Source organism: Streptomyces sp. NPDC050504, from assembly GCF_044458065.1.
GTDB lineage: Bacteria > Actinomycetota > Actinomycetes > Streptomycetales > Streptomycetaceae > Streptomyces.
The window spans coordinates 171,872-229,542 of sequence record NZ_JBITHO010000012.1 but is presented as its reverse complement, the minus strand read 5'-3'; the positions used below and the strand labels follow the sequence as shown (position 1 = coordinate 229,542).

The following is a 57,671-nucleotide window of genomic DNA, read 5'->3' as shown; positions in this document are numbered from 1 at the left end:
GCGCCCGTCTGGACCAGCTCCAGGACCTCCTGGGCGAGCCTGCGGCGCACGGTGCGGGCCGCGTCGCGCCGGTCCCGCTCGACCGCGATCAGCTGGGTCACGCCCTGGAGCAGGTCGAGCCGGGCCGCGGGCCAGTCGGAGGCGTCGGCCTCCACCGCGAGCAGCCAGTCGGAGAGGACCGTCTCGCGGATGTCGCGGGACGCGTGCGTCGCGCCCCTGCCGTTGTTGCGGATCGGGAAGAGGGAGTACGTGGTGCCGCCCGCCGTCGCCCGGTGCGGCCCCCTGCGCCCGGTGCGGCTCGCCGCCAGGTGCTCGCCCGCCAGGGCGGCGGCCACGGGCCCCGGCAGGGCCGTCTGGCCCGCGCCCGCGATCTGCCGTCCGGTCGGCGAGAGCACCCAGGCGCGCAGGTCCAGGTCGCTGCCGAGGAGGTCCAGGACCACGTCGGGGCCGCCGCCCGCCGGGCCCGACGTCATCAGCCTGCGGTGCCGGTCGACGACGGCGGCCAGGTCGCCCGCCCGCTCGCCCGAGACCTGGCGCACCACGTGCTCGGTGATCGTCGCGAACGCGACGTCCTCGTTGACCGCGAACAGCGGCAGCCGGTGCCGCAGGCACGCCCTGACGAGGTCGTCAGGGATGTCGCCCAGCTCGGCCTCGCCCGCCGCGAGCCCCGCGACCTGCGCCTGGGCCAGGATGCGGACGAACGGCTCGGAGTCCTCGCCCGTGCGCCGCCAGGCCAGACCCGTCAGGACCAGCTCGCCGCCGGAGAGGTAGCGGCTGGGGTCCCGCAGGTCGGTGGTCATCACACCGCGTACGGTGCGGTCGAGCTCGTCCTCGCCGCCGAGCAGCCGAAGGCCCAGCGCATCGGACTCCAGCAGGGCGCGCAGCCGCATCTTCGTCGCCGATCTGTCTCGTTGTTGCCGGTGGAATGCCGGCGGGGGGCCGGTGGAAGCGGAGAGGTTCCTGATCCTCTTCTTTCATATGAATCTACAAGACCGGGTGGGCGACCAGCCAACTCCTTCATGGTTTCGGTGACTGCACCAGGTGGAGCACGCCTTGTGTACTTGGGCCACATCCCGAGAACAGCACTGAAGAGCACAGCACGGGAAAGATCCAGTCGAGGGCCGGCCGTCCCGGGCCCCAGCGACGAACGTCCCACGATTGAGAAGAAGAGAGCCTCTTATGGACTTCCTTCGCCCCGCCAGCTGGGAGGAGGCGCTCGCCGCCAAGGCCGAGCACCCCACCGCCGTGCCCATCGCGGGCGGCACCGACGTGATGGTCGAGATCAACTTCGACCACCGCAGGCCCGAGCACCTCCTGGACCTCAACCGCATCGGCGAGCTGGAGGAGTGGGAGGTGGGCGAGGAGAGCGTACGGCTCGGCGCCTCCGTCCCGTACACCAGGATCATGGAGAACCTGCGGGCCGAGCTGCCCGGCCTGGCGCTCGCCTCGCACACCGTCGCCTCCCCGCAGATCCGCAACCGCGGCGGCGTCGGCGGCAACCTCGGCACCGCGTCCCCCGCGGGCGACGCCCACCCGGCGCTGCTCGCCGCGGGCGCCGAGGTCGAGGCCGAGTCGGTGCGCGGCTCGCGCCGCATCCCGATCGACGCCTTCTACACCGGCGTGAAGCGCAACGCGCTCGCCCCCGACGAGCTGATCCGCGCCGTGCACGTCAAGAAGGCGGACGGACCGCAGCAGTACTCCAAGGTCGGCACCCGCAACGCCATGGTCATCGCCGTCTGCGCGTTCGGCCTCGCGCTGCACCCCGGGACCCGCACGGTCCGCACCGGCATCGGCTCGGCCGCCCCGACCCCCATCCGGGCGAAGGCCGCCGAGGAGTTCCTGAACGCCGCGCTCGACGAGGGCGGCTTCTGGGAGAGCCGGAAGATCATCACCCCGTCGATCGCCAAGCAGTTCGCGGCGCTGGCGTCCGGCGCGGCCAACCCCATCGACGACGTGCGCGGTACCGCGAGCTACCGCCGCCACGCCGTCGGGGTCATGGCCCGCCGCACGCTCGGCTGGACGTGGGAGTCGTACCGCGGCAACGGCCGCAGCATCGAGGGAGTCGCATAATGCGCGTGAACTTCACGGTCAACGGCCGTCAGCAGGAAGCCGACGACGTCTGGGAGGGCGAGTCCCTGCTGTACGTGCTCCGCGAGCGCATGGGCCTGCCCGGCTCGAAGAACGCCTGTGAACAGGGCGAATGCGGTTCCTGTACGGTCCGCCTCGACGGCGTCCCGGTCTGCTCCTGCCTGGTGGCCGCCGGACAGGTCGAGGGCCGCGAGGTCGTCACCGTCGAGGGCCTGGCGGACTACGCCGCCCATCGCGAGGACGCCCACCCCGGCGGCGGCTGCGCATCGGGCGCCTGCGGCGTCTCGCTGGACGCCGCCCAGCGCTGGCGGTCCAAGCCCGGCGACGGCCTGACGGGCGAGCAGACGGCCCTGTCCCCCGTCCAGCAGGCGTTCATCGACGCGGGCGCCGTCCAGTGCGGCTTCTGCACCCCCGGCCTGCTCGTCGCCGCCGACGAGCTGCTGGAGCGCAACGCCGAGCCGTCCGACGCGGACATCCGCGAGGCGCTGTCGGGCAACCTCTGCCGCTGCACCGGCTACGAGAAGATCCTGGACGCCGTGCGCCTCGCGGCGGCCCGCCAGGACCGGCACGGACTCCAGGAAGGCGCGGTCTGATGGGCACCACCGGCATCCCCACCGGCATCAAGCAGGGCTCGGGGACCAAGGGCGGCATCGGCGAGTCGACGCTCCGCCCCGACGGCACCCTCAAGGTCACCGGCGAGTTCGCGTACTCCTCCGACATGTGGCACGAGGACATGCTCTGGGGCCAGCTGCTGCGCTCCACCGTCGCGCACGCCGAGATCGTCTCCATCGACACCAGCGAGGCGCTGGCGATGGACGGCGTCTACGCGGTCCTCACCTACGACGACCTGCCCACGGAGGTGAAGACGTACGGCCTGGAGTTCAAGGACACCCCCGTCTTCGCCCACGGCCGCGTCCGCCACCACGGCGAGCCGGTCGCCGCGATCGCCGCCGACCACCCGGAGACCGCGCGCCGCGCCGCCGCCAAGATCAAGGTGGAGTACCGCGAGCTGCCCGTCGTCACCGACGAGGCCTCGGCGCTCGCCCCCGACGCGCCGGTCATCCACCCCGGCCGCGACGACCACCACGCCGGCCACGTCAGCCACCCCAACATCGTGCACCGCCAGCCGATCGTGCGGGGCGACGCCGACGGGGCCGCCGCGAGGGCCGACTTCGTGGTCTCGGGGGAGTACACCTTCGGCATGCAGGACCAGGCCTTCCTCGGCCCCGAGTCCGGCCTCGCCGTCCCGGCCGAGGACGGCGGCGTCGACCTCTACGTCGCCACCCAGTGGCTGCACTCCGACCTCTGGCAGATCGCCCCGGTCCTCGGCCTGCCGGTCGACAAGGTCCGGATGACGCTCTCCGGCGTCGGCGGCGCCTTCGGCGGCCGCGAGGACCTCTCCATGCAGATCCCCGCCTGCCTGCTCGCGCTGCGCACCGGCAAGCCGGTCAAGATGGTCTACAACCGCTTCGAGTCCTTCTTCGGCCACGTCCACCGGCACCCCGCCAAGCTCTGGTACGAGCACGGCGCCACCAAGGACGGCAAGCTCACCCACATGCGGTGCCGGATCGTCCTGGACGGCGGCGCCTACGCGTCGGCCACCCCGGCCGTCGTCGGCAACGCCGCCTCGCTCGCCGCGGGCCCCTACGTCATCGACGACGTCGAGATCGAGGCCGTCGGCCTCTACACCAACAACCCGCCCTGCGGCGCGATGCGCGGCTTCGGCGCGGTCCAGGCGTGCTTCGCCTACGAGGCGCAGATGGACAAGCTGGCCAAGGCGGTCGGCCTGGACCCGGTGGAGTTCCGGCGGCTCAACGCCATGGAACAGGGCACGATCATGCCGACGGGCCAGCCCGTCGACTCGCCCGCCCCCGTCGCCGAACTGCTGCGCCGCGTCAAGGCGATGCCGCTGCCGCCCGAGCGGCAGTGGGTCACCACCGAGGGCGCGGACGTCCGGGCCCTGCCCGGCGGCCTGTCCAACACCACGCACGGCGAGGGCGTCGTGCGGGGCGTCGGCTACGCGGTCGGCATCAAGAACGTCGGCTTCTCCGAGGGCTTCGACGACTACTCCACCGCGCGGGTGCGCATGGAGGTCGTCGGCGGCGAGCCCGTCGCCACCGTGCACACCGCGATGGCGGAGGTCGGGCAGGGCGGCGTCACCGTCCACGCCCAGATCGCCCGCACCGAGCTGGGCGTCGCGCAGGTGACGATCCACCCGGCCGACACCCGGGTGGGCAGCGCGGGCTCGACCTCCGCCTCCCGCCAGACCTACGTCACGGGCGGCGCGGTCAAGAACTCCTGCGAGGCCGTCCGCGAGAAGGTGCTCGAACTCGGCCGCGCCAAGTTCGGCAGCCACCACCCCGCGTGGGCCACCGCCGAACTGCTCCTGGAGGGCGGCAAGGTGGTGACCGACGGCGGCGAGGTGCTGGCCGACCTGGCGGACGTGCTGGAGGACGAGGCCGTCGACGTCGAGCTGGAGTGGCGCCACCGGCCCACCGAGGCGTTCGACCTGCGTACGGGACAGGGCAACGGCCACGTCCAGTACTCCTTCGCCGCGCACCGCGCGGTCGTCGAGGTCGACACCGAGCTGGGGCTGGTCAAGGTCATCGAACTGGCCTGCGCCCAGGACGTCGGCAAGGCGCTCAACCCGCTCTCCGTCGTCGGCCAGATCCAGGGCGGCACGACCCAGGGCCTCGGCGTCGCGGTGATGGAGGAGATCATCGTCGACCCGAAGACCGCGAAGGTGCGCAACCCCTCCTTCACGGACTACCTCATCCCCACCATCCTCGACACGCCGACCATCCCCGTCGACGTGCTGGAACTCGCCGACGAGCACGCGCCGTACGGGCTGCGCGGCATCGGCGAGGCCCCGACCCTCTCCTCCACCCCGGCCGTCCTCGCGGCGGTCCGGGCGGCGACGGGTCTGGAGCTGAACCGGACGCCGGTCCGCCCCGAGCACCTGACGGGCACCTGACCGGCCCCTCGATCCCTCCGGGCGGTGCGGCCGTGCCTCCAAGGAACGTCACACTTCCGCCGTGACGCACCGCCCGGAGTTCCCCCCACCCATGCGTTACCCCCGTTCGTCTCGGGCCGTCCCCCGGGTCGTGCAGCCACGCACCATCCCAAATTCCGCACGCGTCAGTGCGGATGCCCCTGTGAACCTTGGGAGACAGGCACCATGACCCAGCAGTCAGTGGAGCCGAAGACCACTGCCGAAGACGCGGGAGACGGCTCCCGCATCCCCGCCGGCAGGTCTTGGCTCGATCGGTACTTCCACATATCCGAGCGCGGATCGACGGTCGCGCGCGAGGTCCGCGGCGGCGTCACGACCTTCATGGCCATGGCGTACATCCTGCTGCTCAATCCGCTCATCCTGGGCGGCAAGGACGTCGAAGGGAACGTCCTCAGCCAGCCGGGGCTGATCACCGCGACGGCGCTCGCCGCGGCCGCCACGACGCTCCTCATGGGCTTCGTCGGCAAGGTCCCGCTCGCGCTCGCGGCCGGACTCAGCGTCTCGGGCGTGCTCGCCTCGCAGGTCGCCCCCGAGATGACCTGGGGCCAGGCCATGGCGATGTGCGTCATGTACGGCGTGGTGATCTGCCTCCTGGTGGTGACCGGCCTCCGCGAGATGATCATGAACGCGATCCCGCTCGCGCTCAAGCACGGCATCACGATGGGCATCGGCCTCTTCATCGCCCTGATCGGCCTGGTGAAGTCCGGCTTCGTGCACGAGAACCCGGCGCCGGGCGGCGGTCCCGTCACCCTGGGCCCCGCGGGCGAACTCGCGGGCTGGCCCGTGCTGATCTTCTCGGTCACCCTCCTGGTGATCTTCATGCTCCAGGCACGGAACGTCCCCGGCGCGATCCTGATCGGCATCGTCGCGGGCACCGCCGTCGCCTTCGTGATCAACAAGGTCGGCGACATCGACCCCAAGTCCTGGAGCAGCGGCCCGCCGGAGCTGACCGGCAGCGCGGTCTCGTCCCCGGACTTCTCGCTCTTCGGCGACGTCGAGTTCGGCGGCTGGGGCGAGGTCGGCGCGATGACCGTCGGCATGATCGTCTTCACCCTGGTGCTGGCCGGCTTCTTCGACGCGATGGCCACCATCATCGGCGTCGGCACGGAGGCGAAGCTCGCCGATGACAAGGGCCGCATGCCGGGCCTGTCCAAGGCGCTGTTCATCGACGGCGCGGGCGGTGCGATCGGCGGCGTCGCGGGCGGCTCGGGCCAGACGGTGTTCGTCGAGTCCGCGACCGGCGTCGGCGAGGGCGCCCGTACGGGCCTCGCCTCGGTCGTCACCGGCCTCTTCTTCGCCGCCTGCCTCTTCTTCACCCCCGTCACGGCGATCGTCCCCGCCGAGGTGGCGTCCGCCGCGCTCGTGGTGATCGGCGCCATGATGATGCAGAACGCCCGGCACGTGGACTGGGCCGACCGGTCCGTGGCCGTCCCGGTCTTCCTGACCGTGGTGCTGATGCCCTTCACGTACACCATCACCACCGGTGTCGCCGCGGGCGTCATCTCCTACGTGGCGATCAAGACCGCCCAGGGCAGGGCCCGCGAGATCGGGGCGTTCATGTGGGGCCTCGCGGTGATCTTCATCGTGTACTTCGCGCTCAGCCCCATCGAGAGCTGGCTGGGCGTCCGCTAGGGGGTTCACTGGAGGTGCGTACGCCTCTCCCGCCTCCGCACACCGAAGGAGACCGACATGCTGGACATCGCCGACGAGCTGAGCCGGTGGGTCGAGCAGGGCCGTGCGTTCGCCGTCGCCACGGTCGTGGCGGTCGGCGGCAGCGCGCCCCGGCAGCCGGGCGCGGCGCTCGCCGTCGACAGCGAAGGCACGGCGATCGGCTCGGTCTCCGGAGGGTGTGTGGAGGGCGCGGTGTACGAGCTGTGCCGGGCGGCGATCGAGAGCGGCGAGTCCGTGGTCGAGCGCTTCGGGTACAGCGACGACGACGCGTTCGCGGTGGGGCTGACCTGCGGCGGGGTGATCGACATCCTGATCACTCCGGTACGGCAGGACTCGCCGCACCGCGAGGTGGTCGCGGCGGCCGTCGCCGCCGTCGCCGCCGGGGACGGGGCCGCCGCCCTCGCCCTCGCCCGGATCACCGAGGGGCCCGACGAACTGGTCGGGCGCGCCCTGCTGGTCCGTCCCGGCGGCTCGTACACCGGGACCCTCGGGGGACACCCCGCGCTGGACCGGGTGGCGGCGGCCGAGGCGGGCGCGCTGCTGGACGCGGGGCGCACCGCGACGGTGACCTTCGGGGAGGACGGGACGCTCTGCGGGCGGCCGCTCACGCTGCTGGTCGAGTCGAGCGTCCCGGCGCCCCGGATGATCGTCTTCGGGGCCATAGACTTCGCGTCCGCGCTGGTCAGGGTGGGGAAGTTCCTCGGGTACCGGGTGACCGTGTGCGACGCCAGGCCCGTCTTCGCGACGGCCGCGCGCTTCCCCGACGCGGACGAGGTCGTCGTGGACTGGCCGCACCGCTACCTGGCGGGGACGGAGACGGACGGGCGGACCGTGCTGTGCGTGCTGACGCACGACGCCAAGTTCGACGTGCCGCTGCTGGAGGCGGCGCTGCGGCTGCCGGTCGCCTACGTCGGCGCGATGGGGTCGCGGCGGACCCACGAGGACCGCAACCGGCGGTTGCGGGAGGCGGGGGTCGGCGAGCTCGAACTCGCGCGGCTGCGGTCGCCCATCGGCCTCGACCTCGGGGCGCGGACGCCGGAGGAGGTCGCGCTGTCGATCGGCGCGGAGATCGTGGCGAACCGGCGGGGCGGGAGCGGGGTGTCGCTCACCGGGGCGCACACGCCCATCCACCACGACGGCACGGAGGCCGCGGGGCGGATCGGGTCGGTGGCGTAGGGCCCGTACGCGCCCGCCCGGCCTCCCCGCCCGCTACTCCGGCCCCGAGTGCGAGGGGTGGTACGCCAGTTGCACCTGGCGGTTCCCGTGCGCCCGCGTCACCAGCGTCCCCCGCCCCGGCGGCTGCCGGCTCGGGCGCGCCGTCCCCAGCAGCGCGCCCTCCGACGGGTCGCCCGACAGCAGGACGCCCTGCGGGCCCATCTGGCGCAGCGACTGGAGGAACGGGTCGTACAGCGCCCGCGACGCCCCCACCGAACTGTGCGTCACCACGATCCGCAGGCCCAGGTCCCGGCCGAAGACCAGGAACTCCCGCAGCGGGTCGAGCGGCAGGCGGCCCGCGGCGAGCAGGTCGTAGTCGTCGATGAGCAGGAACGTGTCGGGCCCGTCGTACCAGCTGCGCTCCCGCAGCTCCCGCGGAGTGATGTCGCTGCCCGGCATCCGCTCGTGGCACTGCCGGACCAGGGCCGCCGCCTGCTCCTGGAACTTCTGCGCGGTCATGCAGTACTCGTCGAGGTGGGACCGCGGCAGGTCGCCGAAGAGCGAGTGCCGGTAGTCGACCACCACGAGCCGGGCCTGCTCCGGCGCGTACTGCTGGCTGATCTGCTGGGCGACGAGCCGCAGCAGCGAGGACTTGCCCGACTCGCTCTCGCCGAGCACCAGCAGGTACGGATCGGTCTCGAAGTTCACCCCGACCGGCGCGAGCGTGGTCTCGTCCATGCCGAGCGGGACGAACCCGCGCGGGGGCCTGGGCGCCGTCAGGGACAGCTCCGAACTGGGCAGCAGCGTCGGCAGCATCCGCACCGGGGGCGCCTCCGCGCCCGGCCAGTTCTCCCGCACCGTGCGCGCCAGCGCGACCGTCGCCGCGACCGCGGGCGGGCCCGGCGCGTCGAGCGTGGGCAGCGCGACGAGGAGCTCGTGCTTCGACTGCGAAAGCCCCCTGCCGGGCGCGGCGGCCGGGACGAGCGCCGCCTTCCCGCGGTCGATCTCCGACTCCGCCGGGTCGCCGAGCCTCAGCTCCACCCGGTTGACGAGCAGCTCGCGCAGCGCCGCGCGCAGCTCGCCGTAGCGCACGGCGCTCAGCACGAGGTGGATGCCGTACCCCCGGCCGCGGTCCGCGATGTCGATGACGACCTGCTCCAGCGCCAGCTGCTCGAAGTCGTTCTTGAAGGTGCCCCAGCCGTCGATCACCAGGAAGACGTCGCCCCAGCTCTCGCCGGACAGCTCGCCGGCCGCCCGCATCCGCCGGTACTCCGCCATGGAGTGGATGGAGCGGCTCCCGAACAGCTCCTCGCGGGCCTCCAGGAGCCCGGAGATCTCGGCGACCGTGCGCCGCACCAGCTCCGTGTCGAGCCGGGACGCCACGCCGCCGACGTGCGGCAGCTCCTGGACGGAGTGCAGTCCGCTGCCGCCGAAGTCGAGGCAGTAGAACTGCACTTCGGACGGCGTGTGGGTGAGCGCGAACGACGAGACGAGCGTCCGCAGCAGCGTCGACTTGCCGGAGTGCGCCGCGCCCACGACCAGCCCGTGCGCCGCCTCGCCGGAGAAGTCCAGGTACAGCGGTTCGTTCCGCTGGTGGAACGGGTCGTCCAGGACGCCCACCGGCACCTGGAGGGTGCCCCGCAACCGGGCGTCGGCCGCGTGCACGCCGCGCTCGGCCGACACCCGCAGCGGCCCCAGCAGTTCGCCGACCGGCTTCGACTCGCCCAGGGGGCGCAGCCAGATCGGGTGGGCACTGGTGCCCTTGCCGGCCAGCCGCTCCACCGCGGTGTCCAGCAGGCTGCGCGGACGGGGCCCTTCGGCGGGGCCGTGGAGCCCGGAGACGTACGCCGCCTTGAAGCGCACCGGGTCCTGCGAGCGGTGCCTGAGGTAGCCGACGCCGGGCTCCTTCGGCAGGTGGTACGCGTCGGGCAGGCCCAGCACGGCCCGCGAGTCGGACGCGGAGACCGTCCGCAGGGCGATGCGGTACGAGAGGTGGGTGTCGAGCCCGCGCAGCTGGCCCTCCTCCAGGCGCTGCGAGGCGAGCAGCATGTGCACCCCGACCGAGCGTCCGACCTGGCCCGTCGTGACGAGCAGGTCGATGAAGTCGGGCCTGAGCGCGAGCAGTTCGGAGAACTCGTCGATGACCAGGAGCAGCGCGGGGAGCGGCTCCAGCGGTTCCCCCGCGGCGCGCGCCTCCTCGTAGTCGGCGCGGTCGGCGTAGTTGCCCGTGGCGAGCAGCAGGTCCTGGCGGCGCGTCAACTCGCCTTCGAGGGCCAGGGCGAGCCGGTCCACCAGCGCGGGCTCGGCCGCGAGGTCGGTGATCACGGCCGACACGTGCGGCAGTTCGTCCAGGCCGAGGAAGGTCGCGCCGCCCTTGACGTCCAGCAGCAGCAGGTTGAGCTGCTCGGGGGAGTGCTTCACGGCGAGCCCGAGCACCAGCGTGCGCAGCAGCTCCGACTTGCCCGACCCGGTGGCCCCCACGCACAGTCCGTGCGGCCCCATGCCGTCCCGGGCGCTCTCGCCCAGGTCCAGCACGACCGCGGTGCCGTCCTCGCCGACGCCGAGCGGCACCCGCAGCCGCTCCCCGGGCGGCAGGGGCCGCCAGACGCGGTCCGCGTCCAGCTCGGCCACCTCGCCGATGTCCAGCAGGTCGGCGAACGACAGGGGCCCCGCGGGCTGCTCCCGCGCGTCCCCGTCCTCCTCCTGCCCCTCCTGGACCTGCCACTTCTCCCGCATCCTGGCCAGCGTCCCGGCCATCGACCTGCGGGCGTCCGACGGGTTCGCCGCCTCCTCCATGCGGGGCACGGCGACCCGGAAGCGGCGGCGCCTGGACAGCGCCCAGCCGACCCCGACGCTCGCCGCGAGCGCCGGGTCGACCTGGGACTCGGCCGGGTCGTCCAGCGCCAGCTCGACACGCGTGCCGAGCAGGCCGAGCAGGTCGGCGTCGAAGTCGCTCCAGCGGCGGGCCGAGGCGAAGAGGTGCACCCCGTAGTTGAGCCCGGTGTTGGCCAGCCGGTGGATCTGCGCGGCGAACCCGCGGTCCTCCCAGTGGAAGTCCATCCAGCCGTCGACCACGAGGAAGATGTCGCTGCCCGCGCCGCTGGGCAGGGCGCCGGTGGCGCGCAGGTCGCGGAACTCCTCGACGGAGTCGATGCCCCGGTCGCGGAAGAGCGTCCTGCGCGCGACGATCGCTTCCTGCACGGCCGTCAGGATGCCCCGGACCGCCTGCCCTTCGTGCGGCGCGGCGACCAGCTTGACGTGCGGCATCGAGCGCAGCACCGCGAGCCGGTTGACCGCGCCCTCCAGCAGGTAGAACTCCGCTTCGTGCGGGGTGTGGGTCAGCGCGAGCGACAGCACGATGCTCCGCAGCAGCGTCGTCTTGCCGCTGCCCAGCTTGCCGACCACCGCCGCGTTGCCGTCCCGGCTGGAGAAGTCCAGGCACATCGGCTCGGGCGTGCCGCGGCCCGCCTCCGTGCGGCCGATCGGCACCAGCAGCCGCGCGGAGCCCTCCCAGGCGTCGCAGGTGAAGCCCCGGTCCAGGGTGTCGACGGGCGGCGGGAGCAGGGCGCCGAGCAGCAGTTCGTCGGCGCGCGCCGCCGCGGCGTGCGGGCCCGCGCCCGGGTCGATGCGCGGCGCGTACGCCAGCGGCACGTCGCCCTCGCACTGGCCGGACTTGGTGGGGGTCTGTTCGGGGCCCGCCTGGTTGACGACGGTCTGGTGCACGTAGGTGTAGAGCTCGTCCGGGGTGATGACGCCGTCCCGGTTCATGTCGGCGAGGCCGGTGCTCAGCCCCTCGATCACCGCGGCGGTGAAGCGGGACGCGGGGCGGGCGTTCTCGATCGTGAGCTGGTCGCCCTCGTACGCGTACTCCAGGGCGGTCGAGGCGGTGATCACGAACGTGCCGCGCCCCGCCAGGGCCTTCTCCACGTCGACCGAGCCCGCCGACATCGGGCTGCTGCCGCGGTGGAAGAGCCCGCTGTAGCAGCAGTCGAGCAGCACGATCTTGGTCCTGGCCTCGCACTCGTCCAGCAGGTTGTGCAGGGAGGCGGCGCTGATCGCCGTGGTGTGCGGGCGGGAGAGCTTGGTGCCGAGCGTCGCGAAGAAGAGCCGGTCCGCGTCGTTCCTGATGCCGTGGCAGGAGAAGTAGAGCAGGACCAGGTCCTCGGGGGAGCGGTCGCTCAGCACCTCCTCGATCTCGGTCTCGATCTCGTCCTTGGGGCGGTTCGGCAGTTCGCGCACGTAGTCGAAGCGGCCGATCGTCCTGTCGCCGAGCAGGGCCGCCAGCTCGGACGCGCCGCGGGCCGGCGCGCGGAGCTGGTTGAGCCCCGGGTCCTGGTAGCCGTCAGTCGCTACCAGCAGTGCGATGCGGCGCCCCGCCATGTCCGTCCCCCGGCTCCGCGCTGTCGTCCGACGTGGTCGCCACCGCGCTGCCGTCGCCCGCCGCGATGCGGGCCGCGGCGGCCTGGACCAGCAGGTGCTGGTCCTTGGCCGAGAGCGCGGTGTACGTCCCCGACTCCTCGCCGATCCTCCACTCGACGCCGCGCGCCTTCGAACGCTGGACGTACGCGACGAGCACGTTGCCGAGCGCCTTGATCGCGGCCGCGGAGAACGCCCCGCTGAGCACCAGCACCCCCAGCTCCTGGCCCGCGCCCGCCATGGACCCGTCCGGGGCGTCGGCGGTCTTGCGGGCGACGCGCAGGACGCCGAGCCTGCGCAGGTCCTGGTAGAGGCTGTTGACCTGGCGAGCCAACTGGTCGGGTGCGGCGCCGGGACCGGGGTCCACGCGCAGTTCCAGCTCGTGCAAGGCACTCTCCTCCGCCCGGCGTGTGGTCGGACGATCGTATAGCGCGCCACCGGCACCGGATACAACTTCCGCGCAGGGAAGCCCGGTTGGAGCATTCGGTGGCCGCCTGCCACGCTGGAACCCGACATAACGGTACAAATGCCTCTATGGCACTTCCTCTCGCCCTGGCCGCGTCCCTGTTCCTCGCGCTCGCCCCGCCCGCCCCCGCACCGCTCGGCGCCCCGCTGTCCGGCGCCCCGTCCGCCCCGGCCCCGGTCGGCGCCCCCGCCCCGCCCGAACGGCTGCACACCCCCGCGGCCAACCCCGCCGCGTACGCCCAGGCCCGCGACCTCGCGGCCCGCGGGGAGGTCGTGCTCGCCCAGGGCGTCCTCTCCATGGCCCGTACGCCGCAGGCCGAATGGCTCACCGGGCAGTCGCCCGCGCGGGCCGAGCGCGACGCCCGGCGCGTCGTCCTGGACGCCGCGCGGCGACGCGCCGTGCCCGTCCTCGTCCTCTACAACGTCCCCGGCCGCGACTGCGCCAGCTACTCCGGCGGCGGTGCCGCCACCAGCGCCCAGTACCGCGACTGGATCGACGCCGTCGCGCGCGGCATCGGCCGCGAGCGCGCCCTGGTCGTCCTGGAGCCCGACGGCCTCGCGCTGCTCCCCGACGAGTGCGGGGTCCCCGACCCCGGCGGCGCGCGCACCGCGGCCAGGTACGCCGAGCTGAACCACGCCGTCGACCGGCTCGAACCGCTCCCCGGCACCCGGGTCTACCTCGACGCGGGCCACGCCGCCTGGCACGAGGTCAGGAACATCGCGCCGCGCCTGCGCAAGGCCGGGATCGCCCGCGCCAGGGGCTTCGCGCTCAACGTCTCCAACTACCAGACCGACGCGGCCAACTCCCGCTACGGCGAGCTGATCTCCTCCTGCCTGGCGCACATCGGGCGCGGCGGCACCCCGGGCACCTGCCCCCTCGACAAGGCGCCCCGGGGCACCGTGCCCTTCGTCACCGATTCGAGCCGCAACGGCCGCGGCCCCTGGGCCCCGCCCGCCGGCCGCTACAAGGACCCGCAGGACTGGTGCAACCCGCCGGGCCGCGGCCTCGGCGCCCGCCCCACGCTCGGCACCGGCGAGCCGCTGCACGACGCGCGCCTGTGGATCAAGACGCCCGGCGAGTCGGACGGTCCCTGCCTGCGCGGCGCGCCGGGCCCGGGGGACCCGGCGCGCGGCACGGTCGACCCGCCCGCGGGGACCTGGTTCCCGCAGCAGGCGCTCGAACTGGTGAGACGGGCGCGCCCGGCCATTGCGTAGCCTGCCCGCACGGCAGGCAGCGACCTCACTCACCGCACCGTCGACGGCGAACGCGTCCCCGGCGTCCGGCGGCACGCCTTCATCCGCAACGGCGGCTACCACCTCACGGACCTCGTGGTCTACGAGGACGGCGTGATCACGGGCCGGAGCCGGGGTCCAAGTGCCTTTCCGCGCAGGCGGCTTCAATTGGTCTGGACCAGGGTATTGCTCCTGCTCGGGCGGGCCGCGAAGCTCGAACCATGGACCTGGAGCTGCGGCACCTCAAGACGCTCAGGGCGATAGCCGACGCGGGCAGCCTCACGAAGGCCGCGACCGCGCTCGGCCTCGCCCAGCCCGCGCTCAGCGCCCAGCTGAAGCGCATCGAACACACCCTGGGCGGACGCCTCTTCGAGCGCGGAAGACACGGGGTGCGGGCCACCGCACTCGGGGACCTCGTCCTGGACCGGGCCCGCATCGTCCTGCCCGCCGTCAGCGAACTCCAGCGCGAGGCCGTGCAGTTCGCCCGCGCGGACGGGCGGGGCCCCGGCCTCGCGGGCGGACTGCGCATCGGCGCCACCCACGGGCCGCTCCTCGGCGGGCTCGTCGACCGGCTCGCCGGTGCGCACCCGCGCGCCGTGGCGGCCACCCACACCGCGTGGTCCGAGCGGGCGATCGCCGCGTCGGTCGTCGAGGGGCGGCTGGACTTCGCGCTGATCGGGGCCTGCGGGGCGAGTCCGCCGCCGGAGTGCGACCGGCTGGTGTGGCGGGAGGTCGCCGTCGACCAGGTCCACGTCATGCTCGCCGAGGGCCATCCGTTCGCCGGGCACCGCGAGGTCCCGCTGGCCTGCCTCGCGGACGAGGAGTGGAGCGCGGTGCCGGGCGACGGCTGCTTCGGCGACTGCTTCTACGCGGCCTGCGCCCGCTCCGGCTTCACGCCCGCGCGGCTGTACGAGACGGACATCGCGTCCTGCGTCCACCTCGTCCAGGTGGGCCGGGCCGTCGGACTGTGCAGGTCCTCCTTCCCCGCGACCGCGGGAATGGTGAAGAGACCCCTGGCGGGCGCCCCGCTCAGCTGGCGCCATCTGCTGGGCTGGCGCGCGGGAGGCCGCACGGCCCAGGCCGCGCCCGCCGTGCTGACCCAGGCGCGGGCGGCGCACGCCGAGGCGCTGCGGCACAGCGGCGACTTCCGGAAACGCGACTTCCATAACGCGGGGCAAGGGGCGGACTGACATCTTCTGAGGCCACACCAGCCGCGCCTACGGTTTCGGTGCGACAACCCCCGTCGATTTACCGACACGCCGCCGATCCACCGGCGACCGGCGTCGGTTCACCGACAGCGCCCCCCACGGGAGGCCGGGGTCCCCGAACGGGACGCCGGCCTCTTGGCACACCATCCCCGAACCGTAGGAGACCTCCCCATGCTCCGCAGACACGCCACGGCCGCGTGTACCGCGCTGGCAGCCGTCGGCGCGCTCGCGCTGACCGTGCTGCCGCAGAACGCGACCGCAGCCCAGCCCGCGCCCCCGCCCGTCCGCTCCGCCGCCCAGGCCATGGGCGCCGACAAGGCGTCTCCCGAACTGCTCCGCGCCATGCAGCGCGACCTCGGTCTCACCGCTGCCCAGGCCAAGGCGCGCCTGGTCAACGAGGCCGAGGCGGGCGCCGCCGCCGGCACGCTCCGCGCGGACCTCGGGCGGGACTTCGCCGGTGCCTGGGTCAGCGGCGCCGACTCCGCCCGGCTGACCGTCGCCACCACGGACGCCGCCGACGCCGCCGCCATCGAGGCGCAGGGCGCCGAGGCCGTCGTCGTGCGCCACTCGCTGGCCCAGCTGGACGCGGTCAAGGCGAAGCTGGACCGGGCCGCCAAGAAGGTCAACACCCTCGACGCGCCCGTCTGGTACGTCGACGTGGCCACCAACTCGGTGGTCGTCGAGGCCGTGAAGCCCGCCGCCGCGCGCGCCCTCGTCGAGGCGGCCAAGGTCACGGACGGCACCGTGCGCACCCGCGCCACCGCCGAGCGGCCCGTCCCGCTGTACGACCTGAAGGGCGGCGAGGCGTACTACATGAACGGCCAGGGTCGCTGCTCGATCGGCTTCCCCGTCACCAAGGGCACCCAGCAGGGCTTCGCCACGGCGGGCCACTGCGGACGGGTGGGCACCACCACGACCGGCTACAACCAGGTCGCCCAGGGCAGCTTCCAGGGCTCCACCTTCCCGGGCCGCGACATCGCCTGGGTCTCGGTGAACAGCAACTGGACGGCGACCCCGTACGTGAAGGGCTCCGGCGGCCAGAACGTCCAGGTCACCGGCTCCACGCAGGGCGCCGTCGGCGCCTCCATCTGCCGCTCGGGCTCGACCACGGGCTGGCACTGCGGCACGATCCAGCAGCACAACACCAGCGTCACCTACCCCGAGGGCACCATCAGCGGCGTCACCCGCACCTCGGTCTGCGCCGAACCGGGCGACTCCGGCGGCTCGTTCATATCCGGCAGCCAGGCCCAGGGCGTCACCTCGGGCGGCTCGGGCAACTGCAGGCAGGGCGGCACGACGTACCACCAGCCGATCGTCCCGCTGCTCCAGGCGTACGGCCTGACGCTGAAGACCACCAACGACCCGGGCCCCGGCCCCGGTCCCGGCCCCGGTGAGGGCACCTGGGCGGCGGGCACCGTCTACGCGGCGGGCGCCACCGTCACGTACAACGGCACGACCTACCGCTGCCTCCAGGGTCACCAGGCGCAGCCCGGCTGGGAGCCGCCGAACGTCCCGGCGCTCTGGCAGAGCGCCTGACGGGGCGGAGTCCCGCAGGGAGCAGGCCCGGACCGGACGGTCCGGGCCTGCTCGTATGTGCGTGCGAAATGTGTTCGGACCGTTCGTACGGAAGGTCCGGTCCAAGGGTCGGACCTCCGTCACGGGGCCGCGGCGCGTGCCGCGTGACCATGCCGGGTGAATTTCCGAAACTCGTCTGCGCGGCACCCGGTCACATCCGTCACACGAGAAACATCCCGTACCGTCCCGTCCCGCCCGTAGCGGCCCGGAAGCGCGGCCTAAATGGCGGGAAGGGGGCTGACGTCACCCCCGGTAACAGCTCGATGACGGAGCAAACGCACGGTCGCCGCCCCTTTTTGCATCGATGCCCCCGGCAGAAATCGGTGCCGTCGGCCGAATTCCGTGCCCCCGGGGAGAATTGGGCCCCCGCCGGGTGGGCTCGCCGTTTTTCGGACAGACTCCCCGAACGGGGTAGTGCGTCGAATTCAACGACGTACGGTGGTTCCTGCGACGCGCTGCCGCTGATCGACTCCGGGGCGTGTGCGGCGCATCCGGTTGGTGGGGACCAGCCGGCAGTCGGGAGGGGGCGGAACGTTCGTGATGTGCGTGAGGGGCGGCCGTAAGAGCACCGCTGCCGTCCGGTGCGTCGGGGGGGCGCGCCGGGCCGCCGAAGGGGCTTCTGGACGCGGGAGGGGCGTGCCGCGGGCGCCGCTGAGCAGGGTGCGACCAGCGGAGACGGGCCGTCGAGCACCCGGCTGAGCAGCAGTGACCGACCCAGGGGAAACCACCCCGGCCGTCGCCGCACCGGCGCCCGGGAACGGACGCCCCGCACCGCCCGGCCCCGACCCTGCCGGGCGCGGCGCGCCGCGCTGATCCCGCGCGGCTCCGATTCGCCCCGCGCGGGCCGGCACTCCGGCCGACGGCCGTCGCCACGGCCCGTCGGTCCACCGGCGCGCCTCTTCACCGCGCGTCCGACGAACCGCTGAATTCCGCGTGAACAAAAAGCGTGAACAACAGGCGTGAGCCAGCGCGAACCAGTGGGTGCGCACGACAAGAGTGACGAGAGCGGAAAGAAACTCCGGAATACAGAGAGCGCATCGAATATTCCAGAACGCGCAGAACACCCAGGACTCCTGAGGTTCCGGGGAATCCCGGAACTCCCGGGACCCCGCACGCCCTGAGGGTCCCGAGAACTCCACTGCATACGACGGTGCCGCCGCTGAGATCCGGCGCGCCCCGCCCCGTATCGGCATGACGTCCCACTGGACGCACCCGTGCCGAAGTCCGCCGCGCCGTCCGTGATTTCCACATGCCTCGACAGCCCGGTGCTTCGTCATGCCCGCACGCATTCAAAGGAGACTCCCTTGACCGAAGCCACCGGCAACGGACTGCTGCTCGAAGCGTTCGACGCCCAGCTGTTCAGGGACAGCGCCGAAACGGCCGTCTCGAAGCTGGAGAAACACCTGGCCGACCAGTCGATCAGGGGCCTGGAACTGATCCACCCGCAGGAGCTGGCCCGCGCGGCCCGTGCCCTGATGTCCGAGGACTCCGACTCCATCGGCGCCTTCGACGAGGAGAAGCTGGCCGCGATCATCGACCTGTACGTCAGGACGGGCATCCAGGTCCACTCGCCCGGCTACATGGGGCGGCAGTTCTCCGGGGTCGTCCCGCTCGGCGGCGTCGTCGACTTCGTCAGCTCGGTGGTCAACCAGCCCTCGTCGTTCTACGAGGCGGGCCAGCTGCCCAACGTGGCCGAGCGCATCATGGCCGACGAGCTCAACAGGTTCATCGGCTGGGAACCCGACAGCTTCGCCATGGTGACCACGTCCGGCGGCTCGCTGGCCAACCTGACCGCGATGCTCGCCGCCCGCAACCGCGACTTCCCGCAGTACTGGACGGAAGGCGGCGCGGCCTTCGGGGACCGGCCGCGCCCGGCCATCGCGGTCGGCGCCGACGTCCACTACAGCGTCGCCAGGGCCGCCGGGGTGATGGGCATCGGCGAGGCGCAGCTGGTGCGGCTGCCGCTCAACGACGCACAGCAGATCGACGTCGCCGGGGTGCGCCCCGCGCTGGCCGAGGCCGAGCGGCGCGGCCTCCACGTCTTCTGCCTCGTCGCCTCGGCCGGCACCACCCCGGTCGGCGCCTTCGACCCGATCGACGAACTCGCCGACATCACCCGCGAGAAGGGCATCTGGCTGCACATCGACGGCGCGCACGGGGCGAGCCTGCTGGTGTCGGACACCCACCGGGACAAGCTCCGCGGCATCGAGAAGGTCGACTCCCTCACCTGGGACGCCCACAAGATGATGTTCACGCCCGCGCCGTGCACGCTCCTCTTCTACCGGGAGAAGGCGCACAGCCTCGGCGCGTTCCGGCAGACCGCCAGCTACGTCTTCGACGAGGAACCCGACCCGTTCACCGAACTCGACAGCGGCGACAAGAACTTCGAGTGCACCAAGCGCCCGATGATCATGCCGCTGTGGACCATGTGGGCCGTCTACGGCAGGGCGCTCTTCGCCAAGAAGATCGACTACCTCTGCGCGCTGACCCAGGAGGCCCACCGCATCCTCGACGGCGAGCCGGACTTCCGCACCCTGCACAGCCCCGAGGCGAACATCCTCTGCTTCCGCCACCACCCCGAGGGCGCCGACCTCGACGAGGAGGAGCTGCACCGCCTCCAGATCGACATCAGGGACCGGGTCAAACACCGGGGGAGCTTCTTCATATCCAAGGTCGACATCGGATCGGTCGCCGCACTGCGCGTCGTGATGATGAACCACCAGATCACCGCCGAGCACTTCCGGATGGTGCTCGGCGAAATCCGCAGGGCAGGACAGGAAATCCTCAGCAGCAAGGGACGACGATGACGACGAAGAACGGCAGGCGCACCGCCACCGACACGGCCCCCAAGGACCCCGCGGAGCTGGCGGCCCGGCTCATACCCGAGTGGGAACTCAAACCGGAGTCGCCCGAGGCCGTCACCGAACTCCCCTCCTTCGCGAGCAAGATGCACGAGTGCGCGCGGCTGAGCGGAGCGCCGTACAGCGAACTGCCCCACGAGGTGCAGGACGCGCTCGTGCTGCGCAGGCTCCAGCAGCTCGTCAACACCGTCACGCTCAACCCGCTGTGGCGCGCCAGGCTGGAGGAGGCGGGCGTCGCGGGACCGCCCGCCACCTACCGCGAATGGGAGCGCATACCGCTCGCCGACAAGGAGACCCAGGCCGACCTCTACATGGGCGGGCGGCCCGGCCTGGTCGTGCCGCTCAAGCGCGGCGGCTTCGAGATCGTCGCCAGCGGCGGCACCAGCGGCGGCCGCCCGCTGGAGACCGTCTACCCGCTGCGCGAACTGCGCGACACCTACGAGATCGCCGGGCACTTCATGGGGAAGTACCAGCTCGGCGCCTACCTCGTCGGCAACGACCCCAAGTGGCTCTACACCACGCTCGCCGACTACCAGATGTGGAGCAGCGGCACCATGGTCGGCGGCGTGCTCCAGAACGTCCCCGGCATCAACTACATCGGCGCGGGCCCCGTCACCGCCGGAGTCCTGGAGCACATGTTCTCCTACCCGGGGCCCAAGGCGCTGATGGGCATCACCGCGGGCATAGCGATCCTCAGCGACCTCGGCGCCAGTATGAACAAGGAGGCCCGCGAGAGCTTCCGCGTCGCCCTCTACGGCAGCGGCGTCCTCTCCCAGAAGAAGCGCACCGAGCTGAAGGCCGTCTACCCGAACCTGGAGATCCTCAGCTACTTCGCCGCCACCCAGGCCGAGACCATCGGACTCCAGCTCCGCTCCACCTCCCCGTGGCTCGCGGCCGTGCCGGGCCTGCACCTCGTGGAGATCGTCGACGAGCGCGGCCGGGCCGTCGCCGAGGGCGAGGAGGGCGAACTGGTCGTCACCCGGCTGCACTCCCACGAGGCCCCGCTGCTGCGCCTCAAGCTCGGCGACCGCATGGTCCGCAGGCCCCGCACCGAAGGCCCGGGGCTCAAGACCCAGCAGTTCGAGTTCGCCGGCCGCACCGGCGACGTACTGCACCTCGCCGACAGCCAGTACTCCGCCGCGCGCGCCCTCGAAGCGCTCCGCGACGACCTCAGGGCGGCCACCGGCGTCGACCTCGACGACGCCGCCCACGAGGTGCAGTTCGTCAACCACCGCGAGGCGCGCACCATCACGCTGCTCGCCACCGCGGACGACGCACCGGGCCTCAACTACGCCGTGGAGACGGCACTCGGCCCGTACGGCGCGCAGCGGCTCTTCCTCGGAGCCGTACCGCGCGCCCTCTCGCTGTTCAACCAGGGCGAGGCGAACCCCGTGGCCATCGAGAAGGCCGGGTACCGCTTCGAGCTCAAGTTCGTCCACCGGGCATCGGTGGAGATCGAGCGCACCGATGTCGGAAAGGTTCCCCTGGTCAGGGACCGGGGTTAGGGAGAAGGAGTGGGAATGGGGCAACACCAGATCAACATCGCCTGCGTCGTCGACGTCATCGGCGCGCTGTCGATCAACTCGCTCGAAGCGGGCAACCTCTGTCTGATCGACGACGGTCCGTTCCAGAGCACCGGGCAGGGAACTCCCGGGCTGTGCACGGTCGTCCGGCCCGGACAGGTCATCAACTGGTATCCGCTGGCAGTGGACCTCCAGACGCCGGTCGAGATCAAGAAGATCAGCTTCCTCGGCCCCGGAGACCACGCGGCACCCGTCGACGGCCACACCACCGAGAGCGAGAAGCTCGACCTGGACGTCTGGACCGGCATCGTGCCGGACTACCTCCAGCCCGGCGTGCCGTACAAGTACCGCATCGAGTTCCAGATGTACGAGGGCGGCAACAGCGTCCTGTACGTGGACTCGCCCGCGCTGATGCGCCTGTAGCCGGCGCCCGAGAAGACGACCGTCCCGATCAGGAGGGAGGGCCCATGGCCCAACAGTTAGCAGTCATCGTGCTGGTGGACGTCGGCAACGCGCTGGAGTCCAAGACCCTCGAAGGCAACACGTACCTCTTCGACAACCAGAAGCTGCACGGCTCCGAGGGGCAGGGCACCGGTGAGCTGATCACCGCCATCCACGGCGCCCACTGGAGCGACAACTCCCAGGCCACCGAGCAGGTCTTCAACTGGCTGCCGTACAGCCTCGGTTCCATCCCGCCCACCGTGCCCAAGGGCTATCTGGAGGACCGCGCCCGCCAGACGGACCGGGAGGCCCTGGCCGAACTGGAGGCGATCACCGCCAAGCCGGCCGTGGCCGGCGTCGACACCGCGGCCGACCTGACCCAGCTCCAGCGCCTCGCGGGCTCCCGCGTCAAGACCACCCGGCGCACCCGCGGCCTGTCCGGGCAGAAGGTCATCGACGTCACGGGCCAGCTGGTCACCGACGACGCGGCCGCCGCGCACAACTACCCGGCCCCCGTGATCACCGACATCTACGGCGAGGCCGTGGACGAGAAGATCATGTACCCGGCCGAGTACGGCTCCCCCGACATCGTCACCGACGGCTGGTACTGGTCGGCCACCGTCGCGACCGGCCGCACCGGCACGTTCACCTACACGATGGAGATCCAGCTGCACCGCCTGGTGCCGCAGGGCAGCGCCTGGCTGTGGGAGCCGGTCAACATGACCATCGACGCCAAGCTGCGCATCACCAACGAGCCCAAGCGGAACGCCTTCACCAAGGCGGGGCTCGGCCTCCTGCCGATCCCGCCGCAGGCGTCCTGACCCGCCCCCAGAGCCCGAAGGAGGAGACGACCCATGGCCACCAAGCCCAGGCAGCGGCCGGTGATCCAGTCTCAGCAGCGCCCCATCTCCATCACCGCTGTGCTCGACGTCGTCGGCGTACTGGCGTCCAACAACGTCCACGGCCACCTCTACATGTACGACACCAACAAGGCCGGGGGCTCCACCGGCTTCGGCACCGAGGAACTGCGCACCCGCGTCAGGCGCGGTGACCAGATCCTGTGGAACGTCCTGGCGCTGGAGTGCGAGGCCTACGTCGCCATCGACGACATCGTCGTCGACCGCGAGGTCATCGAGCCCGAGCGGAAGGTGTACCCGGGCACGGACGTCGCCTACTGGGTCGGCACCGTCAAGAAGGACGACGTCGACTCCCTGCCGTACCAGCTCAAGTTCCGGGTGGGCACGCGGGACGAGCCCATCACCGCCACCGTCGCGTCGACCCTGGTCGGCTGAGACCGGGCTGAGGAGGAACGTTGCCGAACAGCACGAGCAGCAGCGTCATCGAGAAGCAGAATCCCGGCCAGCTGAACTCCGTCCAGCTGAACGTGGTGACGCTCGTCGACATGGAGAAGGCGGTCCACACCGGGACGCTGACCAACGCGATCTACATGATGGACAACAGCGTCGGCGGCGAGGGCCAGGGCACGCACAGCCTGGAAACCGTCTGCAAGCAGGGCCAGGTCATCAACTGGATCATCCGGCCCATCGACATGGAGCGGCGCCCCGACGGCACCTGGCCGCCCATGCCGAAGATCAACAGCATCGTCGTCCTCGACACGGAGGTCGGTGACGAGGAGGACGTCGCGGAGCGCAAGATCTTCACCGAGCTGAAGATCTACGGCGCCCCCGACCGGATGCGCGACCCGCTGACCCCCGTCTACTACTACTGGGCCGGCACCCTCCTGCCCACCGCCAAGCCGGGCACCTACCGCTACCGGCTGATCGTGGAGCTGGAGCAGGACGGCAAGAAGGAGAAGGTGTACCTCAACACCGAGGACCACCCCTCCCTGCGGGTCCTGCCCGTGGGCTGAGTCCCGCCCCGCCGCGGCCCGCGCCCCGGTCGCCGGGTGCGGGGACGGCCGTCAACGTCCTGACCAGTAGAGTTGGCTGCCGTCCCCGCGCCCCGCACCCCGAGGTATCCGGCCGTGAGCCCCACTGAACGCACCAGCCCGCCGCCCGTGAGCGTCGTCGGGATCGGCGCCGACGGGTGGGACGGCCTCCCCGAGGCCTCGCGCACCGCACTCGCCGACGCCGACGCGCTCATCGGCGGACCGCGCCAACTGGCGCTGCTCCCCGACGCCTGCCGGGGCCTGCGGGTCGCCTGGCCGTCCCCGCTGCGGCCCGCCGTGCCCGGCCTGATCGCCGAGCACGAGCGGGCCGGGCACCGCATCGCCGTCCTGGCCAGCGGCGACCCGATGTTCTACGGCATCGGGCGCACCCTCACCGAGATACTCGGCGCGGACCGGCTGCGCGTCCTGCCGCACCCGTCCGCGCTCGCCCACGCCTGCGCCCGCCTCGGCTGGCCCGTCGAGGCCGTCGAGACCGTCACCCTCGTCGGGCGCCCCGCCGCCCGGCTCGCCGCCGCGCTCCACGAAGGGCGCCGCGTCCTCGTCCTGAGCGCCGGCGCCGGAACCCCGCGCGAGGTCGCCGCGCTCCTCGCCGACCGGGGCTACGGCCCCAGCCGCATGCGCGTCCTGGAACAGCTGGGCGCCCCGGCCGAACGCCTGCTGGACGGCACCGCCGGGGCCTGGGAGCACCCGCCGGGCGACCCCCTCAACGTCATCGCCGTCGACTGCCGCCGCGCCCCGGACGCCCTGCGGCTCGGCGCCGTACCGGGCCTGCCCGACGCCGCGTACGAGACCGACGGCCAGCTCACCAAGCGCCACGTCCGCGCCGCCACGCTCGGCGCGCTCGCACCCGCCCCCGGCGAACTGCTCTGGGACGTCGGCGGCGGCTCGGGCTCGATCGCCGTGGAATGGCTGCGCACCCACCCCTCCTGCCGCGCCGTCAGCGTCGAACGCGACCCCGTGCGCGCCAAGCGGATCGAGGGCAACGCGGACCGGCTCGGCGTCCCGGGACTGCGCGTCGTCACCGGCCGCGCGCCGGACGCCCTGGCCAAACTGCCCGAGCCCGACGCGGTGTTCATCGGCGGCGGGCTCACCGCGCCGGGACTGCTCGACGCCTGCTGGGCCGCGCTGCCGGTCGGCGGGCGGCTGGTCGCCAACACCGTGACCCTGGAGTCCGAGGCGCTGCTCGCCGACTGGTACCGGAGGTGGGGCGGCGAGCTGGTGCGCCTCGCGGTGGCGCACGCGGTGCCCGTCGGCGGTTTCACCGGGTGGCGCCAGGCCATGCCGGTCACCCAGTGGTCCGTCACGAAGACTTCCGTCACGAAGGCTGGAGAACGAGCATGACCGTGTACTTCATCGGGGCGGGCCCCGGCGCCGCCGACCTGATCACCCTGCGCGGCGCGCGGACGCTCGCGAAGTGCGGGGTGTGCCTGTACGCGGGCTCGCTCGTGCCGCGCGAGCTGCTGGCTCAGTGCCCCGACGGCGCCCGCCTGGTGGACACCGCGCACCTCACCCTCGACGAGATCGTCGCGGAGGTGGCGGCGGCGCACGAGGCGGGCAGGGACGTGGCGCGCCTGCACTCGGGGGACCCGTCGGTGTTCAGCGCGGTCGCCGAGCAGATGCGGCGGCTGGACGCGCTGGACATCCCGTACGAGGTGGTGCCGGGCGTGCCCGCGTTCGCCGCGGCGGCCGCGGCGCTGAAGCGGGAACTGACGGTGCCCACGGTCGGCCAGACCGTCGTCCTGACGCGCATCGCCCAGCAGGCCACGCCCATGCCCGAGGGCGAGGACCTGGCGACGCTCGGCGCGTCGGGAGCGCTGCTGGTGCTGCACCTGGGGGCGCGGTACGTCGACCGCATCGTCGACGAACTCCTCCCGCACTACGGCGCCCACTGCCCGGCGGCGGTCGTCGCGATGGCCTCCCGGCCGGACGAGCTGGTGCTGCGCGGGACGCTGGGCGAGATCGCGGGGCAGGTGAAGGAGGCCGGGATCACGAAGACGGCGGTGATCCTGGTGGGCCGGACGCTGGGGGCTTCGCAGTTCAGGGACAGCCACCTGTACTCGGCGGAGCGCGACCGCCACGTGTGCTGAGGGGGGTGGGCGCCGTCCCCTGAGGGGCGGGGTGGCGAGCCCGCTCGGGGGTGGGTGCGGACCTGAGGGTCGGTGGAGGCTCGCTCGCGCAGTTCCCCGCGCCCCTACGGGGCTCGCGCCCCGTTAGGGGCGCGGCAGGCGAACCCGCACCCGGGCAACGGCGCCCCCACGCACCGCTCCCTAAAGCGCACCGCCCCCCGCCACCGTGCTCCGCCCCACCACCGCACCCGCGCGGTCGATGCACACCACGTCCACCGCCACCCGCGCCCCCCGCAGCACGGCGAGCGCCTCGTCCCGCGCCCGTACCGCCACCAGGTCGCCCAGCGGAACCCCCGCCGCCGCGCACAGCTGCAACGCGCCGAGCCCCGTGTTCGCCGCCGCCACGGCCTCCGCCAGCTCCGGCGACGCGCCCCCCGCGCGCGCCAGCTCCGCCAGGAAGCCCTTGTCCACCTGGGACCGCGCGGAGTGCAGGTCCAGATGGCCCGCCGCCAGCTTGGACAGCTTCGCGAACCCCCCGCAGACCGTCAGCCGCTCCACGGGGTGCCGCCGCACGTACTTCAGTACCGCCCCCGCGAAGTCCCCCATGTCCAGGAGCGCGTCCTCGGGGAGCCCGTACAGGGACACGACGGTCCTCTCCGAGGTGGAGCCCGTGCACCCCGCGAGGTGCGTGCGCCCGGCCGCCCGCGCGACGTCGACCCCGCGCCTGATCGAGTCGATCCACGCCGAGCAGGAGTAGGGGACGACGATCCCGGTCGTGCCGAGGATGGAGAGGCCGCCGAGGATCCCCAGCCGGGGGTTCCAGGTGGAGCGGGCGATCTCCTCGCCGTGGTCGACGGAGACGGTGATCTCCACGTCCCCCGTGCCCCCGTGCGCCGCCGCGACCCGCGCCACGTGCTCGCGCATCATCTGGCGCGGCACGGGGTTCACCGCGGGCTCGCCGACGTCCAGCGGCAGCCCGGGGCGGGTGACGGTGCCGACCCCGGGACCGGCCCGGAAGACCACCCCCGAACCCGGCGGCAGCACCCGCACGGTGGCCCGCACCAGCGCCCCGTGCGTCACGTCGGGATCGTCGCCCGCGTCCTTCACGACGCCCGCCGTCGCGTACGACCCGGGCACCAGCTCCTCCACGGCGAGCGCGAAGGCGGGCGTCTGCCCCTTGGGCAGCGTGATCGTCACCGGGTCGGGGAACTCCCCGCTCAGCAGCGCGGTGTACGCGGCCGTGGTCGCCGCCGTCGCACAGGACCCGGTCGTCCAGCCGGGCCGTAGACCGGTGTGCTTGAGTTGGGCACCGCGCCCGCCTTTCGCCTCGCTGGCCTGACTCACGTTTGACTCACGATGGGACCTCGAAACTTCCGTGCACGTACTGATCCTGGGGGGAACGACCGAAGGCCGCCGCCTCGCCGAACTCCTGCACGCCACACCGGGCACGCGCGTCACCAGCTCGCTCGCCGGGCGCGTCGCCGCCCCGCGCCTCCCGCCGGGGGAGGTGCGCGTGGGCGGCTTCGGCGGCCCCGACGGGCTGGCCGCCTGGCTGCGCGAGCACCGGGTGGACGCGCTCGTCGACGCGACGCACCCGTTCGCACGGGAGATGTCGTTCAACGCGGCGGCGGCCGCCGCCACGGCCCATGTTCCCCTGCTGGCCCTGCGCCGCCCCGGGTGGGTCCCCGTCGAGGGCGACGACTGGCACCCGGTCGGCTCACTGGAGGAGGCGGCGCGGGTCCTGCCGGGGCTCGGGCGCCGCGTCTTCCTCACGACGGGCCGCATGGGCCTCGCGGCCTTCGCCGACCTGGACGACCTGTGGTTCCTGATGCGTTCGGTCGACGCGCCCGACGGCCCGTGCCCGGCGCGGATGGAGGTCCTGCTGGACCGGGGGCCGTTCGCGCCGGAAGGCGAGCGCGAGCTGCTGGCGCGGCACCGGATCGACGTGCTGGTCACCAAGGACAGCGGGGGAGCGGCGACGGCCCCCAAGCTGGGCGCGGCGCGGGAGGCGGGCATCCCGGTGGTGGTGGTGACGCGCCCGCCGGTCCCCGACGGGGTCCCGACGGCGGCGACCCCGGAGGAGGCCGCGGCCCGGCTGAGGCCCTAGACCCATGGGCGCGGCCCGTCACAGGACCGGGGCCGTGCCCGGGGCCGTACTCGGTGCCGTGCTCTGACGTGCCGCCCGGACCCGGGTGTCAGTGGCCGTCGGTACGCTCGGGCCATGAGCGTCTCCCTCTACTACTGCGCGAGCCGGACGGTGCCGCCCACGGCGGCCGAGGCGGCCGCCCTCGAACGGGTCGTCGCCGCCCGCGCGGCGTCCTTCCCGTACCCGGACGAGGAAAGCCTCTTCCTGTACGAGGACGGCGGCAGCGAGCCGGACGAGATCGTGGCCGGCTCCACCAAGGTGCCGTTCGACCCCGACCGGGTGCTGCCGGTGGTCGCCCACGTGCTGGACTCGGTGACCGAGCTGCGCCGCGCCCTGCCCGGAGCGCGGTGGCGCGTCCACCTCGACGACCTCGACGTGCCGTGGGACGAGGACGAGGGCTACGCCCTGCCCGGCATGCGTGACGCGGAGCCCTTCGCCTAGCCCGCGCTCCCCCGCCCCGCGCCCCTGAGGGGCGCGGGGCGGGGGAGGCCCTACGCCTCCGGGTACCGCCGCGGCGTCCACGCCACTTCGCCGCCCGCGCGTCGCACGGCGACCGTCTGGGACGAACCCACGATCAGCAGCGTCCGCATGTCGACCTCGGCCGGGTCCAGGTCCGCGAGGCGCACCACCCGTACCGACTCCTGCGCGCCGCCCACGTCCCGCGCCACCACCACCGGAGTGTCCGGCGCGCGCAGCCCCAGCAGCAGTTCCCGCGCCTTGCCCACCTGCCAGGTGCGGCTGCGCGAGCCCGGGTTGTAGAGCGCGAGCACCAGGTCCGCCGCCGCGGCCGCCCGCAGCCGCTCCGCGATGACCTCCCACGGCTTGAGCCGGTCCGAGAGCGAGACCGTCGCGTAGTCGTGCCCCAGCGGCGCCCCCGCCTTCGCGGCGGCCGCGTTCGCCGCGGTCACGCCCGGCAGCACGCGCACCGGGACGTCCGCGTACTCCTCCTGCGAGGCGACTTCGAGCACCGCCGTCGCCATGGCGAACACCCCGGGGTCGCCGCCCGACACCACCGCGACCCGCCGCCCGCGCCGCGCCAGGTCCAGCGCGAACTCGGCGCGCTCGGACTCCACGCGGTTGTCCGAGCCGTGCCGCGACTGCCCAGGGCGGACCGGCACCCGGTCCAGGTACGTCGTGTAGCCGACCAGGTCGTCGGCCGCGGCCAGCGCGCCCCGCGTCTCGGGCGTCAGCCACAGCGGCCCGGCCGGGCCCGTGCCGACGACCACGACCTCCCCCGCCTCCCGCACGACCGGCTCCGCGTCGATCCGGCTCGGCAGCACCGCCACCGAGAAGTACGGCACGGAATCCGGGTCGACGTCCGCCAGGCGCCCGGTGCGCTCGCCCGGCATCGTCGCGCGCTCCACGTACCGCGCCTCGTCGAGCCGCCCCGCGCCCTCCAGCGCCGCACGCACCTTGGAGAACGTCCGGCCCAGCTTCATCACCACGGCCGAGTCCGTCGCCGCGAGCCGCGCCGCCAGCTCCTCCTCGGGCAGCGTGCCCGGCAGGATCGTCAGCACCTCCTCGGCCTCCACCAGCGGCTCCCCGAGCCGGGCCGCCGCCGCGCTGACCGAGGTGACACCGGGGACGACCTCGGTCTCGTAGCGGTGCGCGAGGCGCTTGTGCATGTGCTGGTACGAGCCGTAGAAGAGCGGGTCGCCCTCGGCGAGCACCGCCACCGTCCGCCCCGCGTCGAGGTGCGCGGCGAGCCGGGCCGCCGCCTCCTCGTAGAAGTCGTCGATCGCGCCCCGGTAGCCGCCGGGGTGGTCGGTCGACTCGGTCGTGACCGGGTAGACCAGCTGCTCCTCGACGTGGTCGGCGCGGATGTGCGCGGCGGCGATCGAGCGCGCGATGGAACGGCCGTGGCGCGCCGAGTGGTACGCCACCACGTCGGCGGCGGCGATAGCCGCGACGGCCCGCAGGGTCATCAGCGACGGGTCGCCGGGGCCGAGCCCGACCCCGTACAGCTTGCCCGCGCTCTGTTCCGTGTCCGTGCTCATTCGATTTCGCTCGCAATCGCGTTGATCGCGGCCGCGGCCATCGCGCTGCCGCCCCGCCGTCCCCGTACGACCAGGTGCTCCACGCCCGAGACGTGCTCGGCCAGCGCGTCCTTCGACTCGGCGGCGCCGACGAAGCCGACCGGGATGCCGAGCACGGCCGCCGGGCGGCCCGCGCCCTCCTCCAGCATCTCCAGGAGGCGGAAGAGCGCGGTCGGCGCGTTGCCGATCGCGACGACCGAGCCTTCGAGCCGGTCGCGCCACAGCTCCAGCGCGGCGGCGGAGCGGGTGGTGCCCAGCTCCTTCGCCAGGTCCGGCACGGACGGGTCGGCGAGGGTGCAGACCACCTCGTTGTCGGCGGGCAGCCGCTTGCGGGTCACCCCGCTCGCCACCATGTTGGCGTCGCACAGGATCGGCGCCCCGGCGCGCAGCGCGGCGCGGGCGTCGGCCACCACGCGGGGGCTGAAGGCGAGGTCGCGCACCAGGTCGACCATGCCGCAGGCGTGGATCATCCGGACAGCGACCTGGCTGACGTCGGCGGGCAGCGCCCCGAGGTCCGCCTCCGCGCGGATGGTGGCAAAGGACTCGCGGTAGATCGCCGCGCCGTCCTTCTCGTAGTCGAACACTGTGCTCTCGCTCATCTCGTGAGGGTTGATATCTCTGCGGTACGTGTATCGATGGCCGTACGTGCCGTGGCGACGGTCTCCGTGAGGCTCGCGCCCAACGGCACGGGCACGGCCGCGTCCCCGTCCCCGGTGCGGACCGTCACCTCGTAGCGGCCGTCACCGACGGCCAGGACGTCCACCCGGTCGCCGTGCGGACGGCCGCAGCGGCGCGCGCAGCCCGACCAGTGGACGGGCAGCGCGCCCGCGGCCGGCACCACGTCGGCGCGCACGTCCGCGAGGGACTTGGCGCAGCCGGGGCGGCCCGTGCAGGCGCTGACGCCGAGGAGCGGGTGGTCGGGGGCGGTGACGAACCCGGCGTCGGCCAGTGCGCGCAGTCGCGTGCGGGCCGCGTCCGCGTCGGCGAACCCGGGCACGACGAAGCCGCGCCACGGGGTGACGCGCACCTCGTCGGCGGGCGCGGGCAGCAGCGCGCGCCACTGGTCGGCGGTCAGGCGCCCGAGCGGCGCGAGGACGCAGAGCGCGGCGGTCCCTTCGGGGGCGCGCACGAGGCCGGGCGCCGGGCCCCCGCTCCGTACCGCGGGGACGTCGGGCACGGCCCGCCCGGGGACACCGGCCCGCGCCAGCGCGCCCGCGACGTCCACCCGGACCCCGTCGGGCAGTTCCCGCACCCGCCAGGCGCCGCTGCCCGCGACGTCCAGGAAGGCCCGCGCGGCCGCGAGCGCGGCGCGCGGCGCGTCGGCCGCGGCGACCCGCACCCCGCGGTGCCCGGGGAGGCGTACGACGGCGGAGGCGGCCGCCGTCCCCTCCGCTCCCTCTGCTCCCCGTGCTCCCCCTGCTCCCTCTGCGATCAACGTCACATCCGCGCCCAGCCCCGCGACGTCGCCGCGCCCGTCGTCCAGGGCGAACAGGAACCGCCCCGAAAGACCGGCCGCCCAGGCGGCGCCGCACAGCAGCGCGTCCAGCTCGCGCACCCACAACCTCGGCGCACCCGCCCCCACTTCGTCGAGCCCCGCCAGCGGCGACGCCACCACGTTCCGCACCCGCTCGTGCGTCCGCGACGGCAGCAGCCCCGCCCCGTCGAGCAGTTCGGCCAGCCCGGCCCCGCAGCCCTCGCCGAGGCCGCGCAGCTCGACGTTGCCGCGCGAGGTGACACCGATGTGACCGTCCCCGAGCCGCTGCGCCGCCGCGGCCAGCGCCTCGACCTGACGGGACGTCAAAAGACCGCCGGGCAGTCGCAGTCGGGCGAGACCGCCGTCGTCGGCCGGGTGCAGGCGCAGAGCGCCGGGGCAGGCGTCGCCCCGCTCGCGTACGGGTGGTTCGCCCTGGTTCGCGGAGGTTGCTGGGGTGGGCGGCATGGCGGCGAGCATACCCACGCCCCTCGCCCCCCGTGCCCCCCGAGACCGGCCACCCTCGCGGGCGGCCGTACACACCTTCGTGGCCAGGACTTACTATGCAGACGGCGGTCCGCCAGGCCCGCCGACGCCAGCGACGGCGTAGGTCCACCAGGACCTGGGGAGGAAGCCCGGTGAGAGTCCGGCGCGGTCCCGCCACTGTGAGCCCGGTTCCGGCCGGGCGAGTCAGGAACTCCCGCCGTCCTACGACCACCCGGGGCGCGGACACCCCGAGGAAGGCCTGCGCTCGCATGCTCCTGCTGCTGTCGACCTCCGACACCGACCTGCTCAGCGCCCGCGCGGCGGGCGGCCCCGTCGCATACCGGTTCGCCAATCCGGCCCGCCTCGACCTCGCCGAACTCCCCGCCCTCACCGAAGGCGCCGACCTCGTGGTCGTACGGCTCCTCGGCGGCGTCCGCGCCTGGCAGGAGGGCCTGGACCAGCTCACCGCCTCCGGCCTGCCGGTCGTCGTCCTCACCGGCGAGCAGGCGCCCGACGCCCAGCTCATGGCCGCCTCCACGGTGCCCGTCGGCATCGCCGCCGAGGCGCACGCCTACCTCGCGCACGGCGGTCCCGACAACCTCGAACAGCTCGCCAGGTTCCTCTCCGACACCGTGCTCCTCACCGGCCACGGCTTCGAGGCACCCGCGCCCGCCCCGTCCTGGGGTCCCCTGGAGCGCACGGCCCGCGAGGTGCCCGACGGCGCCCCCACCGTCGCCGTGCTCTACTACCGCGCCCACCACATGAGCGGCAACACCGGCTTCGTGGACGCCCTGTGCGGCGCGGTCGAGGACGCCGGGGCCCGCCCGCTGCCGCTGTACGTCGCCTCGCTGCGCGCCCCCGAGCCCGAGCTGATCGACGAGCTGCGCGCCGCCGACGCGATCGTCACCACCGTCCTCGCCGCGGGCGGCACCAAGCCCGCCGCCGCTTCGGCCGGCGGCGACGACGAGTCCTGGGACGCGGGCGCGCTCACCTCCCTCGACGTCCCCATCCTCCAGGCCCTGTGCCTCACCGGGTCGCGCAGCGCCTGGGAGGAGAACGACGAGGGCGTCTCGCCGCTCGACGCGGCCAGCCAGATCGCGGTGCCCGAGTTCGACGGCCGCCTCATCACCGTCCCGTTCTCCTTCAAGGAGATCGACGAGGACGGCCTGCCCGCGTACGTCGCCGACGCCGAGCGCGCCGCGCGCGTCGCCGGGATCGCGGTGCGCCACGCCCGCCTGAAGCACATCCCGGCCGCCGAGAAGCGCCTCGCGCTCGTCCTCTCCGCGTACCCCACCAAGCACTCCCGCATCGGCAACGCCGTCGGCCTGGACACCCCGGCCTCCGCCGTCGCGCTGCTGCGCCGACTGCACGCCGAGGGCCACGACTTCGGCCCCGGCGGCCTCGCGGAGGTCCCCGGCCTGGTCTCCGGCGACGGCGACGAGCTGATCCGCGCGCTCATCGACGCGGGCGGCCACGACCAGGACTGGCTCACCGAGGAGCAGCTCGCCGCCAACCCGGTCCGCATCCCGGCCGCCGACTACCGCCGCTGGTACGCCACGCTCCCGCAGGAGCTGCGCGAGTCCGTCGAGCGGCACTGGGGCCCGGCCCCCGGCGAGATGTTCCTGGACCGCTCCCGCAACCCCGAGGGCGACATCGTGCTCGCGGCCCTGCGCCGCGGCAACCTCCTCATCCTCATCCAGCCGCCGCGCGGCTTCGGCGAGAACCCGATCGCGATCTACCACGACCCGGACCTGCCGCCGTCGCACCACTACCTCGCCGCCTACCGCTGGATCGCGGCCCCCGCCGCCGACGGCGGCTTCGGCGCCGACGCGATGGTCCACCTCGGCAAGCACGGCAACCTGGAGTGGCTGCCCGGCAAGAACGCCGGCCTGTCCGCCGCCTGCGGCCCCGACGCCGCGCTCGGCGACCTCCCGCTGATCTACCCCTTCCTGGTCAACGACCCGGGCGAGGGCACCCAGGCCAAGCGCCGCGTGCACGCCACGCTCATCGACCACCTCGTGCCGCCGATGGCCCGCGCCGACTCCTACGGCGACATCGCCCGCCTGGAACAGCTCCTGGACGAGTACGCCCAGATCAGCTCCATGGACCCGGCGAAGCTCCCGGCGATCCGCGCCCAGATCTGGACCCTCATCCAGGCCGCCAAGCTCGACCACGACCTCGGCCTGGAGCAGCGCCCCGACGACGACGGCTTCGACGACTTCCTGCTCCACGTCGACGGCTGGCTCTGCGAGATCAAGGACGCCCAGATCCGCGACGGCCTGCACGTCCTCGGTACGGCCCCGGCCGGCACCGACCGGGTCAACCTGGTCCTGGCGATCCTGCGCGCCCGCCAGATCTGGGGCGGCCAGCAGTCCCTGCCCGGCCTGCGCGAGGCGCTCGGCCTGGACGAGTCCGCGGCCACCCGCACCACGGCCGACGAGGCCGAGGAGCAGGCCCGCGCGCTGGTCGAGGCGATGGAGGAGGCCGACTGGGCCCCCGAGGCCGTCGCCGACGTGGTCGCCACCCAGCTGGGCGCCGCGGACCACCCCGCGGTCGCCGTCCTGGACTTCGCGGCGCGCGAGGTCGTCCCGCGCCTGAGCGCCACCACCGCCGAACTGGACCACGCCGTCAAGGCGTTGAACGGCGGCTTCGTCCCGGCGGGCCCCTCGGGCTCCCCGCTGCGCGGCCTGGTCAACGTCCTGCCGACCGGCCGCAACTTCTACTCCGTCGACCCCAAGGCCGTCCCCTCCCGCCTCGCGTGGGAGACCGGCCAGGCCCTCGCGGACTCCCTCGTCGACCGCTACCGCACCGACAACGGCGAGTACCCCACGTCCGTGGGCCTCTCCCTCTGGGGCACCAGCGCGATGCGCACCGCGGGCGACGACGTCGCCGAAGCCCTCGCGCTGCTCGGCGTCCGCCCCGTCTGGGACGACGCCTCGCGCCGCGTGACGGGCCTCGAAGCCATCCCGTACGAGGAGCTGGGCCGCCCCCGCATCGACGTGACGCTGCGCATCTCGGGCTTCTTCCGCGACGCGTTCCCGCACGTCATCGGCCTTCTGGACGACGCGGTGCGGCTCGCGGCCGCCCTGGACGAGCCCGCCGAGCACAACCACGTGCGCGCCCACACCCAGGCCGACCTCGCCGCCCACGGCGACGAGCGCCGCGCCACCACCCGCATCTTCGGCTCCCGCCCGGGGACGTACGGCGCGGGCCTGCTCCAGCTCATCGACTCCCGCGACTGGCGCACCGACGCGGACCTCGCCGAGGTCTACACCGTCTGGGGCGGCTACGCCTACGGCCGCGAACTGGACGGCCGCCCGGCGCGCGACGAGATGGAGACCGCGTACAAGCGCATCGCGGTCGCGGCGAAGAACACCGACACGCGCGAGCACGACATCGCGGACTCCGACGACTACTTCCAGTACCACGGCGGCATGGTCGCCGCGGTCCGCGCCCTGCGCGGCAAGGCCCCCGAGGCGTACATCGGCGACTCGACCCGCCCCGAGACGGTCCGCACCCGCACCCTGGTGGAGGAGACCTCCCGGGTCTTCCGCGCGCGCGTGGTCAACCCGAAGTGGATCGAGGCGATGCGCCGCCACGGCTACAAGGGCGCCTTCGAACTGGCCGCGACGGTCGACTACCTCTTCGGCTACGACGCGACGACGGGCGTCGTCGCCGACTGGATGTACGACAAGCTCACCCAGGCGTACGTCCTGGACCCGGAGAACCGCGCCTTCCTCCAGGAGGCCAACCCCTGGGCCCTGCACGGCATCGCGGAGCGCCTGCTGGAGGCGGAGTCCCGCGGCATGTGGGCCAAGCCGGACCCGACGGTGCTCGAAGAGCTGCGCAAGGTGTACCTGGAGACGGAAGGCGACCTGGAGTCGGACGACACCCCCTAACGGGGGCCGGTGTGCACGAGGGCGAGTTCCCCGAGGAGCGGTACGGCCTCGGGGGCCAGCCGGGGCAGCAGCGGGAGCGCGTGCGCCCAGTGCTCACCGCGGAGCAGTTCCCCCAGGATCCGCCGTGCCTCGCCCTCGTCCCGGGTCGCGTCACCGCCGAGCGCGTCGGCGAGCGCGAGGTACCGCAGCAGGGGGCGGGGCTGCGGCAGCCACCCGTCGACGGCCGGTACGACGACGGGCACCCGCCCGAGGTACGCGGCGAGGGCGCCGAGCGCGGCGGCACGGGCACCGGGGTCGCGCGCCCGGAGCGCGGTCGCACGCGCGGCGGGCAGGTCGCCCCGGAAGGCCTGGAGGACGGTCCATTCGGGGACGGGCGGTGATCCGGAGCCGATTCGGCCGCCCGCCATGTACTGCTCCCAGTCGACCAGCCACCCGTCGAGTGCGGGCACTTCGGGGTAGCGGCCGCTCGCGCCGAGCAGGGCGTGGAGCAGTACGGCCTGCGGGTCGCTGTTCCGCAGGGGAGCCCTCCTACAGGCCCAGTCCCGTAGTGAGGCGCGGAGGTCCCCGCACGGCTTTCGCACGTCGGGCACGGCGAGCAACAGCTCGACGACCTCGGGAAACGAGCGCTCTCGCACATACGGGGAAGGCGGCGCCGTCCCGATCTCGGCGAGGCGCGCGGCGACGAGTGGAGCGGCGGCCGCGGGGGCGTGGGCGACGAGCCCCGTGGCCACGGCCGACCGGGCTCCGCGGCTCGCCGTGCGCGCCCGAGCGGCGGCCTCCCCGGTGACACCCGCGCACGCGAACGCCTGCGCGATCAGTCCGTGTACGTCGGCGGCCGGGCGCCCGTTGGCCAGCGCCTTTCGAACCTGCTCCCGGGCTTCGTCGCGACGGCCGCCGATCGCGCATCCCAGGGACACGACGGCCAACGCGCCCGCCAGTTCCGCGGGTTCACGGGAGCGGCCCGCGAGCCGGGCGGCCTGCGGGGTGTGCCCCGTAGCGGCGAGTGCCCAGGCCAGGGACAGCCCCCACTCCCGCAACCCGGCGACGGGGGCGTGGCCCTCCCAGCGGGCGAGGGCCACGGAGAGCAGTTGCCGTCCCCGGTCGGGGGCGCTGCGCAGGGCCGCCGAGACCTTCTGGAATTCGGCCGTGTCGGCCGCCTCGGCCGCTGATGACGCCGTCACGTCCTGCCCTGCCGCAGCCCCGGCTCGGGCCTGAGCCCGTACGTCGTCGCCGAGCACGTCCGTTGCCAGCTCCTCGGGGACGGCCTTGAGCAATTCCCGTGCGCTGCCAGGACACACCGCGACGACGCGCGCCAGGGTTTCGGACAGTTCGAGCCGCAGGCGGGCCCGGTCGGACGGGGAGCGCCGACCGGGTTCTTCGAGCACGGCGAGCAACGCGTCCCGTGCCCGCGCTGCCAGACGGCGTGCCCTGCCGGGCCTGACCCGCATCAACGCGCCGGCACCCAGCGCCAGAAGGTCGATGTGGGAGACATCGGCACCGGGGTCCAGGCCCGCGCAGAACTCCTCCACACGACCACGCGCCAAGCGGCCGGCCCGACCGTGCGCCGCCACCAACTCGGCCCAGATCTCCAGGGCTTCGGCCTTCGATGCGAAGTCGCCTTCGCTCAGTTCCGCCGCGCGCGCGGCGGCACGCGGCAGCAGGCCCTCGACCTCTGGACCCTCTCCGGAAACCTTCTTGGCGGCGCGGATCCGGGCCGTCCAGCCGACGGCCTCACACGCCGCGACTGCGCGCAGCACCGCGTCCCCCGCTTCGTGCAGCCCAGCCGCGAGGAGACCGGCCCCGGATTCCCCCAGTTCTTCCGAACGCGCGTTGCGCTCGGCGAGGGGCGACGCATCGGCCGTGGCGCGCTCGGCCCACTGTGCGGCCTCCCGCGCGACGTCCTCGGCCAGGGGATCCTTCGCCCGACGCAGCACCTGGGCCACATCGGCCAGCCGTACGGCCCGCGCCGCAGCCTGCGGCGACACCCGGGCGAGGGCCCGCGCCCGAGCGTGGTCCCCCGCGAGTGCGAGCAACCGGGGAAGGTGTCGGGGCACCGGACGGGCGCGCTGGGCGATCAGCGCGCGAGAAACGGCAAGCCGCGCTGTAGTGCCGAGGTCGCCGCGACGCTCCGGCACGAGCCCGAGCTGGGCCAGTGCTTCATCGAGCCGCCCTTCCGAGGCGAGCCGCAGGAGGCGACGAGGGTCGAGCACGACGCGCGCCAGTCGCACATCGCCGCGCAGCAGTTCGGGATAGCGCGACAGCAGGTAGAGCGGTGTGCCTTCGGGCCAGCCGCGAGCCTGCCAGGAGTCGGCCCAGGCGTGGAGGAGTTCGACGTGCTCGTCATCTCTGTCCAGCGGTACGCCGTCGCACGGGCGGTACGCGCCGTCACTGCCGACATCCGGTACGAGGAGGCTCCCGAGAGCACCCGACAGCGCCTCTTCGACGACCGGAAGCCCGACACCGGCCGCCTCGGCCAGGTCCTGGAGGCGCAGCCCGGCGCGAGCGGCACCGAACAGACCGAGGAGGGTGCGCCCCAGGGCGGACGCGCGCAGCCGCTCCCACTCTTGCCGGGCGATGTCCCGGGGCTCTGGCTCCTCGGCCTCGGGGAGGGGGCGAACACGTCCTTGAGGGGCACCGCGGCGCGCTTCTCCTTCTTGCCGCGCGGCTTCGAGCGCCCGCCGCCAGTGGTCGTCGAACACGGGCGGCTCCCCGGCCGCCTGCCGGAGGCGCGTGACCAGCCGTTCCACGGCCTCGGTGTTCTGCCGGCCGGGCGCGCTCTCGCCCCGGCACCAGAGCCGTGCGGTGCTGAGGTTCACGCCCGCCGCTCGGGCACACGCGGAGAAGGCGACCCCGGATTCCAACGCCGCGTCCCTGAGCTTCGAGAGCATGGCCCCGAACGCCCTGCGCGCCGCCCGATGATCTGGTGCACCCTGCAACGCAGACACGTTCCTCCATGACACCGAATGTTCACCTTGGCCCTCTGACCTGCACCGCAAGCGGAGTCACCGGCCGAACGCCCCTCGATGCACCAGGGTCGGCCGCGCGAAAGTGACGGTGCGACCCGGGGCTGGAGGCCCAGGGCGCGACACCGGGAGGACCATCGTGCTCGTACTGTCCACGCTCGCTCAAGACGCCGCCGTGCTGACCGCCGCCGGTGCTGTCACGTACACCGGCCTCCTGGCCGCCGTAGCCCTGACCTCGGTCCTCGCCCGAACCCCGGACCGCCGCCGGGACGCCCGAGCGACGCTGACGATCCTGATGAGGCGCAGGTCGCGGTGAATTCTCCCCGGGCGGGTGGGCGATGCGCAAAGTCACGGCGCTCCAACTCCGTTACTGCTAGCGTCCCTTGGGTCAATCGCATGGTCATCGCGAGAGCGGTAGTCGAACGTTGCCCGAAGCCCGTGCGCCGCTTGAGGCGCGTCCCTCGTGGGACCCCAGGAGCCAGCCCTGTGTGCCCACCGTCTCGCTGGGCGGGGAGCCGAGGGAGCTTCCGCTGCTGGAAGTCCTCCGCCGCGCCGAAGAGCTGAGCTTCATCTCCTGCGCGACGCCGGGTGAGGGCGTCGCCCTCGTGGAGTACCTGCTCGCGATCTGCTTCGCCGCCGAGGTGTCACCCTCGTCCAGCGACGAGTGGCGTGCCTGGGTCACCGGGAAGCATCCGCTCGGCGAAGCGGCGGAGTGGCTGGCCCGGCAGTCGGACGACCACTGGGACCTCTTCCAGGAGAAGACGCCGCTGGCGCAGAACGTTCTCCTGGCGCCCCTCATGGAGGAGTACGGTACGGGTCCGGCCCAGCTGGTCATCGAACGCAGCGGTGACTACAGCCAGTTCTTCGACCACCACCACCTTGAGCACGCGGAACCGCTGCCCGCCGCCGATGCCTTCCGGGCGATGCTGACCCAGCACGTCTACGGCATCGCGGGCCGCGCCCGCCTGTCCGGCAAGACCCTGGGGCCCAAGCTCACGAACCTCGGCGCGGGGCGACTCCAAGGGCGTGTCCGTGTCGTCGTCCAGGGCGGCACTGTCGCCGACACGCTCCGACTCAACCTCTATCCGGCGGCGAAGGGGGAAGGCGGCCGGTTCAACCAGTCCTGGACGACAGGCGACTTCACCCGCCGGGGGTTCAAGGAGAAGCCGCCGGGGCGCTCCACCTCCGGCCCCGCCGACCTGCACAGCTACCTGGGCCGCTCGGTGCTGCTGCGCCCGGCCCCCGTCGAGCCGGGGAAGCCCGTCATGGTCGACCGGGTGCTCATCGGTGCCGGTGAGCTCCTCGAACTCGATCCCGCGCGTGACCTTGAGGACGCCGTACCCGCGAAGATGACGAACGGCCACGTCAAGCCGCTGTGGCCGTCTCCGACCCGCGCCCTGTGGCGTGACGCGCACGCGCTCTACAGCGCGGCACGGGACGAGCGGACGGGGCTCTTCGGGCGGCTGAGGCACCTTCGCTTCCCCGAAGACGGGGACGGTCCGCCGTGTGTGCTGTGGGCCGTTGGGCTCCTGGCCAACAAGACGCTGGTGACCTCCTGGACCGAGGGGGCCTTCCCCTACGCGCCGAGCCAGGGGACGGCGCTGTGCCGGGCGTCTCGGCGCGGCTCGGACGTCGCCGAGTACGTGGCCCGGTCCCTGGAGCGTGCCGCGTACGTGGCCTGGAAGATCGTCTATCCGAATCCGAAACCCTCGGACGCTCCGGCCCAGCGGGCCCGCTTCGACGCCCGGCGCGAATTCTGGCCGGCCGCGGAGGAACCCTTCAAGGTGCTGCTCGACGAGACGGTTCGCGGCGACCACGTGCCGTACCTGCTGATCGGGTACGCCGACCAACTGCGTGCCCTGGCCGAGGACTTCCTCAGGAACCGGCTCGACTCGCTGCCGCGCGACGAGAGGGGCCTGCACGCCCGCGCCCGAGCCGACCAGCGCTTCCGCGACGACATGGACCACCCCGAAGCCCCCGCCGAACTCCGAGGGGAAACCCACACGGAATGAACCGGACCACCCCCGTACCCGACCAGCGCGGCAGCGAGCAGCTCGCCGCCTGGCTCGGCTCGCTCGTGCGCAACCGCGAGTACGGCAAGCTCGCCGAACTCCGCCGCACCAAGCCCACCGACACCCACATCCGCGCCGGATGGTTCGCGCCCGCCGAGCCCGACCAGCGTGAGGTCTTCGAGCGGGTCGCCTTCCTCTTCGGCGTCTACCACCAGGGCAGGGCCGTTCCCTCCTACGGCAGGGGCAGCCTCGGGGAGGCCGCCCGCTGGATCGGGGACGGTGTCGGGCGCGGGCCCGACAACCCCGGGGCGCAGCGCCTGCTCGCCCGCGTCGTCGCCAGCCGCCGCGTCCCCTGGCGCCACCTCCAGCACACCGTCACCCGGCTGCGCGCCTGTGAGCAGCCGCCGCCCTCCTGGGTCCAGCTCGCCGACGACCTCACGCGGTGGAACGACCGCAAGGCGCGCATCGCCTACGGGTGGTCCGTCGATTTCCACCGTCCGCGTACGCAGAGCCGGGGCGGACCGCACAAGCCGAACACGCGGAAGGACCCGAGCACGTGACCGAGGCCGCCTCCCGAAGCCAGTTCCTCTCCCTGCACCTGCTGGAGACCCTCGTCGCCGTGCTGCCCGTGCGCGACGAGAACGGCTCGCCGAAGAGCCTCGTCTACGGCGGCGTCGAACGCCACATGATCACGAGCCAGGCCCGGCGCCGGGCCGAACGCGTCCACGCCCGCGACCGCGCCAACGCGGGCGTCGGCGCCCTCAAGGACTCCAGCACCGGCATCCGTACCCGCGAGTGGGCGCTGATCACCGCCAAGTCCCTGGAGAGCGAGCACGGTTGGGAGACGGGCGAGGCCGTCGCCACGGCCCGTGCCGTCATCGAGGCCACCGGGCTCAAGTTCGGCGACCCGGCCAAGAAGACCGTCGCCAACCTCACCAAGGTGCTGCTCTTCGCCCCCGCCGACACCGGCACCCGCATCGCCGCCCACATCGCCGAGCACGCCGACGAACTGCTGCGCTGGCGGGACGAGTACCTCGGCGCCCAGGCGAAGGCCGCGAAGAAGGGGAAGCGGAAGGCCGGTGCCGACGAGGAGGCCGAGGAGCCCGGGACGGCCTCGACGCCCCTCCCCAAACCGCACCGCGACGCAGTCCTCCTCGCCATCGCCCCGCGCGACGCCGTCGACATCGCGCTCTACGGCCGGTTCCTCGCCGAGATCGCCGACTCGCCCAACGTCGACGGCGCCGTGCAGAGCAGTCACGCCTTCACCGTCCACGAGGCCGAGCAGGTCGACGACTTCTACGCCGCCGCCGACGACGCCAAGCTCATCCGCAAGCGCAACGCGCTCGACTTCCTGGACTCCGCCGACGACGCGGGGGCGGGCATGACCGGCTACCAGTCGCTGATCTCCGGCACGTTCTACCGCCACGCCGTCCTGGACCGCGTGCAGCTGTACAACAACCTGCGCGCCGCGGGGATGGACGGGGACCGGGCGGCGGACACCGCCGTCGCCGCCGAGAAGGAGTTCGTCAACGCCTTCGTCGAGGCGTTCCCCGAGGCCAAGAAGAACTCCACGGCCTCCACCGGATCGCTCCCCGCGCTCGTCCTCGCCTTCGAAGGCGCACGGCCCTACAACTACGCCGCCGCCTTCCAGCTCCCCGTCGACGAGGCGGGGGCCGAGGGGCCCGCGGGGCCCGCCGCCGTACGCAGACTGCTCGACCACCACGCCTTCGTCAGCGCCCGCCGCGACGACCTCACCGCCACCCGGGTGCTGACCTACGACCCGCGGATCGACGCCGTGCTGAAGGAACGGGAGTACGCCGACGTGACGGCGGTCGTGAGGATCGAGGGACTCACGCCGTGAGCCACGTCCTGCTCCTCAGGCTCGCCGCGCCCCTTCAGTCCTGGGGCGTCGCCAGCCGCTTCTGGCGGCGCGACACGCACAGCAGGCCCACCAAGTCCGGGGTGATCGGCATGTGCGCGGCGGCGCTCGGGCTGCCCAGGGAGCCGACGCACCGGGGCGGCCCCGACCCCCTCGCCGAGCTGGCCCCGCTGCTCTTCGGCGTCCGCGCCGACCACCCGGGCAAACCGGTGAGCGACTACCACACGGTCGGCGCGGGCCGGTATCCGCTGCGCCCGCGCGACATCGCCACCGACCACCGCCGTGCCGCCGCTGCCGCCGCACTGCTGGAGGCCGGGGAGGGCGACACGTTCGGCGACGTGGAGGTCGCGGACTGGTACGGGGCGCCGAAGTACATCGCGAGCGACCCCCGGTCGGGCGCCCTCGTCTCGGGGCAGGTGCGCCGCAACGCGCTGACCACCGAGCGCTGGTACCTCGCCGACGCGGCGTTCCTCGTGGGCCTCGAAAGCACCGACAGGAGGCTGCTCGACCGGATCGGCCACGCCCTGGAGCACCCCCGGCGCCTGCTGTGGCTGGGCCGCAAGGCGTGCCCGCCGTCGGGCCAGATCGCGCTGGACGTACGGTTCGGCACGCTCGAAGGGGTCTTCAGGAGCGCGCCGCTGCTGCCCTCGCCGTCCGAAGCGCCGCCGCGCCCGGGGGACGAGCGTCCGTGGGCGTGGATCGAGAGTCCGCGGCCGCTGCCCGGCACCGCCCCGGTCAGGGACCAGCCGGTCCACTTCCACGCCGCGGGGCCCGCACACACGGCGCGCTGGGAGACCCGCGGGCGCGTCACCATCGAACCGAACGCCGGCGATTGGAACATCATCCTGTGAACGAGCCCCGCGCGGCGTCCGCCAGGTTCGTCGCCACGCACACCCTGCTGACGCTGAACGCCAAGGACCCCTTCGTCGCCAAGTCGCTGATCGACGCGCAGGACATGCACCGGACGGTGATGAGCGGCTTCAGGGGCTGGGTCGACGACGGCAGCCGCGACGCCCGGTCCCAGATGGGCGTCCTCTCGGCCTGGAGCCTGAACCTCCGCGAGGCGCGGCTCTCCCTCGTCGTGCAGTCCCAGCTCCCGGGGGACTGGAGTCGGCTGCCGCGCGGCGCCGTGGCGGAGGAGACGCGGACGCTGACCCTGGACCGCACGTTCGGCGTCGGCGAAACGGTCGACTTCCGTACGGTCGTCAATCCGGTGCGCAGCGTTCCGCAGGGGCCCGACAAGCGCGGCAAGATCGTCGCGCACACCCGCCCCGACCACGTGAAGTCCTGGTTCGCCCGCCGCCTCCAGCCCGTCGGCGAGCCGCCCGTGGCCTTCGACGGCCTCACCCGCCTGGGCGCGGACGCCGACCCCGACCACTTGGGGGTCCGGATGCTTCCCCGGGTCTCAAGTCCCGCTCCGCACAAGGGGTTGCGCATCGCGCGCGCGGAGATCAGGGGCAAGCTGACGGTGACGGACCCGGAGACGTTCGTGGGGGTCCTGACGCGGGGCATCGGGCACGGTCGGGCTTACGGGTGCGGGCTGTTGCTGGTGCGCTGAGACCTGGACCTCAGCCCTGGCCGGCAGGGGTCGCGGGGGCCTTCGGGAGGTGCTCGGTGAAGAACGGGACCGCCTCGGACACCGTGCGCTCGACGTACTTGGGGACGTCGTAGAAGTCCATGTGCGCGCCGCCCTCGACCAGGACCAGCCTCTTGGGACCGCGGAGCGCGGCGTGGAGTTCCGTGGTGTGCCACAGCGAACCGGCCTCGCTGCCCGCCACCATCAGCACCGGCCGCGTCAGCAACTCGCCCACCAGGTGGAAGGCGTCGAAGGCGTAGATCTTCGCGACGCTCTTGGCGAAGAGCTTCCGGTTGCGCGCGTGGGGGTGCCGGGCGCGCGGCGTCAGGTAGTAGTCGTGCGCCTCGACCAGGTCGCGCGGGGTGTTCTCGTCCGGTTCCACCGGGACGTACGGGATGTACGCCGCGTCGGCGCCCCGCGCCTCGGCCGTGCGCTGCGCGGCCGCGGCCGCCAGGGTGGGCAGCCCGGCGGAGTCGGGCTCGGAGCCGTACCAGCCCCTGCGGTAGGCGCTGCCGATGTTGACGGCGCTGACGGTGGTCACGGCCTTGACGCGGTGGTCGGTCATGGCGGCGTTGACCGCGTAGCCGCCGCCCGCGCAGATGCCGAGGACGCCGATGCGTTCGGGGTCGACGTAGTCGAGCGTCTGGAGGTGGTCGACCGCGGCGCGGACGTCCTCGACCCGGGCGGCCGGGTCCTCAAGGAAGCGCGGCTCGCCGCCGCTCTCGCCCTGGTGCGAGGCGTCGTGGGCGAGCGCGACGAAGCCCTGCTCGGCCAGCTTGCTCGCGTACAGGCCGGCGGTCTGCTCCTTCACGCCGCCGCCGGGGTGGACGGTGACGACCGCTGGGTAGCTGCCCCGGGGGTCGAAGTCGACGGGCAGGTGGAGGTTGCCCGCCATGGCGACCGGGCCGTTGCGGAAGGTGATGGCGTCCATCGGGTGCTCCTGTGGTGCGAAAAGAGGGGGCGAGGGGGTCAGCGGCTGGTGGTGCGGGGGCGGGCGTACTGCTCTTCGGCGACCGGTTCGAACCAGTCCGTCTCCGGGGTGCCGTCCCAGACGCCCTCCCACATCGCGAGGTGCTCCATGAACCGGTCGGGGGGCGCCCCGTGCCAGTGCTCCTCGCCCGGCGGACAGGCGACGGTCTCGCCCGGGTGCGCTTCGAGCACGGTGCCGTCGCGGGTGCCGACCAGGGCGACGCCCGACATCACGTGCAGGGTCTGGCCCAGGACGTGGGAGTGCCAGTGGGTACGGGCGCCGGGCGCGAACCTGACCAGGTCGGCCCGCATCGGGGACGGCTCCTGGCCCGCCTGGACGACGTCGAACCACGCGTCCCCGGTGAACCGGTGGGCCGGGGCCTTCGCGGTGGCCCGGCGTTTGACGAACTCCATGATCTTCTCCGGTGTGCTGTCCTGCGCGACGCGTCGGCCGCCGAAAACAAACTCGCACGCGCCGCGTTCCGTCTACAGAGGAAATTTCCATCCCCGGAGGAATTCATCCAGGGATAAATTCCTCCCTCCCTCGTGAGCCGCGCCCCACGGACACTGGTAGCCATGAGCACTCACGCGCGCCCCGACGAACTCGGGGCCTTCCTCAAGGCCCGCAGGGCCGAACTGAGCCCCGGCGCGGTCGGGCTGCCCGACCTCGGGGGCAGGCGCCGCGTCAAGGGGCTGCGCCGCGAGGAGGTCGCCGTGCTCGCCTCGATCAGCACCGACTACTACACCCGCGTCGAACAGGGCCGGATGCAGGTGTCCGCGCCCGTGCTGAACGCCCTCGTGCGCGTCCTCCACCTCGACGCCGACCAGCGCGCGTACGCGTTCGAGCTCGCCGGGCGCCTCTCGGAGCGGCCGGTCCGCCGTACCGTCCAGCGGGTGCGGCCCAGGCTGCGCCGGGTTCTCGACGACCTCGGCACCACACCGGGAATCGTCCTCGGCCGCCGTATGGACATTCTCGCGTGGAACCCGCTCGCGACGGCCCTCGTCATGGACTTCTCGAAAATCCCGGAGAAGCACCGGAACTACATTCGGCTGGTATTCACGGAACCGGCCGTACGGAACCTCTACGCCGACTGGAAGGGCGTCGCCCACACCTGCGTGGCCCAGCTGCGCATGGAGGCCGCCCGCTACCCCGACGACCCGCGCCTGGCCGCGCTCGTCGGCGAGCTGTCCGTCCAGGACGCCGACTTCCGCCGCTGGTGGGCCGCCCACCACGTGGCGCTGCGCGGTGTCGGCACGAAGGTGCTCAGGCACCCCGTGGTCGGCGAGCTGACCCTCGACTGGGACACCCTGGCCCCGACCGTCGACGCCGAACAGCAGCTCGTGCTGTGGACCGCCGAGCCCGGCACGCCGTCCCACGACGCGCTGCGCATCCTCGCCTCCTGGACGGACGGGGCGTCACCCGAGGACGCCGCGGGGCGCGCGGTTCCGCACGGCGATTGTGCCGACTGACCCGCGCGGGGCCGGTCCCCGCGCCACACTGGGGCCATGAGCAGTGTCGGCAAGGACCCCAAAGCGCTGGGTACGTTCCTCAAGACCCGCAGGGCCCAACTGGAGCCCGCCGGGGTCGGACTGCCCGATCCCGGCACTCCCCGGCGCGTGCCGGGCCTGCGCCGCGAGGAGGTCGCGCAGCTGGCCGCCATCAGCACCGACTACTACACCAGGATCGAGCAGGGCCGCATACAGGCGTCCGTCCCCGTCCTGGACGCGCTCGCCAGGGCCCTGCACCTCACGGACGACCAGCGCGGCTACCTCTTCGAACTCGCGGGCCGCCCACAGGCCGAGGCGGCGGGCGCGGTACGGGAGCGGGACATCACGCCGTACACCCGCAGGCTCCTCGACCAGCTCTCCGGGGTCCCCGCCGTCGTCCTCTCCGACGTCCTGGACGTCCTGGCCTGGAACCCGCTGGCGGCCGCCTTGATCACGGACTTCGGCGAACTGCCCGAAGAGGACCGGAACTACGTGTGGCTGGTCTTCAACGACCCCGCGATGCGCGCCCTCTACGGCGACTGGGAGGGCGGCGCCCGCTCCTGCCTGGCCTACCTGCGGATGAACACCTCGCGCTGCCCCGACGACCCCCGCCTCCAGCGGCTCGTGGACCGGCTCTCCGCCGACCCCGACTTCCGGCGCTGGTGGGGCGCGCACGAGGTCGCCGTGCAGGGCAGCGGCAACAAGGAGTTCCACCACCCGCTGGTCGGCACCCTGGTCCTCGACTGGGACACCCTGGCCAGCCCCGTCACCCCCGGGCAGCAGGTCGTCGTCTGGAGCGCGGTGCCCGGCAGCCCGTCGGAGAAGGGGCTGCGGAGACTGGCGGAGCTGACCGCGGCGCGGGAGGAGTCCGGGCGGCCGCCGCGCACTCCCACGACCGCGACGTAACCCGTAGACACGGGCTGCCGGGCGGGCGGCGGGGCGGCCGGGAGGGCAGGCGGCCGGGCTGTCAGCGCGGCAACTCCACCTCCACGTACGGCGCCAGCGCCGCGAGGAAGTCCGCCGCGTCGAACGCCGCCCCGGCCGAGACCACGCCCTTCGCCCGCGTGCGCCCGTCCAGGATCCGCCGCACGGCCTCGACCGCGAGCGGCGCCGTGACCGCGTAGATGTCCCGGCCGCGCGCGGTCGCGCGGCGCCGGACGCCGTCCGCCTCGACCACCGCGTCGACCACGAAGAGCTGGTCGGACCGCCCCTCGGCGTCCACGGCCACCGGCCCGGGGGTGTCCGCCGACGCCAGGTCCCGCGCGGCCTCCACCGCCATGTACGTACGGACCTCGGGCACCGCGAGGTGGCTGGGCACCGTCACCACGTCGGCCATGCTGAACTCCGCGACGACCCTGCGCCGCCCCAGCGGCTCGGGGAAGTCCCAGTCCTGCTCGACCGGCGCGTCGTCGTGGTACCTCAACCCGCCCCCGGCGAACCGCACTCGACGGCCACCGCGCCGCTCGTGGGAGACCGCGCCCGCCTCCCGGGTGCCCGCCGTGGGGTGCCAGCCGCTCAGCCCGTACGCCACGTGCGCCGCGTCCGCCGCCGTCCGCCCGCCCAGCGCGGCGGTCACCAGCAGATCGCCGAGCCCGCCGTAGAACGCCATCGCGGGCACCACCACGACCCCCGCCGCCGCGGCGGCCCCTGCGTGGTCCGCGAACATCGCCGCGTTCGCCTCGATCTCCGCCGCCACGTCGACGTACGGGATCCCCGCGCGCAGCGCCGCCCCGACGACCGGGCCCGCGGTCACCGCGAACGGCCCCGCGCAGTTGACGACGGCCGCCGCGCCCGCGAACGCCCGGTCGAGCGCCGCCGGGTCGTCCACCGGGGCGGGCCGCGCCGCCACGGCGCCCACCTCGACGGCGAGCGCGGCGAGGCGGGCCGCGTCGCGGCCCGAGACGATCGTGGCGACGCCGCGCCTGCGCAGTTCGGCGACGACGAACCGCCCGGTGTGCCCCGTGGCGCCGTAGACCACGACCGTGCCCGCTGTACTCATGGTGACGTCCCCGATTTCCTGTCGCGTACGTGCTGTCGAGTGCTGCCGGTGTCGAGTCTCGTCGCGGTCGGGGCCCGGCCGTGATGGTCCGGAACGACAGCCCCCGTACACTTTCGGACATGCCCGCTGCCTCGACCGTCGCCCTGCTGGCCGCCGGTGACCTGCTGCACTTCGAACTCGGGGTGGCGTACGAGATCTTCGGCAACCCGCCGCGCGAGGCCGCGAACGGCTGGTACGACGTACGGCTCCACGGCCTGGGCCCGGTGAAGGTGGGTCCGTTCACGGTCGAGCCCGACGCCCCGCTGGCGGACGCGGCCGGAGCCGGCACCGTGATCGTGCCCGCCTGCGCCGACGTGGACGTCCCCCCGCCGCCCGAGCTGGTCGACGCCGTGCGCGCGGCCCACGAAGCGGGCTCCCGGGTCGCGTCGCTGTGCACCGGGGCGTTCGTGCTGGGCGCGGCCGGACTGCTGGACGGCCGCCGGGCCACCACCCACTGGGCGCACACCGACGAGCTGCGCGCGCGCCACCCGCTGGCCGAGGTCGACCCCGACGTGCTCTACACCGACAACGGCCGGGTGCTCACGGCCGCGGGCAAGGCCGCGGCCGTCGACCTGTGCCTGCACCTGGTCCACCTCGACCACGGCGCGGCGATCGCCAACTCGGTGGCCCGCCGCCTGGTCGTGCCGCCGCACAGGCCCGGCGGCCAGGCGCAGTTCGTGGCGACCCCGGTGCAGGTCGGCGGGGCGGGCGGCGACCACGTGCTGTCCGAGCTGTTCGCCTGGGCGCGGCAGCGGCTCGACCGGCCGCTGACCGTCGCCGACATGGCCCGCAGGGCGAACACCAGCCCGCGCCACCTGGCGCGCCAGTTCCACGCGGTGGTCGGCGGGCCCCCGCTCCAGTGGCTGCTGACCCAGCGGGTGCGCCGCGCGCAGGAGCTGCTGGAGGCCACCGACCAGAGCGTCGAGGCGATCGCGCTGGCCACCGGCATGGGCACGGCGACGACGCTGCGGCGCCAGTTCAAGCGGGTCGTGGGGGTGCCGCCGGACAGCTACCGCCGCGCGTTCCGCGGCGCACGGGCGGACGGCTGAGGAGACGGCGTCCGAAGGCGCGCCTTTCGCGTCCGAGGGGCGGCGGCCGAAGTGACGCGTCCTCCGCGTCCGAGGGTGCGCCTTCCGCGTCCGAAGGGCGGCGGCCGAGGCGCGCCCGCACCCGATCGGGCCTCCCACCTGCCCGTACCGCGTCAAGAGTGCGTGAAGAGACGCCCCTCGCGCGCCAAGAAAGCGCCAGCGACGGCCGGGCGCGCCCTCCCGCGGCCCCACCCTGAGCGGACCCCAGCCCTCACACAAGGAGCTCGACCGCGATGGCCGTCCTGACCCCCGAGAACGGTGCCGCACCCCGTACCGGAGAACCCCCGGACCCCGGCGCGCGCCACCAGTTGACCGCCGTCACCGGCCTCGCCGCGCTCTCGCTCGACGCGATGGCCTCGGTGGCGTACGGCCCCGAGGCCATCGTCCTCGTCCTGGCCGCCGCGGGTGCCCACGGCCTCGGCTTCACGCTCCCGGTCACGCTCGGCATCGCCGCCCTGCTGGCCGTGCTCGTCGCCTCGTACCGACAGGTCATCGCGGCCTTCCCGGACGGCGGCGGCTCCTACGCGGTCGCCAAGGCGCACCTCGGCCGACGGGCCGGCCTGGTCGCGGCCGCCTCGCTCGTCCTGGACTACGTGCTCAACGTCGCGGTCGCCGTCACCGCCGGAGTCGCCGCCCTGACCTCGGCGTTCCCCGCCCTCTACGACGACAGGCTCTGGCTCTGCCTGGGCGTGCTCGTCCTCGTCACGGGCGTGAACCTGCGCGGGATCGTCGACTCGGCGCGCGCCTTCATCGCCCCCACCGCGGTCTTCGTCGGCGCGATACTCGTCGTGATCGTCGCGGGCCTGCTGCGCGACGCGCCCGCCTCCACCGAGGCGTCCGCGGGCCACGCCTCCGTGCTCGCCGACGACGCCACCACCGTCGGCGCCCTGCTGCTCCTCAAGGCGTTCGCCTCCGGCTGCTCCGCCCTCACCGGCGTCGAGGCCATCGCCAACGCGGTCCCGGCGTTCCGCGCCCCGGCCGCGCGCCGGGCGATGCGCGCCGAGGTCGCCCTCGGGGCGCTGCTCGGCGTGATGCTGATCGGCCTGTCCGTGCTGATCTCCCGCTTCGGCCTCCAGCCGGTCGAGGGCGTCACCGTGCTCGCCCAGCTCACCGACGCGTCCCTCGGCCACAACGCGGCTTTCTACGTCGTGCAGTTCGCGACCATGGTGCTGCTCGCGCTCTCCGCCAACACCTCCTTCGGCGGCCTGCCGGTCCTGCTGAAGCTGCTCGCGCGCGACAACTACGTGCCGCACGTCTTCGGACTCAAGGCCGACCGCCAGGTCCACCGGCACGGCGTGGTGTGGCTGGCCGCCGTCTCGGCCGGACTGCTGGTCTTCTCCGGCGGCGACACCAACACCCTCGTACCGCTCTTCGCGATCGGCGTCTTCGTCGGCTTCACCCTCGCCCAGACCGGCATGGTGCTGCACTGGCGGGCCGCCGGGCGGTGGGGCAGGGCGGCGCTCAACGGACTCGGCGCGCTGCTCACGGGCGTCTCGGCGGTCGTCGTCACGGCCACCAAGTTCCACGACGGCGCCTGGCTCATCGTCATCGCGCTGCCGCTGCTCGTCGCGCTCTTCGAGGCGGTGCACCGCGCGTACGACGGGATCGGCGAGCGGCTGGGCATCGGCCGCGTCCCCGAGGCGCCGCACCGCGAGCGCTCGCTCGTGCTGGTGCCCGTCTCGTCGCTGACCCGCCTCACCAGCGAGGCCCTGACGGCGGCCGTCTCCCTGGGCGACGAGGTCCGCGCGGTCACCGTCTGCCACCCCGACCCCGAGGACCGGCTGCGCACGGAGGCCCTGGAGCGCGACTGGGCGCTGTGGAACCCGGGCGTGCCGCTGGTCAGGCTGGTCTCCGAGCGCCGTTCGCTGGGCCGCCCGATCGCCGCGTACGTCCGCGAGGAGGCGGCCGCGCCGGGGACGCGGGTCACCGTCCTCGTCCCCGAGGTGGAGCCCGAGCGGCTGTGGCAGCGGCTGCTGCAGAACCAGCGGGGCGCGGTGGTGGCGCACGCGGTGCGCCGCGAGACGGACGCGGTGGTGTGCCGCCTGAGGTTCCGGCTCGCGAACCGCTGACACGGCGGGGCCGGGGGGCTGGGGGGCTGGGGCCCGGGGGCCGGGGGCCCGGCTGCCCGGTGAATCCGACTGTGCCCGATGGCCGGGGGGCCGACGGCCGGGGGGCCGGTGGTCCGGCGGCCAGGGGCCCGGTGGCCAGGGGTCCGGTGGTCCGGTGACCCGGTGACCAGGGGTTCAGTGGCCCGACTGCCCGACTGCCCGACTGCCCGACTGCCCGACTGCCCGACTGCCCGACTGCCCGGTGGCCCGGTGGCCCGGTGGCCCGGTGGCCCGGTGGCCCGGCGGTCCAGGGGTCCGGCGGCCAGGGGCCCGGTGATCCGGTGATCCGGCGGTCCGACGGTCCGACGGCCTGGTGGTCCGGTGGCCCCCGGGGCCGTGGGCGCGGGCTCAGCCGAGTCCGGAGACGGAGAACACCGAGCGGGCCGCCTCGCGTTCGACGCGCCGGGCGAGGCGGTCGACGCAGGCGGCCCCGCTGCGCAGCGTGCCGTCCGCGGCGGACGCGCGGGCGCCGGACTCCACGAGCAGCCAGAGCGCCGGGTTCGCGAGGAGGACCCGCAGTTCGATCCTGGCCCGGCCGCCGTCCGCGTCGCGCAGGACGAGCCGCTGCTCGATCCCGTCGGGCCACCGGACGGCGGTGAGCCGGTCGGTGCGCACGGTGCGGCTGCTCCACAGGTGCCGTACGGTCACCAGGCCGGGCGCCGCGGTGACCCGTGCGGGCAGCAGGATCACGAAGAGCGCGACGGACAGGACGATCCACAGCACGGCGCCGCCGGGCGTCAGCCCGCCGTACCCGGCGTCCACGGTCAGCGACAGGACGAGCAGCAGCCCGCCGCAGCCGGCGGCGGCACGCGCGTCGCCGGCCCACGCGCGGTCCTGAACGGTGTGACGTACGGGCTCTCGCCGCGCCTGCGGGACGAATCGTGGCTCCATGGGACGGACGCTAGAACCGCGCGCCGCCGCGACCGACCTTCCTTGACGGGCTGCCTATGCGCGGCGGCCCGACCTTGACGCGCGATTGACGACGGGCCGCCCCCTCCAGGGCTCGGGCCCCCGGAAGCGGACGCGGACCCGCTCGACCCCCGTGAGGGACCCCACCGGGACACGGTGGAGGCGGAGCCGGGGCTGTCGCGGGGGCGCAGGGCGCGCGTGGTCGCCCGCCGGAGCCGCCGCGGCCATGCGTACGCACAGGAGGCGCCCGCTCGGCTACGGGCGCCGGAGCGGGCGCCCGCGCGACAACCGAAACCGCCGTCCGCCCGAACCCGGGTGTCCGGACCCGCCGTCGCGCCGGTGCGCACTCCGCCGTCGTCCGCGCCGTCAAGGCGACCGTCCCGAATGCGGGCGCCGAGGGGGCCTCGTCCGTGACGCGGGGGGCCGATGGTTGCCGTGGGGCGGCGATCGTCGATCGGCGCCGCTCGAAATCGATCTGATTCCCGGACGCCCCGGGCGGCTTCGCCCCCTCGCCGAAGCGCATGATGTCGGCCAGTGCCGGGTGGTCGCCGACGTCCGCCGGGGCGTCCACGCGGTCCGGCATGCGGGACTCGGGGCGGGTGGGCGCGGGGGGCGGACCCATGGGTTCCACCCCCCGTTCGCCGGGGGTGCATCCGGTGAATCTTCGGGGTTCCGTGTGGGTAAGCGGAAGCCGTCGGGGAGCGGTTCGCGCGCCGCTTCAACTCCCGTTGTCGCAGGTCGTGATGGGTGTGCCCGGCGGCCGGGTTCTCGTAAGCGGTTACCACCCGGTGGACCGGGTCCCAAAGGTTGCGCACAAATTCACCGCATCCCCTCTACACGTCCCCGCTGATGGTCTAGATTGACCGTGCTTCAGCTGATCGGTATCGAGGCGACCTGAAACGATCTTCGGGTCCGGCGCCACGGAAAGCCAGTGGGCGCGCCCCCGGTACCGGACATGGGGGTGGCCAATTCTTGTGGCCCGAGGGGCTCTTGGGTGCGGGGAGCACGCAAGGTTTCGACGGGTTTCGGCTCATCTTGAAGGATTGGCAGGACAGGCAAGTCCGTTGCTGCCATGGTGAGTTGTTCAACCAGCGCTGAAGCAGTCGGGATTGTCATGACGCGGGGGGCCATGGGCCCCTCGGGGGGAGGAACGGCGCGGGCACGGGGGGCGGGGGCCTCCCGAGGGGCGGAACAGCGCGGGGGGCGGGGGCCTCCCGGGGGGAGGAACCGTGTTTAGCGAGCACGTTGAGCCCGCTGGTGACCTGGGGGGGTCTGTACAGCAGGGGGAATTAATCAGCCCGTTCCCATCGGCGCGCGGGCGTCTGATGAACGGGGCGATGGGGCAGCCCGCGACCGACTGGGAGCAGCGGTACCGGCGTGCCGTGATCATCAGTGACACGGTGGCCACCGCCCTGGTGGTCGCGGCGATCGGCGGGTTCTTCGGAGCCCGGGACGCGGCCAACTGGCACGAGAAGTGGCGCATCCTCGCCATCGGCACCGAACTGCTGGTGCTGGGCGCGCTGGGGGTCAGCCGCTCGTGGGCCCCTGCCGTACTCGGCCAGGGCGCCGAGGAGTTCCGCAGGCTCGGCCGTTCGCTCTTCGCGGCGGCCGTCGTCCTGGCGCTCGCCGGCATAGCCCTCACCTCGCGCAACATCAAGCTCTGGATATTCGTCGCGATACCGGCGATCGCGCTGCTCACCATGACCCAGCGGTACCTGCTCCGGCTCTGGCTGCACAAACAGCGCAAAGAAGGCCGCTGCCTGAGACCGGTGCTCGCCGCGGGGAGTCCGGCCACCGTGCACGACCTGATCACCAGGGCCCGCAAGTTCCCGCACCTCGGCTGGCGCGTGGACGCGGTGTGCACGGCGGACGGCATCGGGTTCGACGGCGACCAGCTCGACGGGGTGCCGGTCGTGGGCCGGCTGAACGACGTCGCGGGCCACGTCCGCCGCGACGGCTACCGCGTCGTCGCGGTCACCCCCGACCCGCACTGGACCCCCGACCGGCTCCAACGACTGGCCTGGAACCTCGAAGGCAGCGACGCCGACATGGTCGTCGCCCCCGTGCTGATGGAGGTGGCGGGACCGCGACTGCACGTCGACGCGGTGCTCGGCATCCCGCTGCTGAGGCTCAGCATGCCCGCCTTCACCGGGGGCCGCCGGGTGGTCAAGGAGGTGGTCGACCGGATGGGCGCGGTGATCCTGCTGGTCCTGTTGGCGCCGCTGATGCTGCTCGTCGCGCTGCTCGTCCTGCTGGACAGCAGGGGCGGGGCGTTCTACCGTCAGCGCCGGGTCGGCAAGGACGGCCGCGAGTTCACCATCTTCAAGTTCCGCACCATGGCCGTCGGAGCCCACCGGGCGCGCGACGAGCTGGCAGACCGCAACGAAGGCGCGGGCCTGCTGTTCAAGATGCGCAGCGACCCCCGGGTCACCCGGGTCGGCAAGGTGCTGCGCAGGTACTCGCTCGACGAACTCCCACAGCTCTTCAACGTGCTCAACGGCTCGATGTCGCTCGTCGGCCCGCGGCCCCCGCTGCCGGAGGAATCCGCGGCGTACGGCCCCGACATCCGGCGGCGGCTGCTCGTCAAGCCGGGCCTCACCGGCCTGTGGCAGATCAGCGGACGCAGTGATCTGCCGTGGGAGGAAGCGGTACGGCTGGACCTGCGGTACGTGGAGGACTGGTCGCTCGCGCTCGACACGGTGATCTTGTGGAAGACGCTGCGGGCGGTGCTCCAGGGGCAAGGGGCCTACTGAGTGCGGTGGCGGTTCGGGGGCAAGGGGCCCAACTGGATGTACGGGGGCAATTGATGCACGGGGGGCGTCGCTCGGGCGGCGCGCGGACGGCAGGCCACAAGGGCCTGACCGGGGGGAGGGAAGAGTCATGAGGATCAGCGTCCTGGGGCTCGGTTACGTGGGCTGCGTGTCGGCCGCGTGCCTGGCCAGCCTCGGCCACGAGGTCATCGGAGTGGACGTGAACCAGGTGAAGGTCGACCTGGTCAACGAGGGCAAGGCCCCGGTGGTCGAAGAACGGATCGGCGAACTCATCGCCGACGTCGTGCGGACCGGAGCGCTCCGGGCCACCACCGACGTCCGCGAGGCGATCGCCGACAGCGAGGTGTCGCTGATCTGCGTGGGCACCCCGTCGGAGCCCAACGGCAGCCTGTGCACCACCTACTTGGAGCGGGTCACCGAGCAGATAGGCACGGCGGTGGCCGAGCGGGGCGGACGGCACACCGTCGTGTTCCGCAGCACCATGCTCCCCGGCACCTGCCTGAACCTGCTGGTGCCGATCCTGGAGAAGGCCGTCGGCGGCACCGCCGGAGTCGACATCGGGGTCGCGGTCAACCCGGAGTTCCTGCGCGAGGGCACGAGCGTGAAGGACTTCTTCGACCCGCCCAAGACCGTCATCGGCCAGCTCGACGAGGCGAGCGGCGACGTCGTGGCAGCGCTGTATGAGGAGCTGCCCGGCGAGGTGTTCCGGGTGCCGATCCCGACCGCCGAGGCCATCAAGTACGCCGACAACGCCTTCCACGGCCTCAAGATCGGCTTCGCGAACGAACTGGGCGCGGTGTGCCAGGCGCTCGGGGTGGACCCGCACCAGGTCATGGACGTCTTCACGGCCGACCGCAAGCTCAACATCAGCCCCGCCTACCTGCGCCCCGGCTTCGCCTTCGGCGGCTCCTGCCTGCCCAAGGACCTGCGCAGCCTGGTCCACGCGGCGCACCGGGCCGACGTGTCGGTGCCCATCCTCGCCCACGTGCTGCCCTCCAACGCCGACCACCTCCAGCGCGCGGTGGAGATGGTCGAGCGCACCGGCAAGCGCAAGGTCGGCCTGTTCGGCCTGTCCTTCAAGCCCGGCACCGACGACCTCCGCGAGAGCCCGCTCGTCGAGCTGGCCGAGCGGCTCTTCGGCAAGGGCTACGACCTGCGGATCTACGACCCCAACGTGAACCTCTCCCGGCTGCTCGGCGCGAACCGCGAGTACATCGAGACCCGGCTGCCGCACCTCGCGCAGCTGCTCTCCGACTCCGTCGACGAGGTGATGGACCACGCCGAGGTGTGCCTGGTCGGCACCAAGGACCCGGCCGTGCTCGCCGCACTGCCCCACGGCGAAGGACCAACGATCGTCGACCTCGTCCGCCTTCCCGACGCCGAAGAGCGCCGGACCGAACCGGGATACATGGGCCTTGTCTGGTAACACGACCAACAGCGCCGGGCACGCCCGCAGCGCACTGGTCCTGGTGGAGAACCTGTCGGTGCCGTTCGACCGGCGGGTGTGGCAGGAATGCACGACGCTGCGCGACGCGGGCTGGACGGTGCACGTCATCTGCCCCCGCGGCACGAAGCGCGACACCGAACTGGAGACCGAGATCGACGGGGTGCGGATCCACCGCTACCCGCTGAGCGCGGCCACCGGAGGGCCGTCCGGCTACCTGAAGGAGTACGGATCGGCGCTCTGGCACACCGTCAGGCTGGCCCGCAGGATCGGCCCGGTCGACGTGGTCCACGCCTGCAACCCGCCGGACCTGCTGTACCTGCCCGCCCGGTGGCTGAAGCGGCGGCACGGCACGCGCTTCGTCTTCGACCAGCACGACCTGGTCCCCGAGCTGTACCTCTCCCGGTTCGACCGCGGCAAGGACCTGCTCTACCGCGCCGTGTGCGCGCTGGAGCGGCGCACCTACCGCGCCGCCGACGTCGTGCTCGCCACCAACGAGAGCTACCGCGACGTCGCGGTGCACCGCGGCGGCCGCCGGCCCGAGGACGTGTTCGTGGTGCGCAGCGCGCCCGACACCGACCGGTTCCAGCCGGTGCCGCCCGAGGAGGAGCTGAAGCGCGGCAAGCCCCATCTGCTGTGCTACCTCGGCGTGATGGGCCCGCAGGACGGTGTCGACTACGCCCTGCGCGCCCTCGCCAAGCTCCGCGACGACCTCGGCAGGACCGACTGGCACGCGGTGTTCGTCGGCGCGGGCGACACCTTCG

General features: G+C 73.4%; 44 protein-coding genes and 1 riboswitch (2 of these 45 running past the window's edge). Of the genes, 32 read left to right on the top strand and 12 right to left on the bottom strand.

The features are described 5' to 3' along the window. A protein-coding gene (locus ACIBNE_RS35755) for a PucR family transcriptional regulator (protein WP_399279217.1) crosses the window boundary here: on the bottom strand, positions 1-890 show its 5' portion. Its footprint begins 823 nt before the window's first position; only the first 890 of its 1,713 coding nucleotides appear in the window; the start codon lies at positions 888-890; its stop codon lies beyond the left edge, outside the window. A 289-nt stretch (positions 891-1,179) separates the two neighbouring features. Here ACIBNE_RS35755 and ACIBNE_RS35750 point away from each other — a divergent pair, with 289 nt between their 5' ends. The 5 genes from ACIBNE_RS35750 (at position 1,180) to ACIBNE_RS35730 (ending at position 7,948) form a co-directional block, all read left to right on the top strand. Beyond that, positions 1,180-2,070, top strand: coding sequence for an FAD binding domain-containing protein (locus tag ACIBNE_RS35750; RefSeq protein WP_399279215.1), 891 nt, complete (start codon positions 1,180-1,182; stop codon positions 2,068-2,070). Next, positions 2,070-2,681: a (2Fe-2S)-binding protein gene (locus tag ACIBNE_RS35745; RefSeq protein WP_399279213.1), complete on the top strand. Its 612-nt coding sequence runs from the start codon at positions 2,070-2,072 to the stop codon at positions 2,679-2,681. Before ACIBNE_RS35750 ends, ACIBNE_RS35745 begins: the two co-directional genes overlap by 1 nt. Next, on the top strand, positions 2,681-5,062 hold the full coding sequence (locus ACIBNE_RS35740; RefSeq protein WP_399279211.1) for a xanthine dehydrogenase family protein molybdopterin-binding subunit: 2,382 nt from the start codon (positions 2,681-2,683) through the stop codon (positions 5,060-5,062). The genes ACIBNE_RS35745 and ACIBNE_RS35740 overlap by 1 nt, the downstream gene beginning before the upstream one ends. A 204-nt stretch (positions 5,063-5,266) precedes the next feature. After that, positions 5,267-6,733, top strand: coding sequence for an NCS2 family permease (locus ACIBNE_RS35735; protein WP_399279209.1), 1,467 nt, complete (start codon positions 5,267-5,269; stop codon positions 6,731-6,733). Between the two features lie 57 nt (positions 6,734-6,790). Beyond that, positions 6,791-7,948 carry an XdhC family protein gene (locus tag ACIBNE_RS35730; protein ID WP_399279207.1) on the top strand — a complete coding sequence of 386 codons (1,158 nt, stop codon included), beginning with the start codon at positions 6,791-6,793 and terminating at the stop codon, positions 7,946-7,948. A 33-nt stretch (positions 7,949-7,981) separates the two neighbouring features. Here the strand turns inward: ACIBNE_RS35730 and eccCb are convergent, their stop codons facing one another. Further along, positions 7,982-12,307: a type VII secretion protein EccCb gene (eccCb, locus tag ACIBNE_RS35725; RefSeq protein ID WP_399279205.1), complete on the bottom strand. Its 4,326-nt coding sequence runs from the start codon at positions 12,305-12,307 to the stop codon at positions 7,982-7,984. Continuing rightward, the gene (locus ACIBNE_RS35720) at positions 12,270-12,731 is read right to left on the bottom strand and encodes a hypothetical protein (protein WP_399279203.1); all 462 of its coding nucleotides are present in this window, start codon (positions 12,729-12,731) and stop codon (positions 12,270-12,272) included. Before ACIBNE_RS35720 ends, eccCb begins: the two co-directional genes overlap by 38 nt. Before the next feature lie 146 nt (positions 12,732-12,877). Here ACIBNE_RS35720 and ACIBNE_RS35715 point away from each other — a divergent pair, with 146 nt between their 5' ends. From ACIBNE_RS35715 to cobM, 11 genes are all read left to right on the top strand, one after another. After that, positions 12,878-14,023 carry a glycoside hydrolase family 6 protein gene (locus tag ACIBNE_RS35715; RefSeq protein ID WP_399279201.1) on the top strand — a complete coding sequence of 382 codons (1,146 nt, stop codon included), beginning with the start codon at positions 12,878-12,880 and terminating at the stop codon, positions 14,021-14,023. A gap of 239 nt (positions 14,024-14,262) precedes the next feature. Next, positions 14,263-15,231, top strand: a complete 969-nt coding sequence (locus tag ACIBNE_RS35710) for a LysR substrate-binding domain-containing protein (protein ID WP_399279199.1) — start codon at positions 14,263-14,265, stop codon at positions 15,229-15,231. A 189-nt stretch (positions 15,232-15,420) separates the two neighbouring features. After that, positions 15,421-16,785: a carbohydrate-binding protein gene (locus ACIBNE_RS35705; protein ID WP_399279197.1), complete on the top strand. Its 1,365-nt coding sequence runs from the start codon at positions 15,421-15,423 to the stop codon at positions 16,783-16,785. A 1,343-nt stretch (positions 16,786-18,128) separates the two neighbouring features. Beyond that, entirely contained in the window at positions 18,129-19,631 is a 1,503-nt protein-coding gene (locus tag ACIBNE_RS35700; RefSeq protein WP_399279195.1) for a pyridoxal phosphate-dependent decarboxylase family protein, read from the top strand. Next, positions 19,628-21,190: a hypothetical protein gene (locus ACIBNE_RS35695; RefSeq protein ID WP_399279194.1), complete on the top strand. Its 1,563-nt coding sequence runs from the start codon at positions 19,628-19,630 to the stop codon at positions 21,188-21,190. The genes ACIBNE_RS35700 and ACIBNE_RS35695 overlap by 4 nt, the downstream gene beginning before the upstream one ends. A gap of 15 nt (positions 21,191-21,205) precedes the next feature. After that, on the top strand, positions 21,206-21,631 hold the full coding sequence (locus ACIBNE_RS35690; protein ID WP_399279192.1) for a hypothetical protein: 426 nt from the start codon (positions 21,206-21,208) through the stop codon (positions 21,629-21,631). A 44-nt stretch (positions 21,632-21,675) separates the two neighbouring features. Beyond that, complete coding sequence (locus tag ACIBNE_RS35685; RefSeq protein WP_399279191.1) at positions 21,676-22,470, top strand: hypothetical protein; 795 nt, start codon at positions 21,676-21,678, stop codon at positions 22,468-22,470. A 33-nt stretch (positions 22,471-22,503) separates the two neighbouring features. After that, complete coding sequence (locus ACIBNE_RS35680) at positions 22,504-22,941, top strand: hypothetical protein (RefSeq protein WP_399279190.1); 438 nt, start codon at positions 22,504-22,506, stop codon at positions 22,939-22,941. A 20-nt stretch (positions 22,942-22,961) separates the two neighbouring features. Further along, on the top strand, positions 22,962-23,519 hold the full coding sequence (locus ACIBNE_RS35675) for a hypothetical protein (protein WP_399279188.1): 558 nt from the start codon (positions 22,962-22,964) through the stop codon (positions 23,517-23,519). Between the two features lie 114 nt (positions 23,520-23,633). Beyond that, a complete protein-coding gene (cbiE, locus tag ACIBNE_RS35670; protein ID WP_399279186.1) occupies positions 23,634-24,899 on the top strand; it encodes a precorrin-6y C5,15-methyltransferase (decarboxylating) subunit CbiE in 1,266 nt (421 codons plus the stop codon). Continuing rightward, complete coding sequence (gene cobM / locus ACIBNE_RS35665; protein WP_399279184.1) at positions 24,896-25,645, top strand: precorrin-4 C(11)-methyltransferase; 750 nt, start codon at positions 24,896-24,898, stop codon at positions 25,643-25,645. Before cbiE ends, cobM begins: the two co-directional genes overlap by 4 nt. A gap of 180 nt (positions 25,646-25,825) precedes the next feature. Here cobM and ACIBNE_RS35660 read toward each other — a convergent pair whose 3' ends face one another. Beyond that, positions 25,826-26,968, bottom strand: a complete 1,143-nt coding sequence (locus ACIBNE_RS35660; protein WP_399279182.1) for a cobalt-precorrin-5B (C(1))-methyltransferase — start codon at positions 26,966-26,968, stop codon at positions 25,826-25,828. Positions 26,969-26,999: 31 nt separating this feature from the next. On the opposite strand from ACIBNE_RS35660, the gene ACIBNE_RS35655 reads away from it, so the two are divergent. Both ACIBNE_RS35655 and ACIBNE_RS35650 read left to right on the top strand, forming a co-directional pair. Beyond that, entirely contained in the window at positions 27,000-27,731 is a 732-nt protein-coding gene (locus ACIBNE_RS35655) for a cobalt-precorrin-6A reductase (RefSeq protein WP_399279180.1), read from the top strand. A gap of 114 nt (positions 27,732-27,845) precedes the next feature. Beyond that, positions 27,846-28,211, top strand: a complete 366-nt coding sequence (locus ACIBNE_RS35650) for a hypothetical protein (RefSeq protein WP_399279178.1) — start codon at positions 27,846-27,848, stop codon at positions 28,209-28,211. 50 nt (positions 28,212-28,261) lie between these two features. On the opposite strand, the gene ACIBNE_RS35645 is transcribed toward ACIBNE_RS35650, so the two are convergent. From ACIBNE_RS35645 to ACIBNE_RS35635, 3 genes are read right to left on the bottom strand one after another with little or no spacing between them, the layout of a single operon-like run. Next, the gene (locus tag ACIBNE_RS35645; RefSeq protein ID WP_399279177.1) at positions 28,262-29,767 is read right to left on the bottom strand and encodes a precorrin-2 C(20)-methyltransferase; all 1,506 of its coding nucleotides are present in this window, start codon (positions 29,765-29,767) and stop codon (positions 28,262-28,264) included. Continuing rightward, a complete protein-coding gene (locus tag ACIBNE_RS35640; RefSeq protein ID WP_399279396.1) occupies positions 29,764-30,390 on the bottom strand; it encodes a precorrin-8X methylmutase in 627 nt (208 codons plus the stop codon). Before ACIBNE_RS35640 ends, ACIBNE_RS35645 begins: the two co-directional genes overlap by 4 nt. Positions 30,391-30,401: 11 nt before the next feature. Further along, the gene (locus ACIBNE_RS35635) at positions 30,402-31,757 is read right to left on the bottom strand and encodes a cobalamin biosynthesis protein CobG (RefSeq protein ID WP_399279175.1); all 1,356 of its coding nucleotides are present in this window, start codon (positions 31,755-31,757) and stop codon (positions 30,402-30,404) included. Positions 31,758-31,904: 147 nt separating this feature from the next. Then, positions 31,905-31,977: riboswitch (cobalamin riboswitch) on the top strand. Between the two features lie 55 nt (positions 31,978-32,032). Between ACIBNE_RS35635 and cobN the strand changes: the two genes are divergently transcribed. Further along, positions 32,033-35,662, top strand: coding sequence for a cobaltochelatase subunit CobN (gene cobN, locus ACIBNE_RS35630; protein WP_399279173.1), 3,630 nt, complete (start codon positions 32,033-32,035; stop codon positions 35,660-35,662). On the opposite strand, the gene ACIBNE_RS35625 is transcribed toward cobN, so the two are convergent. Further along, on the bottom strand, positions 35,659-38,550 hold the full coding sequence (locus ACIBNE_RS35625) for a hypothetical protein (protein ID WP_399279171.1): 2,892 nt from the start codon (positions 38,548-38,550) through the stop codon (positions 35,659-35,661). The genes cobN and ACIBNE_RS35625 overlap by 4 nt on opposite strands. A 214-nt stretch (positions 38,551-38,764) precedes the next feature. On the opposite strand from ACIBNE_RS35625, the gene ACIBNE_RS35620 reads away from it, so the two are divergent. The 6 genes from ACIBNE_RS35620 (at position 38,765) to ACIBNE_RS35595 (ending at position 44,074) form a co-directional block, all read left to right on the top strand. Then, positions 38,765-38,941 carry a hypothetical protein gene (locus ACIBNE_RS35620; protein ID WP_399279169.1) on the top strand — a complete coding sequence of 59 codons (177 nt, stop codon included), beginning with the start codon at positions 38,765-38,767 and terminating at the stop codon, positions 38,939-38,941. A 172-nt stretch (positions 38,942-39,113) separates the two neighbouring features. Beyond that, the gene (locus ACIBNE_RS35615) at positions 39,114-40,637 is read left to right on the top strand and encodes a type I-E CRISPR-associated protein Cse1/CasA (protein ID WP_399279167.1); all 1,524 of its coding nucleotides are present in this window, start codon (positions 39,114-39,116) and stop codon (positions 40,635-40,637) included. Further along, a complete protein-coding gene (gene casB / locus ACIBNE_RS35610; protein WP_399279165.1) occupies positions 40,634-41,197 on the top strand; it encodes a type I-E CRISPR-associated protein Cse2/CasB in 564 nt (187 codons plus the stop codon). The genes ACIBNE_RS35615 and casB overlap by 4 nt, the downstream gene beginning before the upstream one ends. Next, positions 41,194-42,498 (top strand): type I-E CRISPR-associated protein Cas7/Cse4/CasC, encoded by a 1,305-nt coding sequence (locus ACIBNE_RS35605; protein WP_399279163.1) that lies wholly within the window; start codon positions 41,194-41,196, stop codon positions 42,496-42,498. Before casB ends, ACIBNE_RS35605 begins: the two co-directional genes overlap by 4 nt. Then, a complete protein-coding gene (gene cas5e / locus ACIBNE_RS35600; protein ID WP_399279161.1) occupies positions 42,495-43,367 on the top strand; it encodes a type I-E CRISPR-associated protein Cas5/CasD in 873 nt (290 codons plus the stop codon). The genes ACIBNE_RS35605 and cas5e overlap by 4 nt, the downstream gene beginning before the upstream one ends. Further along, positions 43,364-44,074, top strand: a complete 711-nt coding sequence (locus ACIBNE_RS35595; RefSeq protein WP_399279159.1) for a type I-E CRISPR-associated protein Cas6/Cse3/CasE — start codon at positions 43,364-43,366, stop codon at positions 44,072-44,074. The genes cas5e and ACIBNE_RS35595 overlap by 4 nt, the downstream gene beginning before the upstream one ends. A gap of 10 nt (positions 44,075-44,084) precedes the next feature. Here the strand turns inward: ACIBNE_RS35595 and ACIBNE_RS35590 are convergent, their stop codons facing one another. Both ACIBNE_RS35590 and ACIBNE_RS35585 read right to left on the bottom strand, forming a co-directional pair. After that, positions 44,085-45,023: an alpha/beta hydrolase gene (locus ACIBNE_RS35590; RefSeq protein WP_399279157.1), complete on the bottom strand. Its 939-nt coding sequence runs from the start codon at positions 45,021-45,023 to the stop codon at positions 44,085-44,087. A 38-nt stretch (positions 45,024-45,061) separates the two neighbouring features. Then, the gene (locus tag ACIBNE_RS35585) at positions 45,062-45,475 is read right to left on the bottom strand and encodes a cupin domain-containing protein (protein ID WP_399279155.1); all 414 of its coding nucleotides are present in this window, start codon (positions 45,473-45,475) and stop codon (positions 45,062-45,064) included. A 162-nt stretch (positions 45,476-45,637) separates the two neighbouring features. Between ACIBNE_RS35585 and ACIBNE_RS35580 the strand changes: the two genes are divergently transcribed. Continuing rightward, positions 45,638-46,531 (top strand): helix-turn-helix domain-containing protein, encoded by an 894-nt coding sequence (locus ACIBNE_RS35580; RefSeq protein ID WP_399279153.1) that lies wholly within the window; start codon positions 45,638-45,640, stop codon positions 46,529-46,531. A 36-nt stretch (positions 46,532-46,567) separates the two neighbouring features. Then, positions 46,568-47,455, top strand: a complete 888-nt coding sequence (locus ACIBNE_RS35575) for a helix-turn-helix domain-containing protein (RefSeq protein WP_399279151.1) — start codon at positions 46,568-46,570, stop codon at positions 47,453-47,455. A 61-nt stretch (positions 47,456-47,516) separates the two neighbouring features. On the opposite strand, the gene ACIBNE_RS35570 is transcribed toward ACIBNE_RS35575, so the two are convergent. Further along, on the bottom strand, positions 47,517-48,548 hold the full coding sequence (locus ACIBNE_RS35570; RefSeq protein WP_399279149.1) for a saccharopine dehydrogenase NADP-binding domain-containing protein: 1,032 nt from the start codon (positions 48,546-48,548) through the stop codon (positions 47,517-47,519). 119 nt (positions 48,549-48,667) lie between these two features. Between ACIBNE_RS35570 and ACIBNE_RS35565 the strand changes: the two genes are divergently transcribed. After that, positions 48,668-49,636 (top strand): GlxA family transcriptional regulator, encoded by a 969-nt coding sequence (locus ACIBNE_RS35565; RefSeq protein ID WP_399279147.1) that lies wholly within the window; start codon positions 48,668-48,670, stop codon positions 49,634-49,636. A 272-nt stretch (positions 49,637-49,908) separates the two neighbouring features. Continuing rightward, entirely contained in the window at positions 49,909-51,744 is a 1,836-nt protein-coding gene (locus ACIBNE_RS35560) for an APC family permease (RefSeq protein WP_399279145.1), read from the top strand. Between the two features lie 387 nt (positions 51,745-52,131). Here the strand turns inward: ACIBNE_RS35560 and ACIBNE_RS35555 are convergent, their stop codons facing one another. Further along, entirely contained in the window at positions 52,132-52,674 is a 543-nt protein-coding gene (locus tag ACIBNE_RS35555) for a hypothetical protein (RefSeq protein ID WP_399279143.1), read from the bottom strand. A gap of 1,343 nt (positions 52,675-54,017) precedes the next feature. On the opposite strand from ACIBNE_RS35555, the gene ACIBNE_RS35550 reads away from it, so the two are divergent. The 3 genes from ACIBNE_RS35550 to ACIBNE_RS35540 form a co-directional block, all read left to right on the top strand. Continuing rightward, on the top strand, positions 54,018-55,445 hold the full coding sequence (locus ACIBNE_RS35550) for a sugar transferase (protein ID WP_399279141.1): 1,428 nt from the start codon (positions 54,018-54,020) through the stop codon (positions 55,443-55,445). 127 nt (positions 55,446-55,572) lie between these two features. After that, on the top strand, positions 55,573-56,889 hold the full coding sequence (locus tag ACIBNE_RS35545) for a nucleotide sugar dehydrogenase (RefSeq protein ID WP_399279139.1): 1,317 nt from the start codon (positions 55,573-55,575) through the stop codon (positions 56,887-56,889). Continuing rightward, on the top strand, positions 56,879-57,671 hold the 5' portion of the coding sequence (locus ACIBNE_RS35540) for a glycosyltransferase family 4 protein (protein ID WP_399279137.1). It continues 476 nt past the right edge of the window; the window shows 793 of its 1,269 coding nt (coding positions 1-793); it begins with the start codon at positions 56,879-56,881; its stop codon lies off the right edge, out of view. The genes ACIBNE_RS35545 and ACIBNE_RS35540 overlap by 11 nt, the downstream gene beginning before the upstream one ends.

Bases quoted from the DNA above. Each gene is read 5' to 3' on its own strand.
- ACIBNE_RS35550 (WP_399279141.1), top strand. From the start codon at position 54,018: ATGAACGGGGCGATGGGGCAGCCCGCGACCGACTGGGAGCAGCGGTAC.
- ACIBNE_RS35580 (WP_399279153.1), top strand. From the start codon at position 45,638: ATGAGCACTCACGCGCGCCCCGACGAACTCGGGGCCTTCCTCAAGGCC.
- ACIBNE_RS35565 (WP_399279147.1), top strand. From the start codon at position 48,668: ATGCCCGCTGCCTCGACCGTCGCCCTGCTGGCCGCCGGTGACCTGCTG.
- casB (WP_399279165.1), top strand. From the start codon at position 40,634: ATGAACCGGACCACCCCCGTACCCGACCAGCGCGGCAGCGAGCAGCTC.
- ACIBNE_RS35740 (WP_399279211.1), top strand. From the start codon at position 2,681: ATGGGCACCACCGGCATCCCCACCGGCATCAAGCAGGGCTCGGGGACC.
- ACIBNE_RS35695 (WP_399279194.1), top strand. From the start codon at position 19,628: ATGACGACGAAGAACGGCAGGCGCACCGCCACCGACACGGCCCCCAAG.
- cobN (WP_399279173.1), top strand. From the start codon at position 32,033: ATGCTCCTGCTGCTGTCGACCTCCGACACCGACCTGCTCAGCGCCCGC.
- ACIBNE_RS35555 (WP_399279143.1), bottom strand. From the start codon at position 52,674: ATGGAGCCACGATTCGTCCCGCAGGCGCGGCGAGAGCCCGTACGTCAC.
- ACIBNE_RS35585 (WP_399279155.1), bottom strand. From the start codon at position 45,475: ATGGAGTTCGTCAAACGCCGGGCCACCGCGAAGGCCCCGGCCCACCGG.
- ACIBNE_RS35730 (WP_399279207.1), top strand. From the start codon at position 6,791: ATGCTGGACATCGCCGACGAGCTGAGCCGGTGGGTCGAGCAGGGCCGT.
- ACIBNE_RS35590 (WP_399279157.1), bottom strand. From the start codon at position 45,023: ATGGACGCCATCACCTTCCGCAACGGCCCGGTCGCCATGGCGGGCAAC.
- ACIBNE_RS35715 (WP_399279201.1), top strand. From the start codon at position 12,878: ATGGCACTTCCTCTCGCCCTGGCCGCGTCCCTGTTCCTCGCGCTCGCC.
- ACIBNE_RS35570 (WP_399279149.1), bottom strand. From the start codon at position 48,548: ATGAGTACAGCGGGCACGGTCGTGGTCTACGGCGCCACGGGGCACACC.
- ACIBNE_RS35545 (WP_399279139.1), top strand. From the start codon at position 55,573: ATGAGGATCAGCGTCCTGGGGCTCGGTTACGTGGGCTGCGTGTCGGCC.
- ACIBNE_RS35685 (WP_399279191.1), top strand. From the start codon at position 21,676: ATGGCCCAACAGTTAGCAGTCATCGTGCTGGTGGACGTCGGCAACGCG.
- ACIBNE_RS35750 (WP_399279215.1), top strand. From the start codon at position 1,180: ATGGACTTCCTTCGCCCCGCCAGCTGGGAGGAGGCGCTCGCCGCCAAG.
- ACIBNE_RS35710 (WP_399279199.1), top strand. From the start codon at position 14,263: ATGGACCTGGAGCTGCGGCACCTCAAGACGCTCAGGGCGATAGCCGAC.
- ACIBNE_RS35735 (WP_399279209.1), top strand. From the start codon at position 5,267: ATGACCCAGCAGTCAGTGGAGCCGAAGACCACTGCCGAAGACGCGGGA.
- ACIBNE_RS35680 (WP_399279190.1), top strand. From the start codon at position 22,504: ATGGCCACCAAGCCCAGGCAGCGGCCGGTGATCCAGTCTCAGCAGCGC.
- ACIBNE_RS35645 (WP_399279177.1), bottom strand. From the start codon at position 29,767: ATGAGCACGGACACGGAACAGAGCGCGGGCAAGCTGTACGGGGTCGGG.
- ACIBNE_RS35650 (WP_399279178.1), top strand. From the start codon at position 27,846: ATGAGCGTCTCCCTCTACTACTGCGCGAGCCGGACGGTGCCGCCCACG.
- ACIBNE_RS35560 (WP_399279145.1), top strand. From the start codon at position 49,909: ATGGCCGTCCTGACCCCCGAGAACGGTGCCGCACCCCGTACCGGAGAA.
- ACIBNE_RS35745 (WP_399279213.1), top strand. From the start codon at position 2,070: ATGCGCGTGAACTTCACGGTCAACGGCCGTCAGCAGGAAGCCGACGAC.
- ACIBNE_RS35690 (WP_399279192.1), top strand. From the start codon at position 21,206: ATGGGGCAACACCAGATCAACATCGCCTGCGTCGTCGACGTCATCGGC.
- cobM (WP_399279184.1), top strand. From the start codon at position 24,896: ATGACCGTGTACTTCATCGGGGCGGGCCCCGGCGCCGCCGACCTGATC.
- ACIBNE_RS35625 (WP_399279171.1), bottom strand. From the start codon at position 38,550: ATGCTCTCGAAGCTCAGGGACGCGGCGTTGGAATCCGGGGTCGCCTTC.
- ACIBNE_RS35705 (WP_399279197.1), top strand. From the start codon at position 15,421: ATGCTCCGCAGACACGCCACGGCCGCGTGTACCGCGCTGGCAGCCGTC.
- ACIBNE_RS35635 (WP_399279175.1), bottom strand. From the start codon at position 31,757: ATGCTCGCCGCCATGCCGCCCACCCCAGCAACCTCCGCGAACCAGGGC.
- ACIBNE_RS35575 (WP_399279151.1), top strand. From the start codon at position 46,568: ATGAGCAGTGTCGGCAAGGACCCCAAAGCGCTGGGTACGTTCCTCAAG.
- eccCb (WP_399279205.1), bottom strand. From the start codon at position 12,307: ATGGCGGGGCGCCGCATCGCACTGCTGGTAGCGACTGACGGCTACCAG.